Genomic DNA, 57671 nt, shown 5'->3' with positions numbered 1-57671 from the left:
AATACTTACAATTTCACCCTCATGCAATGCAAAAGAAGCAGCTTTTACAGCATCATGATTTCCATGGGATGAAGCCACATTAATATTTGTAACTTCTAAAACAACTTCACCACGTTCTTGTGGTTTCATATCAATATTTAAATCTATTTTTCGACCAACCATCATTTCGGACATTTCATCGACGGTCACATCTTTAACATTAACAGTCCCAATAAATTTTCCTTTACGTAAAACTGACACACGATCGGCAACTTCTTTAATCTCATTTAATTTATGCGTAATAAAAATAATTGATTTACCTTCCGATCGAAGTTGTTTCATAATTGCCATTAACTCTTGAATCTCTTGAGGTGTCAAAACAGCCGTTGGTTCATCGAAAATCATGACATCACTCTCACGGTAAAGTAATTTTAAAATTTCAACACGTTGTTGCATTCCAACAGATATATCAGATATTTTCGCATCCGGATCAACATTTAAATTGTATCGATTACTTAACTCAATGATCTCTTTTCGAGCTTCCGCAAGACGGACCATGCCGCGCTCAACGGTTTCAACGCCTAAAATAATATTTTCTGTAACCGTAAAGTTATCTACTAATTTAAAATGCTGATGTACCATTCCAATTTTATGGTAGGTAGCCTCATGAGGGTTATTGATTTGGGTTACTTTGTCACGAATGACAATCTCCCCTGAATCTGGTTGATACATTCCAAACAACACAGACATCAACGTTGACTTACCAGCGCCATTCTCACCCAGTAGCGCTAGAATTTCCCCTTCACGAAGTGAAATTGTGACGTCATCATTGGCTCTAATGCCTGGAAACGTCTTGGTGATATGATTCATTTCAACAATATTTTTCATATTCCCTTACACTCCTTAAACATATCATACACAAAAAAAGACCTATAAAACAGTAAAATTTAAATAATAAAAATATCAAGAAGACTTGATATTTGATTGTCGATTTTTCATAAGCATCATCCCCATATTATTTTTTTACTTTAAACCATCATATTTTACTCAATTGAAGCGCATAGATTGTATCATTTGTGTGGTAATTAACCCTTTGTGATGGGTTCTAACTTCAATGATCCCCTTGGTAGAATATGATTGATGTTCACCTAAATTTTAGCATTTTCAACACAGTTTAGCAAGCGCTTTCAATAATGAGATACATACGAATCGCTGAGCTTCATGCTCAGCGATAGTATTCGATTTGTAAATTTGAAAATTGACTTTTATCTGAAAAAATAGCCCCGCTTTCATCATGTTCCGTTTGGATAATCAGTTCTTTGGACTCGATCAATTGCATCGTATTTTCAATAAGCGTATCAACCTGGTTTTTATTGATTTCTTTCAATCGATCTTCTTTATAAGCGAGACCAACACCATCATGCAAGAGATCTACGATTAAACGTTTTCCACCCGGAAATTCTTGTTTATAGTTTGCCTCGAGAAGGTTTTTAACCGTTTTTCGAATCCCTTTGGTTGCAGAAAACGCAACCTTATCGCTCATATATGACTGGTCCACATCAACCCCAATAAATCGCTTGTCAGCATCTTCTGCTGCCTTAATAATTGATTGTCCTGCACCACCTGCAGAGGCAAAAATAATTTCTGTTCCCTCATTATACCAACTCGATCCTAACATTTGTATCTCCGTGGATGGTTCAAATGTTCCTGAATACTTATACTTTAAATGAATAACTTTATCCTTACTTTTCGCACCATCTTGTAAACCTTTCACAAATCCCATTCCATAGCGTTCTACAGCTGGAATTTTTGCGCCGCCAACAAACCCTACGTTAGTATATCCTTCAAGTGCGGTGACAAAGCCTGCAAGATATGCTGCTTGTTCTTCTCTAAAAAGTACGGGAACAAGATTGTCGCGAATCACAACCTCACCGGCCTCATTGGCCTTTGGAAGTGCATCGATCAATATGAACTTGACATTAGGGAAGTCATCTTGAATTTTTGCTGCAGTCGATTCAAAATAGAATCCTGGTAATACAACAACTTTTGCGCCCCCTTCTTCAATCGCTTTTTGAATTTCATTATAGAATGCAATATCATCTTTATTCTCAGGACGGTAATACTTATACGAGACATTGTGATCCTTACAAAAATCGATAATCCCTTCCCACGACTCTTGATTAAATGAGTGGTCATCAATCGTTCCGATATCTGTAATCAGTGCGACTTCAGATTTTGTTTGCTCCTGCGATGATTGTGTCGAACATCCACCAAGCAGCACAAAACTTAAAAGCATAATAAACCATTTAGATTTCATAATCATCCCCCCTGCACTTTTACTTTATCAAGTGAAGGACGTTGATTCAAACACTTCTTTTTCCACTTATGCAAAAGAAAACGGCTAATTAGCCGTTTTACATTACTATTTAATAAATGTGATGTTGATATTTTTCAAGATTGGATCACTGATAACATCTGTAAAGTCATCAGCATGTTGTTTTTTAATCGTTGAAGTAACACCATCTTTATCCGCTTTCATATCAGCGATAACTTTTTCTAAATCTTCTTGTTTAAAGGTTTTGAAACGGTCGAAATTCTTAGGTAATCCGACACCGTCGTCATTGATATTGTAAGCATGTTGCGTACCACCTGGGAATTTGCCATCATAGTGTGCTTTTAATCCTTCATAAACAGCAAGTTGAAGTTCTTTTAAAGCAGAAGTGATGATTGTTTCACTTTCGCCTGATTGGTCAACGTCAACACCAATAACCTTAGCTTCTTTATCCTCTGCAGCTTTAAATACTGAAGGACCAGCACCACCAGCAGAAACAAAGATTACTTCAGTTCCCCCTGCATACCAACCTGAAGCTAACATCTGAACTTCTTGAGATGCTTCAAATGTTCCTGAATACTTGTACATCATATCAACAGTAATACCTAATTCTTCAGCTGCATGATTCGCTCCGTAAACATAACCTAAACCGAATTTTTCAACAGCTGGAACTTTCATACCACCAATATAACCTAGTTTTGTATAGCCATCTTTGACTGCAGCGTATCCTGCTAAGAATCCAGCTTGTTGTTCTTCCCAAACAACAGAATACATATTAGGACCAATGACAGGCTCTGACTGTGGTGTTTCCGAAGGAGCACCATCTACAAAAATAAAGTTAACATCTGGGAATTCCTTTTGTGCTCTAAAAGCTGCGTTTGCGAATAAAAATCCTGGCATAACGACAACCTTAGCGCCCCCTTCAGTAATCGCTTTTTCGATTTCGTTAAAGTATGCCTCGTCATCTTTTGCAACGGGACGATAGTATGTATATGTGACTTTATTTTCGTCCCCATACTGTTTAACGCCTTCATATGAACCTTGGTTAAATGAGCGGTCATCAATTGTACCAACGTCAGTAATCAAAGCGATTTCTGCGCCTTTACCATCTTGTGCTTTTTCCCCACCTGAACAAGCGGTTAGAGAAAGAGCTAACAAGACAACTAAAACACTAGAAAATAGTTTTTTCATCTGTTTCCTCCATACAAGTTTCCTTGTATCTATATCGTATCGAATTTTATATTGATAATCAATAGAAATGTCACAAATAAATGTAACCGGTATCATATATGTAGGGATAAGATCCCCTCTACTTCACTTTGAGGACTAACATATCGAAAAAGAGCGTGAATACAATGGTGTATTTACGCTCGATTTATGATCGATTTAATGCCTTAAAAACTAGTCTTTCTCAATTTTATGAATATAACGGGATTTAATTTCTGCTTCCACTAATTGCATAAATGCATCAAGTTCAAATGGGTTTTGTGCACGCTCACCATAACGGCGAACATTGACACTACGATCTTCGATTTCTTTATCTCCAATGATTAATTGAAGTGGAATTTTATTCTTTTGCGCTTCACGTAAGCGATAGCCTAATTTTTCATTACGTCCATCGACATGTGCACGAATTCCTTTATTTAAAAGAAGATCGCAAACTTCATTGGCATAGTCCATATGGAACTCTGTATTAACAGGAATAATTTCAATCTGTTTTGGAGCCATCCATAATGGGAATCCCCCTGCAAAGTGTTCAATAAGAATACCGATAAAGCGTTCAATTGAACCGAAAATTGCACGATGAAGCATAATAGGTCGTTTTTTCTTACCATCTTCTGCGACATATGTAAGATCAAAACGTTCAGGAAGATTCATATCTAATTGAACCGTACCACATTGCCATACACGATTCAATGAATCTCGCACTTTAAAGTCGAGTTTCGGACCGTAGAACGCACCATCTCCCTCATTAATTTTAAAGTCGACACCAGCAGCCATACAAGCCTCTTTGAGGGCTTGTTCAGATCGGTCCCAAACCGCAATGTCACCAATATACTTGTCCTCAGGACGTGTCGATAATTCGATTGAGTATGAAAGACCAAATGTAGAATAAATCTCGTCAATAAAATCTAATATTTCTACGATTTCATCTTGTAATTGATCTTCTCTCATAAATAGATGGGCATCATCTTGTGTAAAGGAACGCACACGGAATAAACCATTTAGCGCACCACTGGCTTCATGACGATGCACATGACCCATTTCAGCAAGACGAATCGGTAAATCGCGGTATGAATGTAAGCCGTTTTTATAGACAAGCATTCCACCTGGGCAATTCATCGGCTTGATTGCGAATTCGCGATCATCGATTGTTGAGGTATACATGTTTTCACGGTAGTTTTCCCAGTGTCCTGAAACTTCCCACAACTCTTTATTCAGCATTGTTGGTGTTTGTGTAAACACATAACCACGTTTAATATGCGCGTTATAGTAGTATTCATCTAAAGCATGACGTAATGTCATACCATTTGGTAACCAAAATGGGAATCCTGGCCCAAATTCACTCATCATAAAGAGTTCAAGTTCTTTACCAAGTTTTTTGTGGTCGCGTGCTTTCGCAGCTTCTAACCATTCAAGGTATTGATTAAGGTCTTCTTCAGTTTCAAATGTAATTCCATATACACGTTGAAGCATTTTATTCTTGGAATCCCCTTTCCAATACGCTCCAGAAACTTTTAATAATTTGAAATATTTCATTTTCTTTGTCGTCTCAACATGGGGACCACGACATAAATCGATGAATTCAGCTTGACGATATGCAGTTATTGTTGCATCATCTTCAAGATTGTTAATAATATCGATTTTATACGAATCATCTTTAAAGATTTCTAACGCTTCTTGTTTTGTTAACACTTCTCGCGTAATGCGCTTGTCTTCTTTAGCAATTTTTCGCATCATTGATTCAATTTTAGGTAGATCCTCTTCTGTAAGTACTTGATCTCCTAAATCCATGTCATAATAAAAACCATCTTCAATTACAGGTCCTACCCAGAACTTTGCTTCAGGATAAAGACGTTTCACAGCATGAGCAAGTAAGTGTGCTGATGAGTGATTCAAGATATTAAGACGTTCATCTTCTCTAATATTTACCATAATAACCTCCTCTATAAAAAAGAAAAACGTAAATCCATCCAAAAGGACGAATTTACGCGGTACCACCTTTAATTCACAATTTAAATTGTGCACTTAAACTGTTAACGCCAGAATACGGGATTTTTTCTAAAATCCAACTCTGAGGTGGTAAATACGCATATTCTACGAGAAGTTTTCACCAACCACTTCACTCTCTAGTTCAAAACAACGTATTTTTGTCCTCTTCACTGTTTATATATTATTTATACATCAATAGTAAAGAAATATCAACTAAATTACAAAATTACCTTCATTAAACACAATAATTGATTCGCCGTCGTGTGTTGTTCCGACAACACTCATATCTTCACTACCAAACATAAAGTCTTCATGATTTAATGAGTCGTTAGCATTATGTGCAAGTAATTCCTCGTCGGTCATTTCTGTTCCACCTTTGATATTCATTGGATAGGCACGTCCTAAAGCCATATGGCAAGATGCGTTTTCATCAAAGAGTGTATTATAGAATAGGATATTTAAATCCGAAATTGGTGATTTGTGAGAAATCAATGCGATTTCACCAATGTGTCGACTTCCTTCATCCGTGTTTAAAAGCTGTTCAAGTGTTTCACGTTCTTGTTTCGCATCAAACTCAACAACTTTTCCATCAACAAACTTCAACCAAAATTCATCAATAAGTTTACCATTGTAATTTAAAGGTTTTGTACTATAGACAATACCATTCACATTAAGGCGATCTGGCATCGTAAATGATTCCTCTGTTGGCATATTTGGATTAAAAGTATAACCGCGTTCAGAGACTTCTTCGCCGCCAGCCCAAACATGATTATCCACGAGACCTACGACAATATCTGTTCCCTTGCCATTTTTAAAGTGCAAGGATTTGAAATTGTAATCATTTAGAATTTTGTTTTGATGTGATAGTTTTTCATTATGTTTTTCCCATGCTAACACAGGATCATCATTTTCATTAATACGAACAGCATAGAGAATTGCTTCCAACAATTTATCATAAGCTTCATCAATTTCTAAATTTGGGAACACAACATGTGCCCATTCTTTTGTTGGAAGTGAAACAAGTGACCATTGTCCTCGATTTGCCATTGTATATTCACGCATACGTTTTAGAGCTTGTCCTTGTGCCTTTGCTTGTGCAGCAAGTTTATCGCCATCAACATCAGCCATAAGACCTGGTGATGGTGCATAAATGGATAAACGACATAAATCTTCTTCCAAATAACTGTCATATTCATCAATAAGCCATTGAGGAATATCTGTTAAAGTATCCATATCTTGGTTTTGTACATGCATTTTAGCAATGTGGTCATCACCAAATTTAACAACAACCTTTTTTGCCCCTGCTGCATAGGCTTCATCAACAATTAAACGTGCAAATTCATAATGTTCAGCTTTAACATTTACTAAAACTGTTTGTCCTTCTTGAACATTAACACCTGAACGCACCGCTAATTTAGCATATTTTTTTAATAAATCATTCATTATCTGTGACCTTCTTTCGAGTAACACAACATCGCAGCACCAATTACACCGGGTTCATCCAATTCAGCCTCTACAAATTGAGTATCTCTCATTTGTTCGTGAACTAAATCCTGATAATAACCAATCATGCGATCCCAATATAAGTTTTTTGACTTCGTAACACCACCACCAATTACAAAAATATGTGGATTACATACATGTGCAATTGAAGAGAGCATCATTGCGAAATCATATGACATCTCATCAATAAGTTGAATCGCTTTTTCATTTCCTTGTTCCATGAGCGTAAAGATTTCTTCAGCAGACTGAATCTTTGGATCAATCAATTCTTGAGCTTTGCGAACTAATGCTGAACCGCTCGCTTCATTTTCAACTGCACCTGCATTAAGTGTGTTGATGTCCGAACGACGAACGCGTTCACGGTCAATTACGATATTTCCTACTTCTCCTGCATAACCCTTATGACCTGAAAGGACTTGTCCATTAAATACAAGTGCCCCTCCAATACCAGTGGAATGCGTTAAATAATAGACTACATTATTGCCTTTACCTGCACCAACAAGTGCTTCCGCAAGACCTGCTACATTTGCATCATTATCCATATAGATTGGTAAATCTATATGTTTTTTGAGATAGTCGATTACCGGATATTCCGTAAACCCTTTCATGTTTGTAGATAAGGTTACGCACCCGAGTTCTGTGTTAACTGGACCGGGTAAACCCAGTCCAATGCCAACACATTCATCAAATTGTTTTAGATTTTTTATCATCGAGATGATGTTATCTAAAACAACTTCCGGTCCCTCAAGTGCGTATGATTCGCTTTTAACTTGCTCATGAATCTTTCCATCTTCATCAATAACAGCTACACGTACATTCGTACCGCCTAAATCAACTCCGATATATTTATTCATAACAATCTCCTTATTTAATTTCAATAATTTTCATTGTATTTGTATTACCGGTACCTGTTGGGTATCCAGCTGCAATAATAACTTTTTTACCTGGTTCAATACCAAAGTTTTTCGCAATTGTATTTGCGATTTCATCATCATTTGTCATTTCGTTTCGAATATCGGAAACCACAGGTTTTACACCCCAAACGATTTCTAGACGATTTTGAACTTCTTTTGTGAAAGTAACAGCGATTACCGGAACATTTGGACGGTATTTTGAAATACGTTTTGCTGTTGAACCACTTTGAGTAAATGCAATAACTGCGGCTACATCATCAAGGTTTAAGGCTGTTTCAGCAATAGAAATTCCGATTGAATCTTGAATTGTACGTTTTGATGATTCAATTGAATGACGCAAACGATCGCGGTAAGGAATAATTTCTTCCATAGCAATTGCAATTTCAGCCATTGTACGAACAGCTTCTACTGGATAGGCACCAACAGCTGATTCCCCTGAAAGCATAATTGCATCAGTACCATCTAAGATTGCATTCGCAACATCACTTGCTTCAGCACGAGTAGGACGTGGGTTTTGTTGCATTGATTCAAGCATATGTGTAGCTGTTACAACTGGTTTACCCATTCTATTTGCTGTCTTAATGATTTGTTTTTGGTAAATAGGAACTAAATGTGTACTTACTTCAACACCTAAGTCACCACGAGCAACCATCACACCATCTGCAACTTCAAGAATACTTTCAATATTATCGAATCCTTCTTGGTTTTCAATCTTAACGATGATTTGGATATCTGGTTTTCCAGCTGCTTCAATCACTTCACGAATATCTAAAACATCTTGTGCACGTCTTACAAAAGATGCTGCAATATAATCAATTCCATTTACTGCCCCAAATGTGATATCTGCACGATCTTTTTCTGAAAGGAATGGCATACTTAACACAACATTCGGTACGTTAACACCTTTACGTGTTTTGATTAGACCTGGATTATCGACACGACAAACGAGATCTCCATCTTTTTTATCAATGACGGTTAGTTTCATTTTACCATCATCAATAAGTAAGTAGTCATCTACTTTAACGTCTTCGTAAACTTCTGGTACTAATAAAGTAAAACGCTCATTATTTCCTACGTAATCTGCATCAAACCCTACACGAACGATATCACCTTCTGCAAATTCAAGTGCGCCATTTTCCATATCGCCACAACGAATTTCAGGTCCTTTTGTATCTAAAAGAATTCCCAAGTTAATACCAATTCGATCACTCACCTCACGAACAACTTTCATACGACGTAAATGATTTTCTTGAACATCATGTGAGAAGTTAAAACGAACGATATTCATTCCTTCATTTGCGAGTTTTTCGATCATCTCTGGTGATTCGGAAGCGGGTCCGATAGTACAAATAATCTTAGTTTTTTTCATTTCATGCATATTGTTTATCCTCCTATACCAATCTGTCATGTAATTCAAACAGCGCTCTACTTGATTTTTTAGGCATTTTCAATGCTTCATCAATATCAATTGCTACTATTTCTTCGTTTAAGATGCTGACGCATTTACCGCCATCACCTGCGATAAGCAGTCTTACTGCTTTATCACCGAATTGTGTTGCTAAAATACGGTCACGTGCCGTCGGTGATCCACCACGTTGAATATGACCTAAAACAGTTGAACGGCCAGAAAAACCAGTATGTCTTGAAATCTTTTGCGCTAGAAGCTCTACATCCGTTATTTTTTCGCTAATAATAACAATAGCATGACGTTTTTTCTTCACTTCTTCAATTCTGCTTAAGCGTTCTAATACTTCTGATTCATCATATCCTGTTTCTTTTGTAATAATTACTTCAGCACCTGTTGTTAATCCAGCATAGAGGGCTAAATCACCACATCGATTTCCCATAACCTCTACAACTGAACAACGATGGTGTGAACTCGAAGTATCACGGAGTTTATCAACATTAAGAATAACTGTGTTTAATGCTGTATCAAAACCAATCGTGTAATCAGTAGATGCAATATCATTGTCAATGGTACCTGGAATTCCAATACAGTTAATCCCCATCTCTGTAAGTGCCATCGCACCACGGTAACTACCATCACCGCCTATGACAACCAAACCTTCAATACCGTGTTTCTCTAAGTTCGCTACAGCTTTTTCACGAACTTCAAGAAGCTTAAAGTCCTCAAGACGTGCACTCCCTAAAATTGTTCCACCTTGAATAATAATGTCACTAACATCACCACGACTTAGTTTACGAATATTATCGTTAACTAGGCCCTCGTATCCGTCAAAAACACCAAATACTTCAAGTCCTGCTGAAATACCAGAACGGACAACGGCACGAATCGCTGCATTCATGCCCGGAGCATCACCACCTGAAGTTAATATGCCAATCTTCTTCATAATTCACCTCTCTTGTAATCATACCACTATTTTATTGCTATTTCTCTACAAAATGTTGAGAAATTACTTGTTTCGTCGATTTTGACCCACCATTTCATATGGGATTGTTAAAGCATGGATACGATCTACCAATCTTTTAGCTCGAATCTCATCAGAAGTTCCCTTATTATCAAGTTTATACAAGTCTACAAGCATATCCGGACTGTAATTACTTGTTATAATGGTCTTCTTCTTATTCTCAAGGCGTTCATTGAGTATTGATAATAAAATTTCATCACGACTCCATGACGTTATCGGTTCTGCTCCTAAATCATCTAAAACGAGCAAAGGTACTTTTCTAAGTTTCCTCAACGTATATTCCATCTCTGACGGATGTGTAAATAATTGCTTTAAATGACTCATGAGTTTTGGAACATGAATAAACGCCACATTACGTCCACTCTTGGCAAAATCATTGGAAACACATGCACTTAAATAACTCTTTCCAATTCCTAAATTACCATAGAGATAATATCCCGGCTTATCATTTTCAACAAAATTAATCATATCTTCAAGTACATTTAAATAATTTGGATTCTCATGTTCAATGGAAATTTTCGAAAAAAGTGCATTATGTAAACTCAATGGCAAATCAAAAATGACATATTGATTTAGATATGCATTTTCTTCAGCAATTTCACGAACAATTGGAAGTTCATAAATCTGTTCCGACAAAATACCTGTTGATTGATCATAAATTAGGTCTACATATTGACCTAAACTCGGATCATTTTCAAGTTCTTGAGGCGTATACGATTCTGCTTTCCGTTTATTTAATACCCAATTTTTAAATTGAAATGCATTTGCTTCAATGATAGCGTCAGGGCATTCGAAACGTTCCATGAAATCAATTATTTCTGGCAATGTACGTAAACGCTCAAACGTCTCCAAACGTTTTTGAACTTGTTCATCGGTTAACTCGAATTTTAGATTGCGCATACTCATCTAGATTTCTCCTTTACTTAACATCCCTTTCAATCGCGATTTCAGGGCATCAACATCTTTATCAATGGTAGTATCAGTCGAATATGTCGGACTCACCACTTCTACTTTGGGTTTCGCAATGCGTTTATTGCTTGTGTGACTTGGCGTTTCTTTTTCTTTGAGGGCATCCTCGAGCGTCTTCACCCCACGACGTTTCCATGATGATGCAACCTTTTCAACAAACCCTCGATTTAAATTCTTATCATTTGTTTCTAATATGTACTCTATGAGGACATTTATAACTTTATTATCAAAGCCAAAATTATGCTCCAAAGATTTTAAGAGCTTACGATCGGCATCGATAATATAAGTATCTTCTTGTTTGTAGGCGAGGAAACTAATCGGATCAAGTTCATATGGATCTGAAACACTCGCAACACTTTGTGTTCCATGATTTTTTTCAATAAGATGTTGGAACCTTTTTGAATCAAATGTCCCTGTTTCAAAATTTGTAGATGCCATTAATACCGATTTCATATCTAAATAACTTAAGTTATAAAACGATCCAAAAACACCTACTTTTTCTCGGACATCATCCGTTCGAAATGCTTGGGGATACATCGCATTACTAATAGACTTAAAGAACCCTTCAACGTCAAATTTGTGCTTACGGCTCAGGTCCGCTCCTTCAGTTCGCTTCGATGTATAGGATTCCTCAAGTGATTCATCCCAAGACGATAGCCGTGTTAAATCGAAACTCGCCGATATTTCATTATCCACCTCGACACAAACGTCTTTACGATAGCGTGTGCAAACTTCGATGAATGACTCGCTCCCTCTCACAATCGCGTAGAGTCTTCCAAAAGTAGGATGTTGGAGAAAATCATGTGGATTCATTGGCGGTACAAGCACAAGCGTTAAAACGCCTGTATCAAAGGTTCGCACAAGTGCAAACCGTTCCAGTTCTTTTCGATAATCGTTTATTTCTGAAATTCCAAGTTGTAACATATGCGTTAAGGTCTGAATCGGTACTTCGCATTCATATTGCCCAAACTCATAAAGGGTTAGATAAAGACTTAATGCAGGATAAGAAAACAGTGGCTGATATAAAAGTACCAACGCTTCCATCTGATCCGGCGCGATTTTAAAATCTACATTTGTTTTATAAACGACTTCTTGCATCTTTTAAACCCTCCATTTTAATTCTTTGTATCAATATCTCAGTGTCGTAATTTAATTCGGAAAGTGTACCATTATTATATAAAATATAATCTGATTTTTCTTCCTTGATTATTTCCGAATACTGTCGATTCATTCTAAGGTTGATATCTTCCATTTTCATGCCTCGAGCCAACAGTCTTTGAATTCGTGTATTATAATCTGCACTCACCATGATGATGCTGTCAAACAAGTCTTCCATATTTGCCTCAAAAAGAAGTGGGACTTCAAAGAAAATTATTGATTTTTCATTATCGATAATCTCCTCAATAAATACTCTGACTTCCGAAAAAACGTTTCGTTCGAGTTCCGCCAGCATTTCCGGATTTTTGAATAGAATGGTAGACATTTTCTCACGATTCACGGTTCCATCTGATTCTAAAATTTGCGAACCGAGTAGCGCGATAATATAATCATATAAAATACCATTGGGTTCGTAAAATGAATGCGTCAAACGATCCATATCATAAACGTGATAGCCGGAGTCTCTTATATATTGACTTACACTCGATTTACCTGCCCCAATTGTTCCTGTTATTCCAATTTTCATCGTCTCACCTTCTGACATTTTCCGCAAAAAACAGTTGATCGTCCTGATACTACAATGCGCTCCAAGGTCTTCCCACATCGTGAACACGGTTCCCCCGCTTTCCCATAGGCATTCAAATTAACTTGGAAACGACCAGTAACATTAAGCGAGGACGTGTAAGAACGAATAGTTGTTCCACCCGCCTTGATTGCGTTCATCAAAATAACTTGTGCCGTCTCAACAATCATATCACACTGTTTTTTTGATATTTTTGATCCGGTGGTAAGTGGATGAATTTGTGCTTCAAAAAGTATCTCATCTGCATAGATATTGCCAATTCCCGCAATAATACTTTGGTCTAGTAAGATCGTTTTCATAACACGATTGGATTGATGAATTTTCTGATATAGATAGTCACCACTTAAATTAGGGTCAAACGGTTCAAATCCTAAATTTTTGGTTTCTAAATATCGAATTGGATCCGATACGACAGCCATACGCGAAAATTTCCGCGTGTCCAGATAGTGAATCGTTCCTCCATCAAAATTAATAACGCAATGAGTATGTTTAGATGGCACTTTTACCTCGTCGTATAGGTGAAATTTGCCTTCCATTCTCAAATGCAGAATCCAATGTAAACCATTCGACATCTCAAACCACAAATATTTTCCTCGACGATGGAAATCCTTAAAATATGTTCCTTCTAATGCCTCCAGTGGATACTCTGATTGCGTTTCAAGTAGCTTTGGATAAATTAAATTAATTGAAATTATACGTTTTCCTTTCAGTGACTTCTCTAGGGTCCGTACAATCGTCTCAACTTCTGGTAACTCAGGCATTATTAATACCAATCCTTACCGGTATCCACAGAAACGTTCAGATCAATCGGCCAAGAAACAATGTGTTCCATAACTGATACCATAAGATTTTGAATCGCTTCAAGTTCATCATCATAAACATCAAATACAAGCTCATCATGAACTTGTAAAATCATAGCAGATTTGTAATTGTTGGATACAAGCAATTCATCTGCTTTGATCATAGCTATCTTAATGATGTCCGCTGCAGTCCCTTGAATGGGTGCATTCATCGCAGCACGCTTACCGAAGTCTTTTACCGCTCGATTTGCATCATAGATTTCAGGTATATATCGACGTCGATTAAATAGGGTTTTAACATAACCATCACGCGTACAATCTTCTACTACGGAATCCATATACTTCGTAATGTTCGGATATATTTCATTATATCGTGTTATAAAATGACGCGCCTCAGGTATGGTTATATCCAACTGTTTAGACAATCCATATTCGGACATACCATAAACAATTCCAAAGTTAACACTTTTTGCTTGACGTCGCATGGTATCGGTAATTTCATCCACTCCAAAAATTGCCTTCGCCGTTTCAGCATGAATATCATGGCCACCATTAAATGCCGCCATCATACGCTTCTCATCAGCAAGATAAGAAAGGACACGAAGTTCAATTTGAGAATAATCAATTGACATTAACGTACATCCTTCTGATGCTACAAAAGCCTTTCGAATCATTCGTGTTTCTTCATCACGAACAGAGATATTTTGTAAATTTGGATCACTTGACGATAAACGACCGGTTTGTGTTGCGTGTTGGTTAAAAGAAGTATGTATTTTCCCATCGGCGTGAATATGTTTGGTCAATCCTACGGCATAGGTACTATAGAGTTTTTGATACTTACGATACTCCAAAATAGGTGCAATAATCTCATGCTCATCAATCAAACCTTCAAGCACATCTACAGCAGTTGAACGTTTCTTTTTCGTTGGGAGTTTTAAATGATCAAACAAGACCTCCGCTAACTGTTTCGGTGAATTTAAATTAAATTCCATGCCTGCAAGGTCATAAACATGTTTACTCAACGTCTCAATTTTTTGGTGTGTCGCACTTGCAATATCATCAAGAACGCTTCGATCGACATTAATCCCCCTAAATTCACATTTTGATAAGATAGGGACAAGAGGTTTTTCAATATCTTCATAGACAGAAAGCACATCAATTTGTTTTGCTTCATCACTTAAAGTTTTAAATTGAGAAAGAATAGCTTGAGTGAAAGCCGCACCCTTCTCCATCCCTTCGTATTCATGAAACCATAGCGCAAATTCATCTTTTAATCGTGCCATAGTTGTAATCGATGAGTTTACAATAAATGCAAGCAATAAAAGGTCATCGAACTGATGCTGAATTTCAAAATGGTTCTCAAGACAAAAACGATAAAGCGATTTTGATGAATCTACTACAATTGAAATATCGGACTCAATCAGAGCTCTAAATTCAGGGTTTTCAACCATTTCCCCAAGTGTGAGGTAAATATTTTCCTTCCCATCAGAAATGAAACACCCCTGAAGATTTCCCTTTTTATCAAGCTCCATCGAAATTGCAATGGCTGATCTTTGCCAGGATGAATCCAAATGAATAAACTTTATATTCTCTTTTTCAATTGTTTCGACATCATAATGATCTGTAATAAGCGAATTCATATCATACTTACGATAGAATGCATTTAAAGATTCATTTGGAATTTCATACTTAATGGAAGATAGATCAATATCAAGTGGTACAGAAGTATAGATTTCAGCCAACTGATATGACATTCTCGCTTGGTCTTCAAATTCCCGAATTTTTTCGCCCATTTTCCCCTTGATTTCATCTTTGTGTTCATAAAGATTTTCAAAGCTACCATATTGGCCGAGAAGTTTAAGCGCTGTTTTCTCTCCAATCGAAGGAACACCGGGAATATTATCGCTTGCGTCACCCATGAGAGCTTTCATATCGACAATTTGTTTTGGTTCAATACCCATCTCATCCAAAAGACTCATTTTATCCATTAAACGCAAGTCTGTAAGACCCTTTTTCATTAACAAAACATCAACATTATCATCAATTAATTGAAGCATATCACGATCACTTGTCAGAATTTCAACTTTCGAATCAGGATACATTTTTGACATCGTTCCAATGATATCATCTGCTTCATACCCACTTAATTCAAACCGTTGTATAGGATATGCATCTAAAAATTCACGTACAAGAGCAAATTGTGACACCAATTCTTCATCAACCTCTTTACGTGTTCCTTTATAGGCTTCAAACATATCATGACGGAACGTCTTATCCTTTGTATCAAATGCAACGAGCACATGTGTTGGATTGATAATTTCTATAGCCTTTGCAAGCATCGTTGAGAAGCCATATACTGCATTTGTCACTACACCTGAACTGGATTTCATATAACCCCTTGAAAGTGTTCCATAATATGCTCTAAAAAGCATTGAATTCCCATCGATTAATAATAATTTATTCATGTTTTCCTACTTTCTAAATAAGTAAAACCCTTGGGATTACTTAGCAATCGTCTCAAGGGTTTCTAGATTAAGTCTCATTTTCGCGATGTAATCATAATTCGCTTCGATATCTTTATCTGATAGATTATAAAGATTGCTTAATTCAATTTGTGTTAAATTAAACTCTGTTTTTAATTGATTAAATAATTTTACATATTCTTCTGGCATATTCTCTTCATACGCAATATATTGAACACCATCTTTTGCAATGCGTGATCTAATTGCATTCAACATTTCTTCATCCGGCAACACTCCGTATTTTGACAAGGTTGCGGGATAAACACCAATATTATAACTCTTTTGCCAGTTACCAAAAGATGGTGTCATTGAAACAAACTTAATCCCTTTTTCTGAATCTCGCAATAACTGGTACTGCGCTTGAAGTCCTGTTAATTCAACTTCTAAGACTTCAAACTGTTCTGTAAAATAAGCTTCCTCATCTGGATACGTTTGAACCAACCAATCTTTTATTGTACGTGCCATGGACGTCATCGCTAAAGGATCCATCCATAAAAATGGATCTTTGTCGTATTGATCCACAGCGGCAAAAGCTTCTGATTCATAATATGCAGATTCAATCGCATGGGACTGGCCATCAACTACTACATTTGTATATCGTTTAAATGGATACAACATTGATCGCTCCGATAAATCGATCATCTGCAATTTAGAATTTTGAAGATCATCGAGGTAAAGTTGCCAGTAGGGCTGTAATTCATTAATATAAAAAATTGTATCTGCTTTTTTGATGATTTCTTGAAAATCATCTTTGACTGTCGCCTGTTGAGGTATTAAACCGGTGTCAATCCGTTGAACGTTTACACGCTCACCAGCAAGACGCTCAACTAAGAACTGAATTGGATAATTTGTAACGATTACATTCCGACTTCTAGGAACGCATCCCGACAATGTCCCCAGTATGATAACCAACACTAGTAATTTACTCATCAATCGTTTCATACACAACCTCTTTTCACATTTTATTATACACTAATTTTCTTCAGGGATAACCCAATTATTCTTTCTCAAGTTAAATAAGGCACGTATCGAGAAGTATAATGGCATGGAAATTAAAATCCCTACAAATCCAAATAAAACACTCGACGCAAAAAATGCGAATAACGACCATAGGGGTTCGATTTTGTCGCGTTTTGAATAAACCATCGGTGACACCACATAACCATCTACATTTGACAAAACAACTAAACCAATAGTAAGAATAAGCACACGTGGTAACGGTAACGTTAATGCCGTTAAAATCCCCAGTACATGCACAACAGTTGGTCCAATATATGGAATTAATAATCCAAATGCGGTCAACACCCCGAGAACAAATGCATAATTATGGCCGACAGCTAGATAAAGCAAACTGTACTCAATGCATGTAATGGTCATAATAACTACAAGCGTCCCTAAATAACGGCTAACTGCATGATCAATAACAATGATAGAGTTCCCCAATTTAGGTGAAATGTTATTTGCAATTCGTAAAACACTTCCCGTGAAATTTTCATAATCAAAAACAAAATACATCCCAATAATAAATGAAAAAATCCCAGTCGTGATTGTTGAAAAAATCTTTGATAAAAACTGTGATGCTGCAGCAGGCAATGTTGGTATCTGACCGACAATTCCATTGAGCATCCCCATAACTTGCTTAAATATATCATCTGCCCAAGGTGAAGGATTATTATGATTAATCTCTTTATAGTAATTGTAAAGCTGTTGAATCCCATCCATACTATTACCAATTAATTGTGATATATCTGTATAGAGTGATGGTAAAATTGATGAAAAAAGAAGTACAATCAGTACCACAAACAATACAAGCGTGATGGGAACACTAATAGCCCGCTTAATATTGTATTTTTCAAAGAAAACAGCAATGGGTCTAACAATATATGCGAGCGCAAAACCGATAACAAATGGTAGTAGAATGCGTTTTGCTAACTCAATTGCATGTTGCCAAACAGCCCATGTTTGCATCAATAAAAATACACTTAATAAAAATAACATAAAAGGAACAAGTTGCTTCCAACTGAAATGATCATCAAAAAATTTTTGAATGCGTTGAAATATGTTCATAAATCAATATCTCCCTCTGTTTTTATTAACGCATATATAAATTTTGAACACGTTGCATAATCATACGATGCATTAATTTATATAACGTCATAGCGATTGGTAGCAGAATTAAATTACCGATAATTACCCATAAAGTTCGAGTACTTATAAAAGTAATTAAACCATACGATACCCCTTTAACAAGAGGTAACATTCCAAAAATTAACATTTCTTTGATAAACAACCCAATAACTGCTAGAACTAGAAACTCAAATGTTGATGTCCCAATATAACGATCCCAAACTCTTAAAATCGCTATTGTGACGGAATAACTAACAAAGAACATTGGAAACGATCCAATATGGTTTAAATCCATCCATATCCCTAAAAGAATCGCTTTGACAATCGATTCAGTCTGAGAATCATTTTGCGTTAATAGCATTAGTCCAAGAAAATGCAAACTGCTTACAAACGTTATCGAACTCAAACCAAGTTGCGTAAACAGAGCATTAAAAATTGAATCTAAAACCAATAAAACCAAAATATATAGAAAATGCATCCAGCGAATCATTCTCATGATTTTTTCACCACCGAAACATACTTAATATTATTATAATCTACAGAAGGTTTTACATACACAAGCACGCCAACACTATCTGCAACATTTTTAACAGAGTCGACTTTCCCAACAAACAAACCACTTGGATAGACACTACTTATGCTTGCAGTTGATACAGGCATATCTGCGGCAATGGTTGAAGTAGACTCAAGAAGTACGACAGAAAACAATTTCTTCTCATGATCATACGAATTTAAAATTCCTTGAACATAATTCCCTTTCGATACCTCTATTTGCACCGTAGCATTCGAATTTTCATCATTAGCAATTAGAAGTGCTACCAATGATTGATTTTTATCAACACTTAATACTTTACCAATAATTCCTTTCGGAGCCACAACACCGTCGCCAACAGCAACACCATCTTCACTTCCTTTATCAATTGTGATAACGGAATCCCATTTTTCAGATGAACGGTTTTTTACAGTTGCGTTAACTTGTGTAAATTCTGAATAGACTGAATTAAGTTCATTCAGCGCTTTAAGTTCAGCCACTTCACTCTCTAATTCATTTAATCGCGTTTGCCAATGATGAGATGTTTCTAATTGTGTTCTTAACTTATCGTTTTCATGACGCACATCCCACATCGTCGATGTGTCTTTTACGACATTGCTCATTGTTTCAATTGGATAATCAATTAACCCATAACGTACCATCGAAATGAAACTAAAGAAATTACGATCTGATGATTCATAAAATGACGATTTTTTTACAAATCCCATTCCAAAAAGACAAACAATAACTGTTGTTAATAAATAAATAAGTACACGTCTAAAATTATTCTTTCGTTTCATTTAATCACCTTCTTTATTATACTTACAAATCCAACTTTTTACAAATGAAAGAATAAGGGTTTTAACCCCTATTCTCCAAATAAAACCGGTTGCAATTTACGTAATGAAACAGACTCTGTTGAGGTGACGATAATGTGATCGAGCACCTCAATTCCAATCATATAACCAGAGTTAATCAAAACTTGAGTCATCTCTATGTCTGCTTCGCTGGCAGCGAGCGATCCTCCAGGATGATTGTGTACGAGTACAATTCGAGATGCATTGCATCGTACCGCTTCTCTAAAGACATCACGTGGATGAACTAAACTCTGATCAACCGTACCTTTAAATAAATTTAAGTAGCGAATCAGTCTGTTCTGAGTGGAAAGAAAAAGCACAAGAAAGCGTTCTTGTTCCTCAAACCCAATCTCAAGATTTAACCACCTCACTATATGTTGACACGAACTTAGTTGAATCTTTTCCCCAGGCACTGGCTTGACAATTCTTCGAAGCAACTCATGTAACGCAATGAGAGTTGAACATTTAGCTTTTTTCATACCCTTGATATTTGATAATTCCCCATATTGAATCGTAATCAGATTCTGAATTCCGCCAATCGATTGTATGACTTCAGAAGCAAGGACTGTAACACTTTTATTGCGTGTTCCCGTCCGTAATAAGATTGCAATCAGTTCCGCATCCGAAAGTTTTTCAGGACCGAGCGCTAAAAGTTTCTCACGCGGCATTAGGTGATATTGTCGACCATCATCGTCCCCACTGAATTTTGGCTTTACCATAAGATAAACTGCCGCTACTACTTGTTAGGATTTTGTATACCGCCGCCAATCCGATTAATACAATCAATCCAGTTATATATAACGAAAGCATAAATCACCTCCGTTACTATGTATGTACTTCAGAAATAATTTCATAAAAAAAGAAAGAAACGTGTTCTTTCTTTACTTCTAATCTTTTAAAAGATCAAACAATGTGACTTATCGCGTTTTAAAGAACTCAGGGATATCATTGTTTTCAGTACGACGTTCTTCCTGATTGTTATGTGACGTTTGATAAGCGGGTCTTGCTTCAGCCGCAGTACGCGTAGCATGGACTTCAGGTGCAGGTTCTTCCGCACCATCAAAACCAGTCGCAATTACGGTTACAATAATGGAATCACCAATATTTTCATTAATCGCAACTCCAAAGATAATATCAATATCATTTCCCGCTGCATCACGAATATAATCTACTGCCTCTGATGCATCTTGAATCGAAATTGAATCGCCACCTGTAACGTTTACAATCGCATTACGAGCACCATCAATTTGTGCTTCTAAAAGTGGAGAAGTAATCGCTTTTTGAGCCGCTTCAATTGATTTATTTTCACCTTGTGACATACCAATTCCAATTAAAGCACTTCCTTGTCCTGCCATAACGGATCGAACATCCGCAAAGTCAAGGTTAATCATTGCAGGAACAGCAATCAGATCAGTAATTGTTTGAACACCTTGTCTTAGTACATTATCTGCCTCTTTAAATGCTTCTTGGAATGGAATACGTCCAATCACTTCAAGTAATTGATTATTACTTACAATAATTAATGAGTCAACATAAGACTTTAATTCTTCCAATCCAGACATTGCCTGATTTGAACGACGACGTCCTTCGAATGTAAATGGTTTTGTAACGATCCCTACAACAAGTGCACCTTCTTCTTGCGCGATTTTCGCAACAAGTGGTGATGCTCCTGTACCAGTTCCACCGCCTAAACCAGCTGTAACAAAGACCATATCAGCATCTTTTACAGCTTCTCGAATTTCATTTTCACTCTCAACGGCAGCTTTACGTCCCATTTCTGGATTCGCACCTGCCCCAAGACCCTTCGTCACCTCACGGCCTAATTCTATACGATTAACTACAGGCGAACAGTTAAGCACTTGTAAATCTGTATTTGCGACATAAAATTCTACACCTTTCATGCCTTCATCAACCATTCGATTAACCGCATTACATCCAGCGCCACCGACACCTATTACTTTAATTCTTGCTACTTGTTCAAAATTCGCATCCATATTTGTTCACTCCTCCATCTAACGTTCAAAGAACATGCTCTTCAGTTTTTGAGTAATCGAGTCATCTTCGTCTTTTTCATATTGTAACACAACTCGCTTAAACTCATCTTCATCAACGCTTGAGAGTGTTACATCACGGAATATACTTTGGTCTTTATAAAAGTAAAATGCCCCTACAAGAGATGTTAGACCATAATCTTTTACACCAAATGTTGTAGAACGGTATGTAACCGCCTCCGCTTCTGTTATTTTTTCAATACAATTTGTAATTCCTGAAATCTCTGCGGCTTCTCCACTAATAATAAAACGAGGTTCCCCAAGACTTTCAAAAATCGGTTCACAACTATTACATATTTCAACAATAAATTTATGAATATCCTCTGCAACTAAATCCATAAGATCTACCTGAGATAAGGTATGGGATGTTGATTTAGTTGACCATATGAATATAGGGTCATCTTTCGGATTTTCATTATTTAAATCGATATTAAAATACAATAATCGATGCACAACATCCGTTGGCACTTTTAATGTACGTTCGATTTTCTTCATAAAGACATCAAATCCACGATCGATATAATCATTAGATAAGAGAATACCTTTACTAAATAGTGATAATTTTGTTAGTTTTTCACCTAATGTTAAAGAAACAATTGGTTTATCAATTGACGCTTCAAATAATGAAGCCTCTTTTGCAAAACCAATATCATCTAAAACAATATCAATAATCTTTAATCCTGATTTTTCAACACATGACACATATGGGAAAATGATGGATTGTTTCCCGAAGTAGCAATCTGCTTCTATCGTTAAACTTTCACATCGTTCATTTAATGGTAATTTACGAGTCGAACTTCCGTTCACAAAATACTTACTCATTAATACGTTCGTTAATATATGTCCTTCAGGAGCTTTTACGTTTAATAATTCTTTATATGCTCTTTTTACATCATTCTCAGAAATACGCCCAGTGATTGGTACGCGCAATTGTTTATTGATTCGCTTCATATGGACGCCAGGAACAAGTAATAGTACTTGTTTTATTACAACCCCCAAATTACGCGATGCATTTTCAATCGCTTTTTTAATTGAATCGACCACATGCGTTTCGCTCATAATCGAATAGCCCGCCACACCTAAATGTGGGACTCGTTCAACCTTTAATATATTTAATCGGCCATTGAAAAATTGTCCAACTAATAAGCGCACTTCATGATCCGCGATTTCTAAAGCTGCAACTATTTGTTTCTCCATCAGCGAACCTCCTTGTGCTATTATCATAATATCATAATAAAGTCCAATAGCAAAGTGATAGATGGTGTGTTAAGTGCATTTTTGCTTGTTATTTCACACAAGAATTTTTGGTGATAATTTTTCCCTGAGATACTTGATTAAACAAAATCTATATGATATTATAGTCAAGCGTTATGAAATAGATAAGAAAGGGGGTTACGGTATGCCTAGAGTATGTTCCGTATCCGGTAAAAAAACACTATCAGGAAACAAACGTTCACATTCACTTCGTGCGACTCGTCGTAAATGGAATGTAAACTTGCAAAATGCAACAATTATGGTGGATGGAAAACCAACTCGTGTCCGTATTTCCGCCCGTGCACTAAAATCATTGAAAGCACAACAAGCAAAATAATAAAAAATACGGTTCACACCGTTTTTTTATTATGAATCGCATGCTTGAATAACGAGAACACTTGCATCTTCGAGGATTATTTCTCCTTTATCATGAATCATTTCATTTGAAGTGAGATAATCATCAAAAGGAAATATTTCTCGTCGAGTAAGAGGATATTTAAAACCCTTCAGGGTAATATAACCTTGTTTAAGTACAACAACCGAAAAATACTTATAATTTAACTTATCTACGATATGGCTCCCTGAGTCATATCGTTTTATTTTGTTTAAGCCATCATATAACTCGATTCTTGAGTCCTTCATCGCTGTCATAATATTTATGAACTCGTGATCCTTTCGACGTCCCAAACCGCCAAGAACGCGAATAATATCATAATCATCACAAAGAGAATATGCATACTTAAAATCAGTCTCATCTTTGATGGGGTTTAATTTATGAATATGCGAACAGTGCAACTCAATCTCCTTGAATTGCACTGTTGTTACAGAATCAAAATCGCCACAGGCTAATGTCATCGCTACACCATCGCGAGCACATACATAAGCACCAAAATCCACACCAATGACATCTCCTATAATAGTTTCGTGATGCTCTCCTAAAACGATTGTGACGGTTTTCATAGTAAAGACGAAACCGCCTTTTCAATATCATCCCCAAATACATAGCTACCCGCAACAAGGATATCTGCGCCCGCAAGACGTGCACGAGGACCGGTTTCACCATTAATGCCCCCATCTACCGAAATAAGATATTCATAATTATTTAGTTTTCGCATTTCATCAAGTTGCTTGATTCGTTCAAGCATTTCAGGCATAAACGCTTGTCCTCCAAATCCCGGTTCAACACTCATCACTAAAACCAGATCTACATGTTTTAAGTAAGGGACAATTTTATCAAGATCTGTTCCTGGTCTTAATGTAATACCCGACTTAATCCCCTTTTTCTTCAAATACTTAACAGCTTCAATGCCTTGAGTTGGGTCACCATAACATTCTGTATGAAAGGTTATTGCATCAGCGCCATTTTCAATAAACATATCAAAGTACTTTTCAGGATTTACAATCATAAGGTGGACATCCATCAATAAATCTGAAACTTGACCAATTTGTTTCATTATTGCTGGACCAAAACTTATATTGTCCACAAAAACTCCATCCATTACATCGTAATGCAACCACGTTGCACCTGCTACTTCTACACGTTTCAATTGTGTTTTCATATCTTTAAAATCCAAGGATAATAAAGATGGTGATACGATTTTACTCATCGTGACTCCTCCTTAATTAATGTTAAGCAATCAAGATAATCTTGATATCGTTGTTTTGAGATTGCTCCACTTTCAACGTTTTCTTTAATAATGCAACCCGGTTCTTTTATATGCATACAATCACGGTACTTACAATTTCCGATATAAGGCGCAAAATCAGGGATTGCTTGCGATAACTCGAGCGGATCTACAGTACTAAAATCTAATGAAGAAAAGCCCGGTGTGTCCGCAATCCATCCACCGCATAAAGGATAAATTTGATTGTGGCGCGTCGTATGTCTACCCCGTCCTAATGCCTTAGATATTTCTTGTGTATTAAGTTCTAGATCGTCGCTAATGCGATTGAGAATACTTGACTTCCCAACACCACTTTGACCTGCTAAGACAGATATTTTTCCCTTCATAATCGCTTCAAGCGGATCGGTTGGTAAATTACTTCCACTCATGATGACTTGATAACCATATTTTTCATATTCATCAAGAATATTTTGTTTGAGTGCTTCATCTGCTAAATCACTCTTTGAGACTATAATAATAGGATTAATGTTTTGAAGGGATACAAGAAAAATAAGACGATTGACCAGAGTAAAGGAAAAATCAGGTTCTTTCGCAGACATCACAATAAGAGCTTGATCAACATTTGCCACAAGTGGACGAATCAATTGATTTCGGCGGGGAAGAACGCGTTGGATAACCCATTTCCCCTCTAACTCCTCGATATGTACATGATCTCCGACAATCGGCTTATCACCGAGCCTCAATTTCCCCATTGCAGTCGCGATAATAAACTCCCCTTCAAAATAAACGGAATATCGGTTGGATACAATTCGTGTGATAACAGCTTCTTTCATTATGCCTCCCTGTCGTGATTCCCTTCAGATTGCTCATCAGAATCACTTGGCTTTTCTTCTTTTTCGTCTTCTTCTTTGGGACGACTGCTCTCACTATAGTAATACAATGTCACAGAATTCCCTGAATTTTGGATATAATAACTTCCAGGCATTGGATTTGACCGAATTACCGTGCCAAAGCTCAGACTGTTTAACTCTGAAATACTAAGGTTTTGCGTTGGTAATTCTGAAGTGGTCACCTCAACACCCAATTCTTCTAATTGTGCTTTCGCTTCATCAATGGATTTACCAATTAAGTCCCCAGGTAACACAAGTTCTTTGTCGGAACTAACAACCAAAATAATATCATAACGTTGTTCTGGCTTAATTTTATCACCTGGCATCAATCCTTCCTGACGGATAATATGACCCGTTGGAACTGATGCTGAATATTCTGAAGTCGTTTTAATATTTATATTTTTATCAGATAAAATTGCCTTAACATCATTTACGGATTTCCCAGAAAAATCTTCTACAGTGTAAATCTTTCCTTGCGATACGATAAGTTTAATTTGGTCTCCTTTAAGAACTCTCGTTCCCTTTTCGGGTTTTGTACCAATTAATTTGCCATCTTCATATTTATCGGAAATCTCGTATAAATATGACGGGGAATAATTAAGACCTAAACTTGCAAGATGTTCTTTCGCTTCTGATACACTTAGTCCTGCTAAGTCTGGAATTTCTACATCATTCGGTTTTTTCGGGGCGAAGATCATCCAAATACCAAAAATTACAATAATAATTGCCAGTAAACTTGCACCAATAATCATCGTTTTTTTCTTTTTAGGTTTGTCTTGATTGGGGACCGTTTCCGTTACCCCATTAAGTTTCTCAATTAATTTCGTTCCATCATCACTTTCCATCGTTGCTTCCCATAAAGGTTCATCCGCTCGAGATTCAAGGAGACATGTGTCTAAATCCTCTACAAACTCTTTCATGTTTGCATAACGATGCGTACGGTTTTTATGCGTAGCACGTGCAATAATATTCGCAATTGAATTGGGCAGTGTAGGATTAAACTTCATTACAGAAGGAAATGGTTCCCTCATATGTTTCATAGCAATTTCAACCGGTGTCTCTCCCCGATAAGGAACATCCCCTGTGAGTAATTCATAAAAAACAACACCAAGAGAATACACATCCGATTGTTCTCCTGCACCTTCACCCCGAGAACACTCTGGAGCCATATAATGCACTGAACCTAATACGGAATCTGATTTGGTTAATTGGATTGCGTCACCGGCAAGTGCGATACCAAAATCCGTAATTTTTACCGTTCCATCATCCTTAACGAGAATATTTTGCGGTTTAATATCTCGGTGGATTACCTGTGCTGCATGAGCATGTTGTAATGCAGATGCGAGTTGTTGCATAATTGCTACCGATTCATATTTATCTAAAGCACCTCGGCGATGAACGAGTTGTTTAAGTGTAGTTCCTCGAATCATCTCCATGACGATGTAATGTTGACCTTCATCCTCACCGACATCATATACCTCAACAATACTTGGATGATTCAATCCAGAGGCTGCATTTGCCTCTCGTTGAAATCTCAAAAGCGCTACCGGGTCATGTGATAAATCACCTCTTAAAACTTTGAGTGCGACCTCACGATTTAAAACAGTATCGAGTGCTAAGTAGACATCCGCCATCCCTCCGGTACCAATCTTCTTAACAATACGATAACGTGATCCAATAATACTACTATTCATGACGATCTGCCTCGAGGAGAATAATTGAAATATTATCATATCCTCCCGCTTTATATGCCATTTCCATTAAATGATTCCGCTGAGCAAGAAGGCCATTAATTTTAAAGGTTGCTTCAATGTGTTCTTGCGGAACATAACCATGAAGTCCATCCGAACAAAGCAATAAATATTCCCATTGTGACGTTATGTCAATGACTTCAAAATCAACATTTTCATCAATTCCAACAGCATTCATTAAAATATTACGTTTAGGATGGTTATACATTTCTTCTTTCGAAATTTCATTACGTTTATACATTTCATATGCATACGTTTGATCATGACTCAAACATGTTAATTGATTTTGGTTCACACTATAAATTCTGCTATCACCAATATTGAAACCAATCACATCATCACCCAAGACAACAACTGCAACAAGTGTCGTTCCCATGCCCGAATACTCGCGCACGACTAAAGATTCATGGTAGGTCGCACGATTAATGGATGTAATTGATTTATCAAACCAAGCACGAATATCCTTTAGATTTGAAAATTCACGCTTATCAATAAAAGCTTCACGAAGTAGTTTTACAACCATTTGACTTGCAACAGATCCTGCATTCGCGCCCCCAATACCATCACATACAACAGCTAAAAGTGCATTGTCATTTTCAACTACAGCAACGTAGTCTTGATTTTCTTTGCGGATTAATCCGATTTCACTGATACTTGTATACTTCACGCGAAAACCTCACTTATTCTATTTATTTATATTAACATGTTCTCTTCAATTTGGCGATATAAAACCCATCACCCTTTGTCTCAACCGGGTTAAGGGTGACTTCTTGAACAAGTTCAAAATTTGAGTGATTTTCTAAGAATGTTTGGACTTGTTTCTCATTTTCTTTTCGATTCAAGGTGCACGTGGAATAGACAAGAAGTCCCTGTTTTTTTACGAATTGCGACGTATGAATTAACATTTTTTGTTGGATTTTAACCAATTCATCCAAGTCTTGTGGAAATATATGATAGCGCAAGTCATGCTTATGCGATAAAACACCTAAACCTGAGCAAGGTGCATCAACAAGAATGCGATCATATTCTTGATTTGTTTGAAATTCAAGTACATCACTTGTTACAACTTGTGTATTGATTACATTACAGCGTTCTAAAAGAGACTTTGTTGCTTGCGCACGTGATTCATGAAGCTCAACACCTGTAATTGACCCTGTATTCTCAAGATAATTAGCAATTTGAACGGTTTTCGTTCCAGGACCACAACAGCAATCAAGGACCGATAACGAAGGTTCTAAATCCATCCAACGCACCACTTCTTGACTGTTTCGATCTTGAACAAGAACATAACCTTCCTGTAAATATTCACTTTTAAACAGTGCTGGCTTTGCTTGTATGGTTTCATTATCCTTTAGGATATAATTTGATAAATCATCAGTTGTTGGTTTTAAAGTGTTAAAACGAACGTAGGTTGGCTTTATCGCCTGACAGTACTTCGCATAGTCTATTGAAAACGATTCACTGTATTGTTTTGAGAGAAGTTTCATGATCCAAAGTGGCATACTGTATTGAATCGATGCGACTTCAAGGTCATTGCCCAATAAAGGGCGTTCATTACGTGCAATCACTTTTTTCAAAACCGCATTAACAACACCAGCGTAACGGTGTTTCCCAATGGTTTTACAAAGATCAACCGTCTCGCTCACTAATGCGTAATCAGGGATTTTATCCATTTTGAAATATTGAGCACATCCCATTTTAATTACAAGGCGTACTTCTTTAGGCAACTTTGCATCCACCAAATCTTCGTATTGATAATCTAAAAATAAGCTATTCTGCAGCGTAGCGTAAACAAAAGCACTCACAAATGCTTGATCTTGCACTGGTAAATCCAGTTCTTTGAGCACAAGGTGTGCGTGTCTGCCTTTGAAATACACTTCACTTAGTACTTTATAAGTCTCTAATCTTCTCATACTTATTCTAACGTCATGGGATTAACGTCCACGACAACTCCTGTTCCATTAATTTTTCGGTATAACTGCAATGCTTGATTACAGATGTTAATCATTGAATCTAAATCTTTTCCTTTTAGGATCATGCGCGTTCGATATTTTCGTTGAAGCTTTCGAAGTTCAGTTGGACCTAATATTTGAAATTTTTGGTCACTTAATAATTTTTGGAAATCTTCGGCAGCTTGCCACGATTTCAAAGGATCCTCATCTAAAAAAACAAGTGAAATTAAGTAATTGTAAGGTGGGTAGCCCGCAATTTTTCGGTATTCCATTTCTTGTTTGAAAAAATGTTTATATTTTTGGTTTACTGCACACACAATTGCATAATGATCTGGATTACTTGTTTGAATTATGACTTCCCCTGGGTACTGACCCCTACCACTTCGGCCTGAAGCTTGTAACAACATATTGAAGGTCAACTCAACTGAGCGATAGTCAGCGTACGCAAGTGTTGCATCGGCATTAACGATTCCGACTAACGTTACATTTTCGACATCCAATCCCTTAGCAATCATCTGTGTTCCTACAAGAATATCCGATTGATGATCAATAAAATCATTGAGGATGCGTTGATGCGCATTTTTCTTTGAAGTCGTATCAGCATCCATCCGCGCAATGCGTGCTTGAGGAAAAATACTTTCCAACTCCTCAACCAAGCGTTGTGTTCCAACACCACTTCCGATTATTTTGGGTGGTCTTCCATCAACCAGTGGTAATTGGTGGTAGATTTCTCCGCACATATGACAGCGAATTGTTTGGTCATCTTTATGATAATTTAAAGCAACATCACAATGTTCGCAAAGCAATACCTCATCTGTATTAGCGTTTTTCAGAAGGGTATTATACCCTCTTCGATTAAGCAGCAAAATCACTTGCTCGCCCTGACTTAGCCGTTTATGAATGCCATTTATAAGTGTTTGAGTGAGATAAGGCGACTGTTTATCATAAAGCGCTGTTCGCGTATCAACAAGCGTAACGCTGGGAAACATATGATTGATGCGATCATTGAGTTCTAACAGTTGATACTTTCCCCTAAGGGCGCGTGCATAACTTTCCAAAGCTGGGGATGCACTCCCTAAAACTAAGGGGCACTGATGATATTGACTGCGTTTGATAGCGATGTCTCGAGTATGATACATCGGGATTTGATCTTGTTTATAACTTGAATCATGTTCCTCATCCATGACAATTAACCCTAAATGATCAAAAGGCATAAAAATCGAAGAGCGTGTCCCGACAACAATCTTAACTTCTTGTTTTTGCACCCTAACATATTGTTCATATTTTTCTTGATCGTTTAATGCAGAATGGTAAATCGCAACATCTTCACCAAATCGTTTCGAAACCCTTTCAATCATTTGAGGTGTGAGCGAAATTTCCGGCACCATAATTAATACTTGCTTATCATCTTTCAATACCTTTGCAGCAGCATTAAGGTATATTTCTGTTTTGCCACTTCCTGTTACACCGTGTAATAAGTAGGTATGGGACACACCAAATTCAATTTTTTGGAGTGCACTCCTTTGGTCTTGTGTCAGAATAGGTTTTTGATAATTTGCATTCACAAATTGAGGCTGATAAGCGACTTCACGTTCAAATTCCTCCACAAAACCTCGATCAATGAGTTTTCGATAGTCGGAATAATATGCTCGCGCATCTTTTAATGTGAGCGTTGAATGTTCTTGCAGGTACTTTAGAAAAGCACGTTGTTTCGGTGTGAGTACTGACCAATCTTTTTGAGACTTAACGCTCAAAATACGTTCTGTTTTAATCGTACCTGCAGAACGCTTTGGTTTTAATTTATTGGGTAGTATCGTTTGTAAGCAGCGTATCATGGGTGTCATGTACTCATAACTCATCCATGATGCAAGATCGTAGAGCTCCTCACTTAAAATCGGAACGTCATCCAAAACTGAATCAATGGGCGCGACTCTATATGATGTTTCATACGGTTCTTTTACAGAGTGCACAAAGGCAACCATTAAGCGATTTCGTACGCGAACCATAACCCGAACACCGGGTGAGACATTAAAACCATTATTTGAGTATGTAAGTGTTTGATTATTTAAGAAACTCTCTTCAATATAAACCTCTAAGTATTTCAATGACTTCACCTCCTATAGACTGAAAACAACTCTTATAGAGTTGTTTCAATGTTTCGTTTAATAATTAAAGCAACAGAGTCTGCAGCTTTCTGTGGATCCTCATTACAAATTACATAGCGGTAATGATTCATTAATTCCATTTCCTTTGCTGCTTTTTCAAGTCGTTCATTAATGACATCTTGGGATTCCGTTTGTCTTCCCTCAATGCGACGTTTGAGTTCTTCCATACTTGGCGGAACTAAAAAAATACTGAGTGAATCTGGAACTCGATCAATCACTTGGAGTGCACCTTGAACTTCAATTTCAAGTAATACATTTTTACCTAAATCTCGTAATCGGTCCACTTCCGCTAACAACGTTCCATAATGATTCCCAACAAACTCAGCATGCTCAAGCAACTCATTATTTGCGAGTGCTTCATCAAAACGCTCCTGAGTAACAAAATAGTAGTCTTGTCCATCTACTTCACCATTTCGTGGTTTGCGTGTTGTCATTGAAATAGAAAACGCTAGGTTCAACTCTTCACGATCAAAAAACAACTTACGAACTGTTCCTTTTCCTACCCCACTAGGACCTGAAAAAATAATTAATAATCCTCGTCTCATAAACACCATCCCTTTTAATAATTTTACTTATTATACCATAACAAGTCAAACAATTTTATAAACCATGCAGACTTAATGGTATAATATTAAATATTAGTATTGAGAGGTAGATTAAATGGCTATAGATGGCGTACTGTTAAATCGAATTGTGAGGATGATGAATGAAGATTGTCCTGTTAAAATTAATAAAATTACTCAACCTTCGAATCATGAATTTATGCTTCATTGTTTTGCAGGTAAAAAATTGAATATGTTTATCTCAACACACCCTGTGTTTAGTCGAGTTCAATGGACAAAAGAAAAACCGACTGCAAATCTCGATCAGACACATTTGTTAACCCTCATGCGAAAACATCTCGAAGGCGGTATTATTACACAAATTACCCAATATGGTTTTGATCGAGTTCTCGAGATCCATATTGAGCACCGTGACAACATGGGAGTGATAAGACCTTACCGTCTCGTAGTTGAACTTCTCGGGAAATATGCAAACATTATCATTGTCGATGAGGATGGTGTGATTATTGATGCACTCAAGCGCATCGCGCCTTTTGAAAATGCTTCGCGAGCAATCGTGAGCGGAGGTCTCTATGAATATCCCCCTCAATTTGATAAGAAGTCATTTTTGGAACTTGCCTCTTATAATCCTGAAGACGCATTAAAAAATCAATTTAATGGGATTTCTCCCCTTTTAGAACGTGAAATTACATTCCGTTTAAAAACTCAAACTCCAGAAGCAATCATTCGATGCTTATCTGAGTCCCAAAACATCTATTTGTATGAACGTGATTTTCATATTCTTGAGTTAACCCACCTAAAACAGGATTTTAAAAAAGAGCCAATCATGGAAGGTCTTGACTTATACTTTAAGGATTTACAGCAGAAAGATCGCATTAAAGCCCATACCGGAGATCTTTTAAAACTAATCAAACGCGAGTTAAAACGTAGTCGCATTAAACTTCCTAAATTGTATGATGATTATAATCAAGCACAAGACAGTGATTATTTGAGAGAAAAAGGTGACCTCCTCTTTGCTTTCGCAAGCACCTTACCTAGCGGGCACCGTGAGATTACCGTAAAAGATTTCGAGGGCAATGATGTGACCATTGAACTGGATCCACGATTTAATGGCAAAGACAATGCGAAGCGCTATTTTAAACGTTATCAAAAGGCAAAGACCAGTTTGTTCTATCTTGAGGAGCAAATTCATAAAACAGAGGCACGAATCCATTATTTTGAACAACTTCAAACCCAAGCTGAGCAAGCCACTGTTGAGGATGCTCAAGAAATTAGTGACGAGCTAATTTCTCTTGGAATTATTAATCAAAAGCGAATCCGGAAACAAACCATAAAGAAAAAGAAAAAGCCGAACTATTCAACAATTGTTTATGATGATGAAACAACAATCTTCATTGGTAAAAACAATCTTCAAAACGACTATTTAACCTTTAAACTCGCACGAAAAGATGATATGTGGTTTCATGCTGCCAATACATTTGGCGCTCATGTCATCATTAAATCATCTGAATTGGATGAATCCAAGATTCGTCTCTGTGCACATCTTGCAGCATATTATTCCAAGGCCCGACATGGAAGCAGTGTTGAGGTATACTACACACAAGCAAAAAATATAAAAAAAATCCCGGGTGCAAACCCTGGATTGGTAAGTATTTCGACACAAAAGAGCATCTTTATTGATCCAGATGAGACGTTGGTCTTATCTTATTTGAACGAATGACCGCCTTATAAGTTGGCATAATAGATGATATGACGTTATAAAATCGATCACTATGATTAAATTCAATAATGTGAGCACATTCATGAAGGACTACGTAATGAATAAATGGAAGGCTCTCATGATATAAATATGTATTAAACGCTAGTTCGTGATTTTGATTGCAGCGACCATATAAGCGTTTATAACGTCTCACCTTATAGGGAGGCGTTTTTAATTTCAATCGCCATGCATACAAACACACAAGTGCATCTAATCGTAATTCAAGTTGTTCTTTGAAATAATCATCCACCCTTTGATTGATACGGGATTCAGACAGCGAAGGCGGAATCGTAATTTCTATGCTATCTGCTGACTCCACAATCTTAAAGGGGCTTCCTTCAAGCGATATTATGTGTTTGTACACACCAAAAACACGAAGCCGATCCATGCTCTTATGATGGTATCCAAGGGGTTCATAGGCTTGTAAATGTTTTTCAATCCACGATGTCTTTTGCGCAACAAACGACTCAATTACGGTATCAGATGTCCCATAGGGAGCCTTCACGATAACGCGTCCATCTCGAACTAAAATTGACATCGTCTTGCGTTTACTTCTACTGATTTCAATATTCATAAGGGTATCATAGCACATTCATGCTATACTATCTAAGGTGATAAAATGAAAAACAATGAAATATTCTATTTTGATGTTGATGGAACGTTATTGGATAATACCACTCATACAGTTCCACAAAGTACACTTGATGCATTGTACCTGTTAAAAGAAAAAGGATACTTAGTTGCTTTATGTACAGGTCGGAGTTTATTAGGTATTCATGAGGCTGGAGTCGATAATATCTTTCCATGGGATGGCTATGTTCTTTCAAATGGTTCGCTTATTTTAGATTCGGAGCAACGTGTTATTTCTGAAATATATTTTGAACCAGAATTTATACATGATCTTATTGCAGTTAATAAAGGACCCTTGCTTTTAGAAGGAGCGCGAAACACGCTTACAAGTGAGGCCAATAAACGTTTATTGGATTCTTTGAAGCATTTTGGAATCCCTGCTGAGTATCCTGTTGTGCCCTATCAAAATGAAAAAATCTATAATTTAATTAGTTATGATATCGACACACTCTCAAAAGATGATTATAATAGACTTATCGGTGATAAAAACACCGCTTTTGATCAACTTGGAAATCTCGAAGTAATTCCATCTCAGGGTGGGAAATACAACGGATTAAGAACCTTAAACCAACACCTCAATGTAACACGTTATGTAGGTTTTGGAGACGGTGACAATGATGTGGATTTCTTAAAGAATGCGAATTATTCAGTTGCACTGGGAAATGCGTGTGATTCCGCAAAAGAAGTCGCTGATTTTATTACACATGACGTTGATCAAGACGGCATTATGTATGCTTTAAAATATCATGGTGTACTGTAGGTAGGAGCGAATTATGAATTTTACAGATGAAGAATTATTTAAGATGGACATGCTAAAAGATAAACGTCGTCGTTTACTTTATGTCATCAAGGGAAAACAAGAAGGTTACCATATCCTTGAACGTGAAATGAAGATTATGAACATTATTACAGGACGAAATCTTTGGGTTCTGCTTGGATTCGTATTGTCTTATGGATTATTAAGACAATCCCTTCTCGTTTCAGTTATCGTGTCAGTCGTAGTGTTTATCGGTTTTTATCTTTATGAAAAATACATCTTTTTAAAAGATCGCAACATAATTAAGATATCAGATGAAGACTATGCGAAACTCAATTCTCTCAGTGCTTTAAAATCCAAAAAAACCGATACTGGATCCTATGTAATCGTGCCTTTGCTTGTAATTATTATCCTTGTTACACGAAATGCAGACGGACGCTTTAATCCATCAGAGTTTGACTTATGGATTATGTATATTGGAATTGTATTATTAGTTCTTATGAGTGGATACTTTTCACTACAATATTTGAAGTTACGAAAAGATATTAAATCGCTTGAAGATAAATAAAGACAGTAGATTATCTACTGTTTTTATTTGAAAACACATTGGTTATTTACTTGCCTTCTGACAGAGGGATAGGTTACACTTAATGTAGTCGTAAAGAGAGGGTGTTTAGATGAAAAAACGAAATATATTACCAACGTTATTAATTTTAATTGGACTCGGATGTCTTGGTGGTGCTTACATTCTGAATCAAGAAGGTTACCGTCTCTATGCAGCTTTAGCTTGTGGTACATCATTATTTTTCGTAATCATGAGTATTATTGTAATCTCCATTCATAAGGGACAGGATTATGAAGACTTAACCGATGATGAGGAAGAAGATGATCCCTTAGAGCCCGTATTCGACAATCAAGATGAAGAAGATTTCGATATTGCTCTAACCAATCAAAAAAATAAATCAAGCGATTCTAATTCGCAAGCATTTGAAGAAACAAATTCAACACGTATCTTCAACCCTTCAAATTTTGACGATCCGCTGAAGAATGCTACGTCTTTCGTACCAAAAGAAGCGTCTAACCCAGCACTGGAAAACACAAAACCAACGGACGAATCATCAAGAATTACCTTAACGCTTGTGCGAAGTGATGAAAACCAAGAGAATATCTACCAATTACTACACAAAATGAATGCACGAGGACTCCTCAAAGAATCCGTTGCATACAAAATGAACTATGATCAAATAAAAAATCATAAATTACTGGATAAGTATATCTTTGAAACCATCTTCAACGACATTCCTTCGATCAGTCTTGTTAAGGAGCGTAATCGTAAAGAAACACTTACTCATATTAAAGTTATGGCAGGTGTTTCTGATGATGATCTTGTTCTTATTGGTTACATCCCCACAAAACATCTCGTAGAAGTCCACAAATCTTTCAATTCAATCTATCATATCCGTGGAAAGATTACCGGTGGTCATTATCGAAATTGGAAAGCAGATGGCCAATGCAAACACGGTGAACTTCCTTTTATTGCTTCAATCACAATCTTTTCAAAATAAGAGCGTAAGCTCTTTTTTTATGGTTACCTTGATATGAAGATTATCTAATAAGGGGGGATTGTTATTGAAACCACGAACACATTATTAGTCGTCATCCTGGTGCTCTTATCTTATTTTGACTTTAAATTACTTAAAATACCAAAATGTTTTATTTACCTAATCTACATTTTACGAATCATCTGTCCAATACCCATCACAATCGATAACTTTATTAGTTCGATTGTTTTTGGACTCCCTTTTTATCTTTGCTATCGATTTAGAGCTAGTATAGGATACGGAGATGTCCTACTCATCGAGGCCCTTTGTTTCTACTCTGGAATACAAAAAAGTATAATGGGCATCTATTATATGGGATTCGTTGCGTTTTTTTTCTTATGTTCATTGATACTGAGACGTCAATCCCTAGAAGAACATTACCCGTTTGTACCAATTATTAGTATTGGATTCTTTCTTGCACTCTAAAAAAAGACAGTTTCCTGTCTTTTTTACATTTCCGATTCGTTCATTTCATCGTAAAAATCTTGGTAAAAATCTAATAAACGCTGATGCCTTGCTTTACCTATACGTTTGGCTTTTTCTGTCTCGAGTAAATCATAGAGCTTGACTAATTTTTCATCGAGATGTTCAATCGCGTTTCGTTTTAATGTGCGATAAGCTGATAAGGAATCGATCTCAACACTTTTTAGTGTCGGATCATAGAGCGGTGTCCCCTTACTTCCAGCATAATAAAATGTTCGCGCGATCCCAATAGCACCCATTGCATCGAGATAATCCGCATCCGATACGATTTGTCCAGATCGAATTTTATTTTGAACTCCAAATCCACCTTTATATCCAATTTGAGATACACCGAGAATAATTTCATCCTCAAAGCCCTCAAAATCAAGATTCCATTTCTTAAAAAGATTTTGTAGTGATAACTCGAGATTGTCTGTTTTCAATACTTTATCATCAAACACATCATGTAAATAAGCAATTGATTTTATTACGAACTCATTATCCGTTTCAGAAATTAAGCGTGAAGTGAGATTCACAACACGCTTAATATGATAATAATCATGACCTGATTTGTCCGCAGACATCATCTCAAAAATATTTTGATCAAGATTATTTAAAATAGAAATTTGATTATTGGATAGCATTATCCAAGAGTTCAAGCACTTCTTCTGTTGTTGCACAGTTTAGCGCTTTATCTGTTAATTCTTTCATATCTTCGTAACTTAAATCACGGATAATACGACGTGCTTCTAAAATTGATGAGGCTGACATCGAGAATTCATCAAGACCAAGTCCTAATAATAAAGGAATTGCCTTCTCATCCCCTGCCATTTCACCACACATTCCACACCATTTACCTTCTTTATGGGCACCATCAATCGTCATTTTTACAAGACGTAAAATGGAAGGATTATATGGTTGGTAGAGGTATGATACTTTTTCATTCATACGGTCAGCAGCCATTGAGTATTGGATTAAATCATTTGTTCCGATACTGAAGAAGTCTGCTTCTTTAGCAAATTGATCTGCAAGCATCGCTGCTGCAGGAATTTCTACCATCATTCCAAGTTCAATCTCATCACTATATGCAATACCTTCTTTTGATAGGTTTTTCTTTTCTTCTTCCACAATCGCTTTAGCATCACGGAATTCTTGAATTGTTGCAATCATTGGGAACATGATTGCTAATTTTCCATAAACACTTGCACGAAGAAGTGCACGAATTTGAACACGGAAAATATCTAATCGGTCAAGGCATAAACGAATTGCTCGATAACCTAAGAATGGATTCATCTCATGTGGAAATTTAAGGTATGATAATTCCTTATCTCCACCAATATCAAGTGTTCGAACGACTACACGACCAGGTGCCATGTTTTCAAGAACAGTCTTGTATGCTTCAAATTGTTCTTCTTCATTTGGTAATTCAGAAGCATCCATGTAAAGGAATTCTGTTCGATAAAGTCCAACAGCTTCTCCACCATTATTAACGACACCCTCTACATCATTAGGTGTACCAATATTTCCGGCAAGTTCAACGTGACGTCCATCTTTTGATACAGATTCAGCATCTTTTAACGCTAGAAGACTCTTACGGTGTTCTGCATATTCTGCAGCTTTTTTAGAGTACGAAGCTTTTTCTTCTTCAGATGGTTTAAAAATGATAACCCCTTCTAAAGCATCAAGAATCACTTCATCACCATGTTCACATTGGTCTAAAAGACTTCCTGCACCCACAACTGCTGGAATCTCTAAACTACGAGCCATAATTGCTGAGTGAGATGTACGTCCACCGATTTCGGTAGCAAAACCTTTAACAAAATTACGGTCCAATTGTGCTGTATCGGATGGTGTTAAATCTTCTGCAACTATTACAACTTCTTCACTAATTGTTGTCAAATCAGGAATGTTTAAGCCACAAGCATGACACTTCATACGATACGTCACATCTTTAATATCTGCAGCACGTTCACGGAAGTAAGGATCATCCATACTTTCAAACATACCAATAAACATATTACCAATTTCGTTAATTGCAAATTCTGCATTAACAGCATCATTTTTGATCATCTCTTCAATCTGACCCACAAATTCTGGATCTTGAGTAACCATTAAGTGAGCATCGAAAATTGCGAGTTCTTCATCAGCAAGACGTCCAACTGCATTTTCTTTAATCGCTGTAATATCCTTTTGAGTAGCAAGAACAGCATCTTGTAATTTTTTGATTTCCTCTTCGGCGTTTGCATCACGTTTTTCAATTTCTAAAACTGGATGTTGAAGTTTAAAAACCTTTGATACTGAAACACCTGCTGAAGCAGCAATACCTTTAATCATAGAATAATCTCCTTTTTCCCTAATTCATCATTGTCATTTTAGCACTTTTTACTAGCGTAATCAAAGTTTTTAGTAAAAGTTAGTATGAAACTTTGATGCTCAATATTGGAATAATCACATTCCAAACATTCCATCTCTATTACAGAGTTGCTCTTATACGCAATTTCCAATTTTTATTCTATCTTTTTCAGCCATCTGCTTTATCTTAGTTATAAAAAAAACAGACGATAACCGTCTGTCATTTCTCAATTACATTTTTTTTACTAATTTCATTCGAATAAATTCTTCACGCTCTTTTTCTTCGAGTGCATCTGAAATTGTTTTGATTTTAATCTCAAGATCTGGAATAACAATTTGTTCAAGTGCATTAGCTCGTTTTCGACTTTTCTCAATTGCTTTTGCAAGTCGATACATACCGTTGTCCAGTTCAGCTAGTTTTGCGGTATAGAGCTTAACCTGACGCATTTGCAAAAAAACTTCATCAAGTCTCGAATTACTTACACTAAGTGCATATGGAATTTTAACTTCCTTTTCCTCGATGGTTACTTTAGGTATTTCAATGCCCATAACAGATCGATAGACTATTTTAATGTCTTCTTCAACAGGCATTAATTTTGCAATGCGATCAATTACACCTAATGAAACATTTGCACGTTGTAAAGAAAGATATGCTTTATCGTAAGTTTCGTCGATCACATCACGCAATTCTTTAACGTCATCCATCATTTTGGATAACTCTTGCATGAGAATAACTCGTTTTCGATCCATTAGCTCGTAGCCCAACTTTGCTAATCGTAACGACTCTTTACATGCAAGTAAATTTCCTTTAGTAATTAACACGTTAGTGCATTCCTTCTAACAAGACTGCATCCACAAGTTCGGGGCTATTTTCTTTAAAATATACCACTGCAGCAGCATGATCATAATGCGCTTCAAGTAATTTTGAATCAAGGCGGTCAAGATCATGAATTGGTAGCAATGATAACAAATGCCAACCAATATCTAAGGTTTCAGCGACACCGCGGTTTGTTCCATCGCCTTGACCAACAAAATAGTTTTCAAAAATCTTACCGAAAGATAGGTATTTTTGATCCGCTTTCGAAAGTTCATCCAACCCGATAACTGAGGCTAAATTTCGAACATCAATTACTTTTGCATAGGCAGCAAAGAGTTGTGACGAAACACTTGAATGATCGCCTCGAGTTAAACCCTCTCCAATCCCGTCTTTCATTAGACGTGAGAGGGACGGTAAAACGTTTATGGGTGGATAGATTCCTTTTTGCGTCATGCCTCGATCCAGTACAATTTGACCTTCTGTAATATAACCTGTACAGTCCGCAATCGGGTGTGATATATCATCATTAGGCATTGTTAAAATAGGAATTTGAGTTAATGATCCAGTACTTCCTTCAACACATCCTGCTCGCTCATACATGCTTGCAAGATCTGAATAGAGATACCCTGGATATCCCTTTCGACCTGGAACTTCTTCTTTGGAAGAACTATATTCACGCAATGCTTCGCAATATGATGTAATGTCTGTCATCACAACAAGAATATGCATATTTTTTTCAAACGCAAGATATTCAGCCGCAGTAAGTGCAAATCGTGGTGTTAAAATTCGCTCAATGATTGGATCATTGGCAAGGTTTAAGAACATGGTTACGTGATCCATTACACCGTGTTCCATAAATGTCTGTTTAAAGAATGCCGCAACATCATGTTTTACTCCCATCGCAGCAAAGACAATAGCAAAATCTTCATTACTATCTCCATGCAACTTCGCTTGACGAACAATCTGTGCAGCAAGCTCATTATGGGATAACCCACTCCCTGAGAAAATCGGTAATTTTTGTCCACGAATAAGTGTGTTTAACCCGTCAATAGCGGAAACGCCTGTATTAATATAATCTCGAGGATAAATTCTAGATACAGGGTTAATAACTCGTCCATTAATATCCGAGAATTTCTCAGTAAACACGGGTCCTAATCCGTCGATTGGAACTCCAGAGCCACTAAAACTTCGACCTAATATTTCTTCAGAAAGACCAATCTCAATAGGCTTTCCAGTTAATCGTGTTAACATGTTTTTCTTCGACATGCCCTCAGTATTTTCAAAAACTTGAATTAATGCTCGCTCACCTTGCAATTCAATAATGCGTCCAAGACGTCTATGATTGTCATCATCTACAAGTTCCACGAGTTCATCAAAGGATGCGTTTTTAACACCTTCAATTGCTACTAGAGGACCATTAATACTCGATAATCCTTTAAATAATATACTCATATCGATCTCCTCCTATTGAATGGACGCAAGTGCGTCGTCTACTTTTTTATAGTATGCATCAAACTTTGATAAATCTTCATCAATGGCATATTTAATTCCCACAATTTCATCAAAAATATGGGTGTTTGTGATTGCGTTCATAGGTTTTTTATCATGTAGCACCAATTGACATTGTTGATATGTATAGTTAATGAGCTTCAACATTTCAAATTGCTTTTGGAGCGAAACAGAACTGTCGTACTCGTGAAATGCATTCTGTTGTAGGTATCCGACACGAATCACACGTCCCATTTCAAGCGTTAATTTTTGTCTATCTGCCAAGACATCCTGACCAATTAATTTCACAATCTCCATCAGACTTGTTTCTTCATTAAGAATAGATAGAATCATTTGTCGATACTCCAAAAACTCAGGTGCAATATGTTGATCATACCATCCATCTAATTGAACAAGATACTCACTATAGGATAAATTATAGTTTATAGATGGGAAATGACGAATGTACGCTAAAGCTTTATCTAAAGCCCAGAAACAACCAATAAAACGTTGCGTATTTTGTGTTACAGGCTCCGAAAAATCAGCACCTTGAGGTGATATCGCACCAATAATACTAATTGAACCCACATCACCATTGAGCGTATCAACAAACGAACTTCTTTCATAAAAGGCCGCTAACCTTGATGCAAGATAAGCTGGAAATCCTTCTTCTGCTGGCATTTCTTCAAGGCGTCCTGATAACTCTCGCAATGCTTCTGCCCAGCGTGACGTCGAATCAGCCATAAGGGCTACATGATAGCCCATATCACGGTAATACTCTGCAAAGGTAATTCCCGTATAGATAGAGGCCTCACGCGCTGCTACAGGCATGTTAGATGTATTTGCAATTAAAATGGTTCGTTCCATTAGCGTACGTCCCGTTTTTGGATCAATTAATTCTGAAAATTCTTCAAGAACCTGAGCCATTTCATTCCCACGTTCGCCACATCCAATATAGACAATAATATCGGCATCACACCATTTTGCAAGTTGATGTTGAAGCATTGTTTTACCTGCGCCAAAACCACCTGGAATTGCGGCACTACCGCCCTTTACAATTGGGAACAACGTGTCAATAACTCGTTGTCCCGTAATCAATGGTTGCTTCGCATCAATACGACGCGCAACAGGGCGTTCATGGCGAATTGGCCACATTACAGAAAGTGTAAACACGGTTCCATCTTCTAATGTTAACAGCGTATCATCAAGTTTATAAAGTCCATCTTGACACTCCGATACAATAGTTCCAGCCGTCGTAGCCATCAAACGATGCTCGATTGAACCTGTTTCTTCAAATGTTGCGTAAATCTGACCTAACTCAACAAAATCGCCTTTTGAAACGGAAAAATTCACGTGCCACTCACGATCTTCGGACAATGTACGCATACTTTGACCCACATCGAGATAGGAACCATATTTTTCAGACAATCCTTGGAGAGGACGCCCAATACCATCATAAATATTACCCAAAAGTCCAGGTCCTAACTCAATACTTAAGGGTTGGCCCGTATGTTCAATGGGTTCTCCAACTTTCATAGAAGATGTTGATTCATAAACCTGAATGGTCACGAAATCATCATCGATTCCAATAACTTCTCCTAATAATTTTTGATGTCCAACATACACCATCTCAGACATTGTGAAGTTATCAACATCTTGACTCTTAATAATTGGACCATTAATCCAATAAATTGTACTCATATTGATCACCTCTATATCCATAATTGACTTTCCTGAACAAAATATTTCATTGCATCATTAAATCGAGAATCCAATGTGTAATCATAAACAACATTGCCAACTTCACATAAAAACCCGCCAAGTTCAAGTTCAATAAATTCGATTGTTGCATTTTTTACATCAAATAATAACTGATCTTCTCTGCAAATCGAAATCACTACCGGCAGTGTTGGATCAAGATTTAAATCATCAAGACATTGATCGAGATAATTTTTATAGTCCTCCGATTTTCGAAAATGAACTACTTTCTCCTTAATTTCATTTCCAAATGAATCAAGCAATTCTTGACGACGCATTCTAAGACGCTTTTGCACACTGAATCTTAATTCCGATTCGACGCGACTGCGTTTTTTTTCTTCGCGATCTTTAATACTTCGAATACGTGATTTAATTGAATGTTCAACTTGAATTTTATATGCTGAAAGTTCTGAATCTACTTTTTCTTTTTGAGCACGTTGACTCATTTCTGTATAATTTCGTGCTTCTTCATCAATAATATTAACGATTTCTTTTGAAACCTTAGCTTTTTCTCCAGCCATTTATACCACCTCTCCGATAATTTTAGAAATTGTTTCATCAATCATCGATTGAACTTCATGAGATTTATGTCGGTCTGATATTTCAACAATTAAAGGACTCGACAGATTTAATTTTAAATCTTGAATATACTCACGATCTAAATCGAAAATTTTAGTTGTAAGTAAAACAATTCCAATATCAGCACTGTGAATTGCAGTTTCAAGTTCTTTTTTAAGTTCCTCTTTTTCGTGAACAACCACACCCTCAATACCAGCTAAACGTAGTCCCATTTGGGTATCGATGTTGTCACTGATAAGATACATTTTCATAATTTATTAATAATAAGAATAGCGATTAAGAGCCCATAAATCGCAACCCCTTCAGCAAGTGCAACGAAAATCATTGCTTTACCAAAGTTTTCACCCTTCTCAGAAATAGCACCAATTGCAGCAGGTGCCGCTTGACCAACAGCATATCCAGCACCAAGTACAGAACAGCCTACAGCAATCGAAGCAGCTAAATAAGCCATTCCCTGTGCATTACTTCCTTGAAACGCATTTGAGACAGCTTCATCAGCATGTGTATAACCACTAATCAAAACAACACCAATTAATGCTGCAAAGAAACATGATACTTGGAACCAAACTCGGAACTTCGCATTTTGTGGATCCACTTTTTTCTTATATACCGGTATAAGTGGTAACGTGATAAGACCAATTAAAAGCATTGGTCCGAGAATTTCAAATAATGATAATGACATAAATATTTCCTCCTTAGTAAACTGATTTAAATGGCTTTCCACCACCGTCGTAATAACGACTAAACATTTCATAATATTCCAAACGTAATGTTTGAATACCAACAATAAGTCCTTCTAAACCGATAACGAAAATATTACCGAATATTAAGATTAAAATACCCGCATTTCCCGCCATCTCATTGAGAGTCATAACAACACTCATCATTCCAGCATGTGAAAGGACAAACCCTCCAACACGAAGAAATGACATCGTGTTGGCGATAAAACTTAATAAAACTTCAAATAATTCGAAGAAACTTTCGACTAAGTAACCACCCCAACCTTCATGGGGAGAGGCACTCATTTTATTCATAAGATTCGATAACGGTTCTTTAAATAAAATCATGACTAACGGTAAAACAATAAACAGGAAAATTGTTAGTGGATTGACAGCATTGATTCCTTGAGAATTTAATGCGACGGCCCCCATAATAAACCCGTAAAACATCAAGCCAGCAATACCGTTTTGACTGTAAATTGCGTTCGTGAAATCTTTTTTCTTTAACGATAAAAAGATATTGAGCACTATTGACATTAAAATCAAGACAACTCCAAGTGTGACTGTTGTTAAGAGCAACGTCATCGTGAAATCAGGACTTGTAACATGAATCGGTAATCCAAATGGCGCTAGAATTGGTTTCAAAATTTCTTCGTTTCCAAAAAACGAACCATAAATTAATCCAAAGAACATGGAGAACATTCCAATTCGGACCGCAACATCTCCAAGCTTAATCCCTTTTTTCTTAGATAAATAATACCCGCCTAATGCGATTACAAACCCTTGACCTAAATCGCCAAACATAATCCCAAACAGCAAGCAATATGTTATTGCAAAAAATGTAGTTGGATCAAATTCGCCATATTTAGGCAAACTGTACATTTCAACAAAAGTCTCAAACGGTCGAGAGAACCAACCATTCTTCAATCGTGTTGGCGGTAATAAACCTTCTTGCGTTGATGCATCAAAGTTTAAAACCTTCATTTCTTTTGGAAATAACGACTCAAAAACCGAAAGTCTTGTTTCTGGAATAAATCCAACAATTACCGCTTCTTGATTGTAGATTGTTATATATTTATAGTATGCCTCTTTCATCGATTGTTCTTTAATATATCCATACATATTCTCTAACAAATCGGCACATTCTTTTCTTAAACTATCATCCGCACCAATCGGTATCGCGAGCGGTTCAAAAAATAACGTCTCAAACATTGGGACAAGATGATTTTCATCTTCTTCCAAACAAATCCAAACAATCCAACCATACTGCTTCGTTCGATGCAATTCTGTGAATACAAATCGTTCATCATTATGCAGTGTAATTTTAGATAATGAATTAGTAGGAATTCTTCCGAAATGTACACGGATAAAGCCCTCCTCTACTTGATCTAAAGGATACTCTCGCAACTTACTTAATGCTATTTTGTCATCATCATTTAAACTTGATAAAGACGATTCTTGTCGGTGAAGTGTATTATATCGTTGCTCAGCTTCTTGTAGAGCATTTTCAATTTGTTCCACTGAATAACTGCGATCATGGTTATCACTTAGCGTTAAATGTAAATCTGTAATAATACGCTCACATCGTGAAAGATAACTGTCATAAATTCGATCGTTGGGATATAACAACCCACCGTCTCCATCCTTTACAACTTCCGTCGCAAGTTCAGGATGAAAGTTTGGACAAGTCATAATATTGTCAATCATCGATAACACATTTTTAGGTTCCGTTGATACCATAACAAGTCTCATTTTTTCTATTGCCACTAAACCACCTCCTAAATAATCAGCAACTTAACAATTTCTTCGGGGCTCATCTGGTATCGAACTCCCTCAACAACATCAATAATATTCTCGATTTCTATTTTCAGTAAAAACATATAAGAGAACAAAATCACATCTGAATTTGTTGAAAAACGAATTTTTCGTTTCATGATACTATATCGAATCATATCAAAGTAATATTCGATGTGACGGTCTCCTTCAAAATCCTCATACTTACCATAAGGTGTCTCTTTAAATGCTTCTAAAAAACTGTCTGCGTCGCAGTTAAAAATCCAATCTTGAAGTCTATTTTCTGAGATATAGTATGGTTCATAATGAACGCGTTTTAGAATCTCATTCGATGTCATATTAAAATACTTTTTCATTCGGTAAACGTTCGAAATATTTTCAAGTTCAATATTAATTCGAAAAACTTCGAGTAATTCTTTGTTGTTTGGTTCATGGCGAATTAGATCCAACATACGTTGGTTATAGAATATTTTTAAGCTATCTTCGCACTTTGAAATATCAACAACACTATCTGTAAGGAACGCGAGTGGTTTATTATAAGACGTATGTTCTAAATACTTATAAACCGCTTCAAATGTTGTGCATTGCGCTAAACCATATACATCAAATGACATAAGATGATTAAGATCTTCAACAAAGTCCTCCACAAAATGACTTGTTCCTGCATCAATCGCATGCAGAATAAATATTATTTGCGAGATTTCGACTTCGCGAACATAGAACTCATAAAAATGATGCTTACTAGTTTGAATAAACCGCATAAGACTTAAGAACTCTAAATGTGATTTTAAACGAATACGCTGTTCAAAAAAACCACGGTGAATCCCTTTTTCATTAATGCCTTCTAATACATCCTCGTATCGTGTTTCATTCTTCAAGAAACTTGCAATTCCCGGAATATCAGGCATTTCTAGCATCGATCGATAGTGTGCAGCCGTCAAATGTTGACTATAAAACGAACGTGCCTTTGTAGACATTGCATAATCACTTGCCATCTAATGTAGTAATTCTTTTAAAAAGAATTTGCTCCCATTCTTTTTTGGCTACATTAAACCGCTCGTCCAAGTCCTTGACACGTTCGTTATATTCATGATCTGACATAGGCTTAAGGCGTTCGTAGCGTGCATTAGACTCTTCTCGAATCTTTGCAGATTCGTGTTCAAATACTTCTGATAACGCATTATCTATCGATTTTTTTAATTCTTCAAAGTGTTCTTGATCAAATTCATTCGTCAACTCATGTTCATGAACCAACTGCTTTGCACTTTGATTTGCTTTCAATATTCGAAGAATATGTTCATCCATAATTTGCCCTCCTTAAAAAGACAAAACCTATAATACTCCTATCAAAAATAAATTTCAATAAAATATTCCTTTTTTTATTAAAACTTGGTATAATACACATTGTTGGAGAAATACCCAAGAGGCTGAAGGGGTCGGTCTCGAAAACCGATAGGAGTGAAAGCTCGCGAGGGTTCAAATCCCTCTTTCTCCGCCATAATAAAATTTCAACAATCACTTTGTAGTGATTGTTTTTTTATTAGCATGTATATCCACATTTAACCACTTTATTGATTTTAAATCAACAACTTACGCGATGTGTTCTTGATTATAAAGAAAAAAGACTCCGTTTGGAGTCTTTTGAATTAACGCATGTAGAATGGTTTTACTTGACGAGGTAAACCTTTTTCGTCAAACATAACTACTGGACGTCCTACTAATAGAGGTGCGATGTAGTCATGTGCTTCTTGAGTGATACCTGCAAATTCTGGTAAGATCCACTCAACTGGGAAGTTCTTAACATGGTTTGCGACATTGCTTGCATCTGTTGCAAAGAATTCAACATCGTATTCTTCTACACCTTCAACACGTTTAAGAGCTACCATTTTACCTGTAAATGATGGTTCCATTGAACGCATGTGTGCTGACATACCAAGTTTGAATGACTCATCAACATCTACTTTTGATTGTTCTGTAGCGTGTGAACGTTGAGCGTTACTTAAATCTTGAACTTTAGCTCGTTCTGAAATACCTGCTTCAAGAATCATTTCACGTAAAGCATTTCCTGCTCCACCAAGAACTGCATGGCCAAATGTATCATTTTTTGATTCACCAGCAGCTAAGTAAGTTCCATCTTCATAACGAACACCTTCACTTACAACGATATAGCATTTATTTTTTTCATCAATGTGTTTTTGAACTGTTTTCAAGAATGCTTCTTTATCGAACGCTAGTTCAGGAAGAACTACCATATCAACAACACCTGAAACACATGCACTTGCTGCTAACCAACCAGCATCGCGTCCCATTGTTTCAAGAATGAATACATCTTGACGTGTATAAACTGTACTATCCAACCATGTTTGGTAAGCAGTTGTAGCAATAAATTTCGCTGCACTTGCAAATCCTGGACAGTGATCGATAACCATAAGGTCATTATCAACAGTTTTTGGACAACCAACAAACTGGAATTCTGTATGTCCATTTGCTTCTGCATATTGTGACAATGCATACACTGTATCCATTGAGTCGTTTCCACCAACGTAGAACATTGTACGGATATCATGTTTTTCTAAAATTGTAAACAATTTTTCGAAATCTGCAACGTTCTCGCGTTTTAACTTATAACGACATGAACCTAAAGCACTTGAAGGTGTTTGACGTAAAACATTGTTTTCGTCTTCACTCATGTGTGTTAAATCCACAAATTTTTCTTCAAGAATTCCCTCAATTCCGTGAAGACCACCTAAAACCACATCATAAATTGGGTTCAGTTGGTTTGCTTTAACGATACCTGCAACAGTAGCGTTAATTACTGATGTTGGCCCACCTGATTGAGCCACTAAACATTTAGCCATATAGTAATCTACTCCTTTATTTTTTACCAATTCCTATTATACACAATAATATCAAAATAGCCAAATAAGAAAGCAATTTCTAAGCGTTTTCTTCTAAGATTTCAGAAACCTCAGCCCATTCATTTTCTCGGTTCTTAATTTCATTATGAATTTCATCTATCGTTTGATTTAATTCATTCATTTTTTCATAATCATGATAATAATCGGGATTGAACCGAAGTTCACGATGAATTTCTAAATCTTCATAATACTCAATCAGTTCTTCTTCAAGTTTCTTTTGTCTATTTTTATATTTTTTTAGATTAACATATTCTTTTTTGTTCGATTCCTTTTGCTCCATGGACTTTTGTTTGTTTTCACTTACAATCTCATTCATACTCTTTTCTGTGTGTTCAAGAACACCATCTTTTAAGAGCAATATATCCGTCGCAAGTTTTTCAATAAAATACCGATCATGCGAAACAAAAATCATAGTACCATCATAATGACTTAATGATTTTTCCAGTGCTTCTTTACCTTGGATATCAAGATGATTGGTTGGTTCATCAAGAACTAGAAGATTATCGTGACTGAGCATTAATTTAATTAAAGACAAACGAACACGTTCACCCCCAGAAAGAACCGAAACAGATTTAAAAACCTCTTCACCCTTAAAAAGAAATTGGCCTAAAGCAGTTCGAATTTCTGTATGATCTAACTGAGGGAAGTCATCCCATACTTCTTCTAAAACAGTTTTTTCCATAGAAAAGTCTAGAAGATTTTGGTCAAAATATCCCATTTCAATTTGATGTCCGAGTAAAATCTCACCACTGAGCGGTTCTAAACGTCCCGCCAAAGATTTTAGAAGCGTTGATTTTCCCGTACCATTATCACCGACAATTGCATAACGACGCCCCCTCGTAAAGGTTTGTGTCACGGTTGTTAAAGGTTTATCATAACCAATAACAAAATCACTTAAGGTTAAAACATCCTTTCCACCTCTTACTTGGGATTTAAATTCTGCTTTAAACTCTTTTGTTTTCGAATCCTTTGTCTCAAGTCGATCAATACGCTCGAGATACTTAATCTTTGATTGAGCAAAAGCTGCTTTATTTTTTTTATATCTAAATTTTTCAATTAGACCTTCAATACGTTCAATTTCTTTTTGTTGATTTCGAACTTTAATATTATGACGCTCAATATCTTTTTCTTTTAGAACTTGATATCCTGAGTAATTACTCGAATATCGTGTAGCAATGTAATCTTCAATCTCCACAACAACATTACATACACGATCTAAAAATAATCGGTCGTGCGATACCACAACGACAGAACCATCGTATGCATTAAGATACCCTTCAAGCCATTCAATCGTAGAAATATCGAGGTGGTTTGTCGGTTCATCAAGAAATAGAATATCTGGCTTGCTTAATAAGAGTCTTACGAACGCTAAACGTGTGATTTGACCTCCGGAAAATGTATTCAATGGTCGATTCAAATCTTCTACAGAAAAATTAAATTTTGTAAGAAGCGTATGAACTTCTGTCTCAATCGAGTATCCACCACGTCTTAAAAATTCAGTTTGAATACGGTCATATGATTTTAGAACCTTTTCACTATGATCCGTCTTCATAATTTGCTCTAAATCATGAAGTTGAGCCTGAAGTTGAGTTATGTCACTGTATGCCTCTGCGAAAAAATCTTTGAGGATCACTTGATCTTGCGTTATATGGATTTGCTCTAGAAATCCAGTCCGGATACCTGACTTCCAAAACACATTCCCTTTATCTAAAATTTCATTACCTGAGAGAACATTGAATAATGTTGTTTTCCCAACACCGTTGGCTCCAATAAGCGCAACTTTTTCATTCTCTTGTATAATTAAATTTAAATCTCTAAAAAGCTCCTGACTTCCAAAAGATTTAAATGCACTTTTAACTTGAACTAACATATACTTTCACCTAATTATTTTGAGTACCCTAATTCTGCAAGAATTCCTGCTACCGTTGCATCAACAATTTTCGAATGTTCTTGTTTCCATGTCTTAAATGTTTCATCATCATTCATGAACCCATATTCAATTACAATCGATTGCATACCCTTGTTACTTGACGACGCAAATTGATTTAATTCGAGATATGTTTCATTCATACTTCCCGCCCCAGTAAAACGACCACCTGCTTCACGTATAGAATCAATGGAATCATACCCCTCAACTTGTTCTGGATGATACACACCATCCATACTTCTACCGGAAGACCAAATCGATGGTTTTAAGGACGTTGTATTCATAATGTTTTTCATAATATTTGTAGCGAGCTTATTAGAGGTAAAGTTAGAGTACATAATCGTTGCACCCTTATCACCTTCATATGAACTGTTCGGAAAACGCAATTGAATATAATACTTCGCACCAACATCGTAAGCAGTCTTTAGACGTCCATCCGGACCATTTAATGACTTCGGAAGCTTATCATCACGTGCAATCATTACCGTCAGTCCCTTAGCCTCTAACTGAGTTTTGATTCCTTCAGCGGTACGATACATTTCTTGACTTTCGATTAGATCCGAGCGTTGACCACCATAATCAATATTTCCATTCTCATCTTCAATAAATGCTGCTGGATCAATAACGATATCAATATTTTCTTTCGGTGTTTCTACTGATGAAACCTCTAAAAATACATAATTATCATTCATAACTTCTTGATCGTCATTAAACAAATCCTTATCCGCGATAATTCGAATTTTTTTAGAATAGCCATCCTTTGATACGGAATAAAAGACGTCATCAATTTTATTGTCTGATCGAAGTGACAACTGCTTGAGCCCTTCTAGTATTTTAATTTGATAAAAACCATCTTCAAGCATCTCCATTGGAATTTTATTGTCCAAATCAACGTTCATCATATAGACACTTTCTTCATTTTTACAAAGGTTATTCAAAAACACAGTTTTGCCATCAAAAGGATCTTGTTCATGAACTGTGTATGATTTATTATACAATCCTAACGTTTGTCCATAGATACCATAATCATTCAAATCAATGGGCGGTTGATGTTCTAAATGTGCAAGGATTTCTTGTGTTTGAACAAAATCCGTCTTACATATCGAAAAATGAGAATCCATTTCTTGATTTGCAGGCTTATAAAGGTCATAAACAGCATAAACTAGCAGCCCTACTAATAGAATAAAAGGAACTACAATTTTGTAGTTCGCTCTTTTTCTTTCTTTTGGAACATAATTTGATTTAAAATCCATGTCCTACTCCTAGTAATCTAAATGACGTGGTGTACGTGCAAATGGAAGCACATCACGAATATTAGTCATTGAAGTAATATACATTAAGAAACGCTCGAATCCAATTCCAAATCCTGCATGCTTGACACCACCATAACGTCTTAAATCAAGATACCATTCAAGACTCTCTTTTGGTATATCAAGTTCTTCCATACGTTTTTCAAGGACATCAAGACGCTCTTCACGCTGTGATCCACCTACGAGTTCACCAACGTGCGGAACGAGTAAATCACAAGCTGCTACGGTTTTACCATCATCGTTGAGACGCATATAGAATGACTTAATTTCTTTAGGGTAGTCCGTAATGAATACAGGTCCTTTAACAACTTCTTCACTAATAAAACGTTCGTGTTCTGACTGCAAGTCCGTTCCCCATTCAACTTTATATTCAAAGCGGTCATTCTCTTTTTGAAGTAACTCGACTGCTTCAGTATAAGTCATTCGCTTGAATTCACTTGAGAGTAATTGATTGAGTCGCTCTAACAATGATGTATCAATACGTTCATTGAAGAATTTCATTTCCTCAGGTGCATTTTCAAGGACATATTCAATACAATATTTTACAAGGTCTTCGATTAAATTCATATTGTCTTCGAGATCTGCAAACGCAATCTCTGGCTCAACCATCCAAAATTCACTTGCATGGCGGGCTGTATTTGAGTTTTCTGCACGGAAAGTTGGACCAAATGTATACACATCCCTAAATGCAAGTGCGAAAGCTTCTGCATGCAATTGTCCAGATACCGTAAGGCTTGCCTTTTTTCCGAAGAAATCCTTTTCATATTTTGCATCATCACGTGTTGTAACAACAAACGCTTCTCCTGCGCCTTCAGCATCATTTCCAGTAATAACTGGGGTATGAACGTAAACAAATCCTTGGTTTTGGAAAAATTCATGAATTGCCATTGAAAGCACCGATCGAACACGGAAAACTGCCATGAATGAGTTGGTACGAACGCGTAAATGAGCAATCTCACGTAAATACTCGTAGCTATGGCGTTTTTTCTGTAACGGATAGTCTGAACTGCATTCACCTTCCAACTTGACTTCTTTAACTTCAATTTCAAAAGGTTGTTTACCATCAGGTGTTACTTTAAACAAACCTGTTACGGTAATGGCTGTTCCTGTATTATATTTACCAATTTCATCATAATTTTCAAGATTTGCTGCATATACACATTGAGCACTTCTAAAATAGGTTCCGTCGTTCAGTTCTATAAACCCAACATTTTTCCCTTTGCGGTTGGTTCGAACCCAACCTTGCAATTGAACAAACTCAATTGCATCAACTTCAATTTCCGATCCATATGCTAATAAGTCATAGCACTCTCGTATTGTTAAATATGAAATCATCTTTACACCTCAACTATTTTTAACGAATATTATTAGTTTGGAAAATTAATTCCTGAACCGTAGATACGACATCTACAGTTTTTACGATTACATGTTTTGGAACTTGAATATGTTCACTCGAAAAGTCAACAATTCCTACAATTCCTAAATCCACAAGTTTATCGATTGTTTCTTGCACATTTTTTGAAACCGTTACGATAGCAATGCGACATCCTTTAGGCATTCGCTCTTCCAACTCACTCATATGGTAAATCGGAATGTCCGATGCCTCCCCTAATTTATTAGGATCAATATCAAATGCACACGCAATTTCTCCAACTACGTGATTCCAACGATTATAATTTAGAATAGCACGCCCTAAATTACCGGCACCCACTAAAATCAACTCTTCTTCAAAACTCACACCTAAAAGATTATCAAACGTTTCAATTAACGTTTTCACATCATAACCATATCCTTGCTTACCGAGAGAACCAATAAACGAAAAATCACGACGAATTGTAGTAGATTCAATATCTACAAATAAAGATAATTCTCGCGATAAAATACGTTCAACTCCCATATTATAGAGTTTTCTTAATGCCTTTAAATATATAGGGTACCTTTGCATAGTTGCCTTTGGTACATTAGATATATTACTCATGATATCACCACCGTGTAAATCATATCACAAAGTCTTCCTATATTAAATGTGAAAACTTTAATAAGAAATTAGTTGTTTGTTAGAAAGTGCCGATATTTCACAATCTCCACGCACACCTTTATCATAAGCGATTTGACCTGCTAATCCGATCATGGCCGCTTGATCCATACATGCCCAAAGTGGCGGAACTAAAATATTTAAGTTTGGATATTTTATATTTAAATCTACAATTTGTTTACGAACCTCTGAGTTAGCAGCGACCCCGCCTGCCAACACAAGCGATTTATATTGAATTGTTGAGTTCTCAAGAGCGTATTCAACACGTGACATGAGCTCTCTAACCGCTGCATGCTGGAATGCATATGCAACATCTTCTACAATAACCTCACGACCATTGCGCTCCTCACGAAGCGTTAATTGTCTCACTGCAGATTTTAGTCCGCTAAAAGAGAAATCCAGTGGATTTTCTGTTTTTACTTTTGGTAATTGATAATTCGTTTTTCCTGTCTGTGCGAGTTTGTCAATTACCGGTCCGCCGGGATAGCCTAATCCAAGTAGACGCGAAACCTTATCAAATGCCTCTCCTACCGCATCATCCTGAGTCTTACCAATTACTTCGAATTGATATTCATCGATCATTGAGACGAGCTCAGTATGACCTCCCGAAATAACAAGAGCAAGCAATGGAAATTTCAAATCTCCAACCAATTTATTGGCATAAATATGACCCGCAATATGGTGTACTGGTACCAAAGGTTTTCCTAAACTCCAGGCAATTGTTTTGGCTGCCATAACACCTACGTGTAAAGACCCAATTAAACCGGGTCCTTGTGTAACAGCAATCGCATCCACGTCCTCAATTTTTATATCTGCTTTGTTTAAAGCATCCTTAATTACGATGTTGATGTTTTCTACATGAAGTCTTGAAGCGACTTCTGGAAAAACACCACCATATTGTTTATGAATTTCAATTTGAGTTGATACCGAGTTACTTAAAACCTCAATACCGTCTTTAATTATTGCGCAAGATGTTTCATCACAACTTGACTCTATAGCTAATATTAACATTTATAACACCTTTCTCATCACAATTGCATTTCTGTTTGTACCATAATAATTTTGACGAATTGATATCATTTCAAAATTAAATTTTAGATAGAATTGGAGTGCATTTGTATTATTTTCTTCAACTTCTAAGAAGATTTCTTTTACCTTGTAATTTGTGGAAATACTACATAGATGATTCATAAGTTTCTTTCCATAACCTTGGGATTGATAATCTGGATGAATTGCAATTTGGAGTATATCACATGTATCTCCAATCAACCTAAGACTATAAAAACCAATCACGCTATGATTCGTTTCAATGACATCCACCACGGAATTTGTGTTTGATAGTTCATCCAAATATTGTTTTTCAGTCCAATGCGAAGCAAGTGTAAGTTGATCAATTTGAATAATTGCTTGAACATCATCAATTGTTGCGTTACGAATCATTATTTGATGTAATTCGGAACAAGTAAATCAATATTTGTTTCTACTTCCCAAGAGTCCTTTACATCAAGAATATTCTGTATAATGCGTGGGTTTTCTGATTTTTGATCCAACAAATCCAGATCACCAAATAAATCAAGATCAATATCCTTTAATTCATCCATCATATATATACGCTCATCATTAACTATACCATTTGATACATAAGCACCGAATACACGACCTGATCGCGCATCAATGAATGAGAAACCATTATTATTTCCAGATAAAGAAAGCAATGTATTAACTTTATAAACCTTTAGTTTATGATTAGTCAGTGCAAATGTTTTAGCGAAAGTCATCCCAATTCTTAAACCAGTGTAACTTCCTGGTCCACTTGTAATTACGACTTGGTCGATATCCATAGGAACCAATTTAGCTTCTCGAATTGCTTCATCCACATAAGTTAATAAAAATTCAGATTGCTTTTTATCCATAAGAGATTGTTTATTTACTTTCAAGGTCCCATCAACCTCCAAGCCAACAGCAAGAAATTTATGCGATGTATCAATAATTAGTGTATTCATTAATTCAGCTCCTCAATTGTAATTGTTCTCTCATTTTCATCATCATAATCAAGAGTTATTAGATAGTCTATTTTGAAATCCAAGTCATCCAGATATTTTCCCCATTCGAGTACGACAACATTTTCATCGTCTAACAAATCAAATAAACCAATCGCATCCGAAGAAACACCTTCTAATCGATATGCATCAATATGTTTTAAATTCAGTCGACCGTCGTATTCCTTTAGAATCGTAAATGTCGGACTACTAATTGTCTCAGAAATATTTAAACCCTTCGCAAGGCCTTTTGTAAACGCAGTTTTTCCAACGCCTAGATCACCTGCTAAAGATATAAGGCAACCCTTTGACAGACTTTGTCCAAATTGCTCTCCTAATTGCATTGTCTCAGTTACTGAGTATGTTTTTATTTGTTTTTTCATTTTCATCACCATCCGAATAATTATATCACACTTCTTACACAAATATAAAAAAAAGACACTCTAAATAGAGTGTCAAATTACCTGGCGATGAACTATCTTCACTAGCGCTTGGCTAGATATTGTCGCCGCTAAAGTGCTTAACTTCTGTGTTCGAGATGGGAACAGGTGTGACCA

Annotated in this window: 54 protein-coding genes, 1 tRNA gene, 1 rRNA gene and 1 other annotated feature (1 of these 57 running past the window's edge); of the genes, 6 read left to right on the top strand and 50 right to left on the bottom strand. The window is 36.5% G+C overall.

The features are described 5' to 3' along the window. The 20 genes from EPJ89_RS03870 to EPJ89_RS03775 all read right to left on the bottom strand — a co-directional run. Positions 1-867, bottom strand: partial view of an ABC transporter ATP-binding protein gene (locus EPJ89_RS03870; protein WP_200549042.1) — the 5' portion only. The gene continues 669 nt to the left of window position 1, outside the view; 867 of the gene's 1536 nt are visible here — the first part of the coding sequence; its start codon is at positions 865-867; its stop codon lies off the left edge, out of view. 337 nt (positions 868-1204) lie between these two features. After that, a complete protein-coding gene (locus EPJ89_RS03865) occupies positions 1205-2296 on the bottom strand; it encodes a BMP family lipoprotein (RefSeq protein WP_200549040.1) in 1092 nt (363 codons plus the stop codon). Positions 2297-2401: 105 nt separating this feature from the next. Continuing rightward, positions 2402-3502: a BMP family lipoprotein gene (locus EPJ89_RS03860; protein WP_125164391.1), complete on the bottom strand. Its 1101-nt coding sequence runs from the start codon at positions 3500-3502 to the stop codon at positions 2402-2404. A gap of 210 nt (positions 3503-3712) precedes the next feature. After that, positions 3713-5467, bottom strand: a complete 1755-nt coding sequence (thrS, locus tag EPJ89_RS03855) for a threonine--tRNA ligase (protein ID WP_161637527.1) — start codon at positions 5465-5467, stop codon at positions 3713-3715. 39 nt (positions 5468-5506) lie between these two features. Then, positions 5507-5704 (bottom strand) — a binding site (T-box leader). A gap of 33 nt (positions 5705-5737) precedes the next feature. Then, positions 5738-6967, bottom strand: coding sequence for an aminopeptidase (locus EPJ89_RS03850; RefSeq protein WP_161637526.1), 1230 nt, complete (start codon positions 6965-6967; stop codon positions 5738-5740). Next, complete coding sequence (locus EPJ89_RS03845; RefSeq protein WP_125164389.1) at positions 6967-7881, bottom strand: ROK family protein; 915 nt, start codon at positions 7879-7881, stop codon at positions 6967-6969. The genes EPJ89_RS03850 and EPJ89_RS03845 overlap by 1 nt, the downstream gene beginning before the upstream one ends. A 10-nt stretch (positions 7882-7891) precedes the next feature. Continuing rightward, positions 7892-9319: a pyruvate kinase gene (gene pyk, locus EPJ89_RS03840; RefSeq protein WP_161637525.1), complete on the bottom strand. Its 1428-nt coding sequence runs from the start codon at positions 9317-9319 to the stop codon at positions 7892-7894. Between the two features lie 13 nt (positions 9320-9332). Next, entirely contained in the window at positions 9333-10292 is a 960-nt protein-coding gene (pfkA, locus tag EPJ89_RS03835; protein ID WP_123171370.1) for a 6-phosphofructokinase, read from the bottom strand. 63 nt (positions 10293-10355) lie between these two features. Further along, a complete protein-coding gene (locus EPJ89_RS03830) occupies positions 10356-11276 on the bottom strand; it encodes an ATP-binding protein (RefSeq protein ID WP_161637524.1) in 921 nt (306 codons plus the stop codon). Continuing rightward, on the bottom strand, positions 11277-12437 hold the full coding sequence (locus EPJ89_RS03825; protein ID WP_161637523.1) for a DnaD domain protein: 1161 nt from the start codon (positions 12435-12437) through the stop codon (positions 11277-11279). Next, positions 12418-13023 (bottom strand): dephospho-CoA kinase, encoded by a 606-nt coding sequence (coaE, locus tag EPJ89_RS03820; protein WP_200549038.1) that lies wholly within the window; start codon positions 13021-13023, stop codon positions 12418-12420. The genes EPJ89_RS03825 and coaE overlap by 20 nt, the downstream gene beginning before the upstream one ends. Continuing rightward, complete coding sequence (mutM, locus tag EPJ89_RS03815; protein ID WP_200549036.1) at positions 13020-13841, bottom strand: bifunctional DNA-formamidopyrimidine glycosylase/DNA-(apurinic or apyrimidinic site) lyase; 822 nt, start codon at positions 13839-13841, stop codon at positions 13020-13022. The genes coaE and mutM overlap by 4 nt, the downstream gene beginning before the upstream one ends. A gap of 2 nt (positions 13842-13843) precedes the next feature. Beyond that, positions 13844-16345, bottom strand: coding sequence for a DNA polymerase I (gene polA, locus EPJ89_RS03810; RefSeq protein WP_161637521.1), 2502 nt, complete (start codon positions 16343-16345; stop codon positions 13844-13846). A 36-nt stretch (positions 16346-16381) separates the two neighbouring features. Continuing rightward, positions 16382-17344, bottom strand: coding sequence for a metal ABC transporter substrate-binding protein (locus EPJ89_RS03805; RefSeq protein ID WP_161637520.1), 963 nt, complete (start codon positions 17342-17344; stop codon positions 16382-16384). Positions 17345-17374: 30 nt separating this feature from the next. After that, on the bottom strand, positions 17375-18469 hold the full coding sequence (locus EPJ89_RS03800) for an AI-2E family transporter (RefSeq protein WP_125164381.1): 1095 nt from the start codon (positions 18467-18469) through the stop codon (positions 17375-17377). A 25-nt stretch (positions 18470-18494) separates the two neighbouring features. Further along, the gene (locus tag EPJ89_RS03795) at positions 18495-19025 is read right to left on the bottom strand and encodes a hypothetical protein (RefSeq protein ID WP_125164380.1); all 531 of its coding nucleotides are present in this window, start codon (positions 19023-19025) and stop codon (positions 18495-18497) included. Further along, positions 19022-19861, bottom strand: a complete 840-nt coding sequence (gene mreC / locus EPJ89_RS03790; RefSeq protein ID WP_161637519.1) for a rod shape-determining protein MreC — start codon at positions 19859-19861, stop codon at positions 19022-19024. The genes EPJ89_RS03795 and mreC overlap by 4 nt, the downstream gene beginning before the upstream one ends. Before the next feature lie 68 nt (positions 19862-19929). Further along, positions 19930-20637 carry a RadC family protein gene (gene radC, locus EPJ89_RS03785; protein WP_161637518.1) on the bottom strand — a complete coding sequence of 236 codons (708 nt, stop codon included), beginning with the start codon at positions 20635-20637 and terminating at the stop codon, positions 19930-19932. Positions 20638-20835: 198 nt separating this feature from the next. Continuing rightward, positions 20836-21912 (bottom strand): cell division protein FtsZ, encoded by a 1077-nt coding sequence (gene ftsZ, locus EPJ89_RS03780; protein WP_161637517.1) that lies wholly within the window; start codon positions 21910-21912, stop codon positions 20836-20838. 18 nt (positions 21913-21930) lie between these two features. Further along, positions 21931-23166 carry a cell division protein FtsA gene (locus EPJ89_RS03775; protein ID WP_161637516.1) on the bottom strand — a complete coding sequence of 412 codons (1236 nt, stop codon included), beginning with the start codon at positions 23164-23166 and terminating at the stop codon, positions 21931-21933. A 202-nt stretch (positions 23167-23368) separates the two neighbouring features. Between EPJ89_RS03775 and rpmB the strand changes: the two genes are divergently transcribed. Then, positions 23369-23560 (top strand): 50S ribosomal protein L28, encoded by a 192-nt coding sequence (gene rpmB / locus EPJ89_RS03770; RefSeq protein WP_013853067.1) that lies wholly within the window; start codon positions 23369-23371, stop codon positions 23558-23560. A 29-nt stretch (positions 23561-23589) separates the two neighbouring features. Here the strand turns inward: rpmB and EPJ89_RS03765 are convergent, their stop codons facing one another. Genes EPJ89_RS03765 through gmk form a run of 8 tightly spaced genes read right to left on the bottom strand, consistent with a single transcriptional unit; the run spans position 23590 to position 32151 of the window. Continuing rightward, the gene (locus EPJ89_RS03765; RefSeq protein ID WP_161637515.1) at positions 23590-24183 is read right to left on the bottom strand and encodes a thiamine diphosphokinase; all 594 of its coding nucleotides are present in this window, start codon (positions 24181-24183) and stop codon (positions 23590-23592) included. Further along, positions 24180-24830 (bottom strand): ribulose-phosphate 3-epimerase, encoded by a 651-nt coding sequence (rpe, locus tag EPJ89_RS03760; protein ID WP_125164374.1) that lies wholly within the window; start codon positions 24828-24830, stop codon positions 24180-24182. Before rpe ends, EPJ89_RS03765 begins: the two co-directional genes overlap by 4 nt. Then, on the bottom strand, positions 24827-25681 hold the full coding sequence (gene rsgA / locus EPJ89_RS03755; protein WP_125164373.1) for a ribosome small subunit-dependent GTPase A: 855 nt from the start codon (positions 25679-25681) through the stop codon (positions 24827-24829). The genes rpe and rsgA overlap by 4 nt, the downstream gene beginning before the upstream one ends. Then, positions 25681-27432 (bottom strand): Stk1 family PASTA domain-containing Ser/Thr kinase, encoded by a 1752-nt coding sequence (pknB, locus tag EPJ89_RS03750; protein ID WP_200549034.1) that lies wholly within the window; start codon positions 27430-27432, stop codon positions 25681-25683. The genes rsgA and pknB overlap by 1 nt, the downstream gene beginning before the upstream one ends. Beyond that, entirely contained in the window at positions 27425-28156 is a 732-nt protein-coding gene (locus tag EPJ89_RS03745) for a protein phosphatase 2C domain-containing protein (RefSeq protein WP_200549032.1), read from the bottom strand. Before EPJ89_RS03745 ends, pknB begins: the two co-directional genes overlap by 8 nt. A 31-nt stretch (positions 28157-28187) precedes the next feature. Continuing rightward, complete coding sequence (locus tag EPJ89_RS03740; protein ID WP_125164370.1) at positions 28188-29402, bottom strand: transcription antitermination factor NusB; 1215 nt, start codon at positions 29400-29402, stop codon at positions 28188-28190. Between the two features lie 2 nt (positions 29403-29404). Then, the gene (gene priA / locus EPJ89_RS03735; RefSeq protein WP_342621357.1) at positions 29405-31555 is read right to left on the bottom strand and encodes a replication restart helicase PriA; all 2151 of its coding nucleotides are present in this window, start codon (positions 31553-31555) and stop codon (positions 29405-29407) included. 23 nt (positions 31556-31578) lie between these two features. Then, positions 31579-32151 carry a guanylate kinase gene (gene gmk, locus EPJ89_RS03730; protein WP_125164369.1) on the bottom strand — a complete coding sequence of 191 codons (573 nt, stop codon included), beginning with the start codon at positions 32149-32151 and terminating at the stop codon, positions 31579-31581. A 115-nt stretch (positions 32152-32266) separates the two neighbouring features. Between gmk and EPJ89_RS03725 the strand changes: the two genes are divergently transcribed. Next, a complete protein-coding gene (locus EPJ89_RS03725; protein WP_200549027.1) occupies positions 32267-33889 on the top strand; it encodes an Rqc2 family fibronectin-binding protein in 1623 nt (540 codons plus the stop codon). On the opposite strand, the gene EPJ89_RS03720 is transcribed toward EPJ89_RS03725, so the two are convergent. After that, on the bottom strand, positions 33843-34502 hold the full coding sequence (locus tag EPJ89_RS03720) for a M48 family metallopeptidase (protein WP_244660802.1): 660 nt from the start codon (positions 34500-34502) through the stop codon (positions 33843-33845). The two genes, EPJ89_RS03725 and EPJ89_RS03720, sit on opposite strands and share 47 nt — an antisense overlap. Positions 34503-34547: 45 nt before the next feature. Here EPJ89_RS03720 and EPJ89_RS03715 point away from each other — a divergent pair, with 45 nt between their 5' ends. The 3 genes from EPJ89_RS03715 (at position 34548) to EPJ89_RS03705 (ending at position 36880) form a co-directional block, all read left to right on the top strand. Next, complete coding sequence (locus tag EPJ89_RS03715; protein WP_200549023.1) at positions 34548-35318, top strand: HAD-IIB family hydrolase; 771 nt, start codon at positions 34548-34550, stop codon at positions 35316-35318. 13 nt (positions 35319-35331) lie between these two features. Continuing rightward, positions 35332-35883 (top strand): hypothetical protein, encoded by a 552-nt coding sequence (locus tag EPJ89_RS03710; RefSeq protein ID WP_125164365.1) that lies wholly within the window; start codon positions 35332-35334, stop codon positions 35881-35883. Between the two features lie 109 nt (positions 35884-35992). Then, positions 35993-36880: a hypothetical protein gene (locus tag EPJ89_RS03705; RefSeq protein ID WP_200549021.1), complete on the top strand. Its 888-nt coding sequence runs from the start codon at positions 35993-35995 to the stop codon at positions 36878-36880. Positions 36881-37365: 485 nt separating this feature from the next. Here the strand turns inward: EPJ89_RS03705 and EPJ89_RS03695 are convergent, their stop codons facing one another. The 11 genes from EPJ89_RS03695 to EPJ89_RS03645 form a co-directional block, all read right to left on the bottom strand. Further along, entirely contained in the window at positions 37366-38037 is a 672-nt protein-coding gene (locus tag EPJ89_RS03695) for an HD domain-containing protein (protein ID WP_244660801.1), read from the bottom strand. After that, positions 38009-39712: a phosphoenolpyruvate--protein phosphotransferase gene (ptsP, locus tag EPJ89_RS03690; protein WP_161637506.1), complete on the bottom strand. Its 1704-nt coding sequence runs from the start codon at positions 39710-39712 to the stop codon at positions 38009-38011. Before ptsP ends, EPJ89_RS03695 begins: the two co-directional genes overlap by 29 nt. 249 nt (positions 39713-39961) lie before the next feature. Next, a complete protein-coding gene (locus EPJ89_RS03685) occupies positions 39962-40552 on the bottom strand; it encodes a V-type ATP synthase subunit D (RefSeq protein ID WP_161637505.1) in 591 nt (196 codons plus the stop codon). 1 nt (position 40553) lies between these two features. Beyond that, positions 40554-41999: a V-type ATP synthase subunit B gene (locus EPJ89_RS03680; protein WP_161637504.1), complete on the bottom strand. Its 1446-nt coding sequence runs from the start codon at positions 41997-41999 to the stop codon at positions 40554-40556. A gap of 12 nt (positions 42000-42011) precedes the next feature. Then, positions 42012-43736, bottom strand: coding sequence for a V-type ATP synthase subunit A (locus EPJ89_RS03675; protein ID WP_161637503.1), 1725 nt, complete (start codon positions 43734-43736; stop codon positions 42012-42014). A gap of 11 nt (positions 43737-43747) precedes the next feature. Then, entirely contained in the window at positions 43748-44314 is a 567-nt protein-coding gene (locus tag EPJ89_RS03670) for a V-type ATP synthase subunit E (RefSeq protein ID WP_161637502.1), read from the bottom strand. Then, a complete protein-coding gene (locus EPJ89_RS03665; protein ID WP_161637501.1) occupies positions 44315-44623 on the bottom strand; it encodes a V-type ATP synthase subunit F in 309 nt (102 codons plus the stop codon). It lies immediately after the preceding gene. Continuing rightward, positions 44620-45054, bottom strand: a complete 435-nt coding sequence (locus EPJ89_RS03660) for an ATP synthase subunit C (protein ID WP_125164357.1) — start codon at positions 45052-45054, stop codon at positions 44620-44622. Before EPJ89_RS03660 ends, EPJ89_RS03665 begins: the two co-directional genes overlap by 4 nt. A gap of 13 nt (positions 45055-45067) precedes the next feature. After that, on the bottom strand, positions 45068-46858 hold the full coding sequence (locus tag EPJ89_RS03655) for a V-type ATPase 116kDa subunit family protein (RefSeq protein ID WP_161637500.1): 1791 nt from the start codon (positions 46856-46858) through the stop codon (positions 45068-45070). Between the two features lie 11 nt (positions 46859-46869). Next, positions 46870-47862 (bottom strand): V-type ATPase subunit, encoded by a 993-nt coding sequence (locus EPJ89_RS03650; protein WP_237558319.1) that lies wholly within the window; start codon positions 47860-47862, stop codon positions 46870-46872. A gap of 7 nt (positions 47863-47869) precedes the next feature. Then, positions 47870-48190 carry a hypothetical protein gene (locus EPJ89_RS03645; RefSeq protein WP_125164354.1) on the bottom strand — a complete coding sequence of 107 codons (321 nt, stop codon included), beginning with the start codon at positions 48188-48190 and terminating at the stop codon, positions 47870-47872. A gap of 104 nt (positions 48191-48294) precedes the next feature. Between EPJ89_RS03645 and EPJ89_RS03640 the strand changes: the two genes are divergently transcribed. Further along, a tRNA-Ser gene (locus tag EPJ89_RS03640) sits at positions 48295-48383 on the top strand. A gap of 148 nt (positions 48384-48531) precedes the next feature. On the opposite strand, the gene EPJ89_RS03635 is transcribed toward EPJ89_RS03640, so the two are convergent. From EPJ89_RS03635 to rrf, 10 genes are all read right to left on the bottom strand, one after another. Beyond that, a complete protein-coding gene (locus EPJ89_RS03635; protein WP_125164353.1) occupies positions 48532-49743 on the bottom strand; it encodes a diphosphate--fructose-6-phosphate 1-phosphotransferase in 1212 nt (403 codons plus the stop codon). A gap of 79 nt (positions 49744-49822) precedes the next feature. Beyond that, positions 49823-51673 carry an ABC-F family ATP-binding cassette domain-containing protein gene (locus EPJ89_RS03630; RefSeq protein WP_200549017.1) on the bottom strand — a complete coding sequence of 617 codons (1851 nt, stop codon included), beginning with the start codon at positions 51671-51673 and terminating at the stop codon, positions 49823-49825. A 14-nt stretch (positions 51674-51687) separates the two neighbouring features. Next, the gene (locus tag EPJ89_RS03625) at positions 51688-52983 is read right to left on the bottom strand and encodes an N-acetylmuramoyl-L-alanine amidase (protein WP_200549015.1); all 1296 of its coding nucleotides are present in this window, start codon (positions 52981-52983) and stop codon (positions 51688-51690) included. Positions 52984-52992: 9 nt separating this feature from the next. Further along, complete coding sequence (gene asnS / locus EPJ89_RS03620) at positions 52993-54375, bottom strand: asparagine--tRNA ligase (protein WP_161637496.1); 1383 nt, start codon at positions 54373-54375, stop codon at positions 52993-52995. A gap of 19 nt (positions 54376-54394) precedes the next feature. Continuing rightward, positions 54395-55018, bottom strand: a complete 624-nt coding sequence (locus EPJ89_RS03615; RefSeq protein WP_003774010.1) for a redox-sensing transcriptional repressor Rex — start codon at positions 55016-55018, stop codon at positions 54395-54397. A 57-nt stretch (positions 55019-55075) separates the two neighbouring features. Continuing rightward, positions 55076-56086, bottom strand: coding sequence for a tRNA (adenosine(37)-N6)-threonylcarbamoyltransferase complex transferase subunit TsaD (tsaD, locus tag EPJ89_RS03610; RefSeq protein WP_161637495.1), 1011 nt, complete (start codon positions 56084-56086; stop codon positions 55076-55078). Next, positions 56087-56515: a ribosomal protein S18-alanine N-acetyltransferase gene (rimI, locus tag EPJ89_RS03605; protein WP_161637494.1), complete on the bottom strand. Its 429-nt coding sequence runs from the start codon at positions 56513-56515 to the stop codon at positions 56087-56089. Next, entirely contained in the window at positions 56515-57078 is a 564-nt protein-coding gene (gene tsaB, locus EPJ89_RS03600) for a tRNA (adenosine(37)-N6)-threonylcarbamoyltransferase complex dimerization subunit type 1 TsaB (protein ID WP_125164347.1), read from the bottom strand. The genes rimI and tsaB overlap by 1 nt, the downstream gene beginning before the upstream one ends. Further along, positions 57078-57497, bottom strand: coding sequence for a tRNA (adenosine(37)-N6)-threonylcarbamoyltransferase complex ATPase subunit type 1 TsaE (gene tsaE, locus EPJ89_RS03595; protein ID WP_125164346.1), 420 nt, complete (start codon positions 57495-57497; stop codon positions 57078-57080). The genes tsaB and tsaE overlap by 1 nt, the downstream gene beginning before the upstream one ends. A gap of 79 nt (positions 57498-57576) precedes the next feature. Then, positions 57577-57671, bottom strand: a 5S ribosomal RNA gene (gene rrf, locus EPJ89_RS08930); the annotation flags it as partial.

The sequence above is a fragment of the Erysipelothrix sp. strain 2 (EsS2-6-Brazil) genome, assembly GCF_016617625.1.
Classification (GTDB): Bacteria; Bacillota_I; Bacilli_A; order Erysipelotrichales; family Erysipelotrichaceae; genus Erysipelothrix; species Erysipelothrix piscisicarius.
The sequence above is the reverse complement of the archived record's forward strand: the minus strand, read 5'-3'. Positions and strand labels throughout refer to the sequence as shown.

Coding starts and splice junctions, on each gene's coding strand:
- tsaD (WP_161637495.1), bottom strand. CDS start 56,086: ATGTTAATATTAGCTATAGAGTCAAGTTGTGATGAAACATCTTGCGCA.
- mreC (WP_161637519.1), bottom strand. CDS start 19,861: ATGAAACGAAAGAATAATTTTAGACGTGTACTTATTTATTTATTAACA.
- EPJ89_RS03660 (WP_125164357.1), bottom strand. CDS start 45,054: ATGTCATTATCATTATTTGAAATTCTCGGACCAATGCTTTTAATTGGT.
- EPJ89_RS03670 (WP_161637502.1), bottom strand. CDS start 44,314: ATGGCTGGAGAAAAAGCTAAGGTTTCAAAAGAAATCGTTAATATTATT.
- EPJ89_RS03865 (WP_200549040.1), bottom strand. CDS start 2,296: ATGAAATCTAAATGGTTTATTATGCTTTTAAGTTTTGTGCTGCTTGGT.
- EPJ89_RS03615 (WP_003774010.1), bottom strand. CDS start 55,018: ATGAGTAATATATCTAATGTACCAAAGGCAACTATGCAAAGGTACCCT.
- EPJ89_RS03725 (WP_200549027.1), top strand. CDS start 32,267: ATGGCTATAGATGGCGTACTGTTAAATCGAATTGTGAGGATGATGAAT.
- EPJ89_RS03830 (WP_161637524.1), bottom strand. CDS start 11,276: ATGAGTATGCGCAATCTAAAATTCGAGTTAACCGATGAACAAGTTCAA.
- EPJ89_RS03720 (WP_244660802.1), bottom strand. CDS start 34,502: ATGAATATTGAAATCAGTAGAAGTAAACGCAAGACGATGTCAATTTTA.
- EPJ89_RS03740 (WP_125164370.1), bottom strand. CDS start 29,402: ATGAGAAGATTAGAGACTTATAAAGTACTAAGTGAAGTGTATTTCAAA.
- thrS (WP_161637527.1), bottom strand. CDS start 5,467: ATGGTAAATATTAGAGAAGATGAACGTCTTAATATCTTGAATCACTCA.
- EPJ89_RS03675 (WP_161637503.1), bottom strand. CDS start 43,736: ATGAGTACAATTTATTGGATTAATGGTCCAATTATTAAGAGTCAAGAT.
- EPJ89_RS03825 (WP_161637523.1), bottom strand. CDS start 12,437: ATGCAAGAAGTCGTTTATAAAACAAATGTAGATTTTAAAATCGCGCCG.
- EPJ89_RS03625 (WP_200549015.1), bottom strand. CDS start 52,983: ATGGATTTTAAATCAAATTATGTTCCAAAAGAAAGAAAAAGAGCGAAC.
- pfkA (WP_123171370.1), bottom strand. CDS start 10,292: ATGAAGAAGATTGGCATATTAACTTCAGGTGGTGATGCTCCGGGCATG.
- ptsP (WP_161637506.1), bottom strand. CDS start 39,712: ATGATTAAAGGTATTGCTGCTTCAGCAGGTGTTTCAGTATCAAAGGTT.
- asnS (WP_161637496.1), bottom strand. CDS start 54,375: ATGATTTCATATTTAACAATACGAGAGTGCTATGACTTATTAGCATAT.
- EPJ89_RS03775 (WP_161637516.1), bottom strand. CDS start 23,166: ATGGAGAAACAAATAGTTGCAGCTTTAGAAATCGCGGATCATGAAGTG.
- EPJ89_RS03710 (WP_125164365.1), top strand. CDS start 35,332: ATGAATTTTACAGATGAAGAATTATTTAAGATGGACATGCTAAAAGAT.
- EPJ89_RS03805 (WP_161637520.1), bottom strand. CDS start 17,344: ATGAAACGATTGATGAGTAAATTACTAGTGTTGGTTATCATACTGGGG.
- polA (WP_161637521.1), bottom strand. CDS start 16,345: ATGAATAAATTATTATTAATCGATGGGAATTCAATGCTTTTTAGAGCA.
- EPJ89_RS03795 (WP_125164380.1), bottom strand. CDS start 19,025: ATGAGAATGATTCGCTGGATGCATTTTCTATATATTTTGGTTTTATTG.
- gmk (WP_125164369.1), bottom strand. CDS start 32,151: ATGAGACGAGGATTATTAATTATTTTTTCAGGTCCTAGTGGGGTAGGA.
- rpmB (WP_013853067.1), top strand. CDS start 23,369: ATGCCTAGAGTATGTTCCGTATCCGGTAAAAAAACACTATCAGGAAAC.
- EPJ89_RS03800 (WP_125164381.1), bottom strand. CDS start 18,469: ATGAACATATTTCAACGCATTCAAAAATTTTTTGATGATCATTTCAGT.
- ftsZ (WP_161637517.1), bottom strand. CDS start 21,912: ATGGATGCGAATTTTGAACAAGTAGCAAGAATTAAAGTAATAGGTGTC.
- rimI (WP_161637494.1), bottom strand. CDS start 56,515: ATGATTCGTAACGCAACAATTGATGATGTTCAAGCAATTATTCAAATT.
- radC (WP_161637518.1), bottom strand. CDS start 20,637: ATGGTAAAGCCAAAATTCAGTGGGGACGATGATGGTCGACAATATCAC.
- pknB (WP_200549034.1), bottom strand. CDS start 27,432: ATGAATAGTAGTATTATTGGATCACGTTATCGTATTGTTAAGAAGATT.
- tsaB (WP_125164347.1), bottom strand. CDS start 57,078: ATGAATACACTAATTATTGATACATCGCATAAATTTCTTGCTGTTGGC.
- EPJ89_RS03850 (WP_161637526.1), bottom strand. CDS start 6,967: ATGAATGATTTATTAAAAAAATATGCTAAATTAGCGGTGCGTTCAGGT.
- EPJ89_RS03860 (WP_125164391.1), bottom strand. CDS start 3,502: ATGAAAAAACTATTTTCTAGTGTTTTAGTTGTCTTGTTAGCTCTTTCT.
- rsgA (WP_125164373.1), bottom strand. CDS start 25,681: ATGAAAGAAGCTGTTATCACACGAATTGTATCCAACCGATATTCCGTT.
- EPJ89_RS03680 (WP_161637504.1), bottom strand. CDS start 41,999: ATGAGTATATTATTTAAAGGATTATCGAGTATTAATGGTCCTCTAGTA.
- EPJ89_RS03845 (WP_125164389.1), bottom strand. CDS start 7,881: ATGAATAAATATATCGGAGTTGATTTAGGCGGTACGAATGTACGTGTA.
- EPJ89_RS03765 (WP_161637515.1), bottom strand. CDS start 24,183: ATGAAAACCGTCACAATCGTTTTAGGAGAGCATCACGAAACTATTATA.
- EPJ89_RS03665 (WP_161637501.1), bottom strand. CDS start 44,623: ATGAAAATGTATCTTATCAGTGACAACATCGATACCCAAATGGGACTA.
- EPJ89_RS03635 (WP_125164353.1), bottom strand. CDS start 49,743: ATGGCTAAATGTTTAGTGGCTCAATCAGGTGGGCCAACATCAGTAATT.
- rpe (WP_125164374.1), bottom strand. CDS start 24,830: ATGAGTAAAATCGTATCACCATCTTTATTATCCTTGGATTTTAAAGAT.
- pyk (WP_161637525.1), bottom strand. CDS start 9,319: ATGCATGAAATGAAAAAAACTAAGATTATTTGTACTATCGGACCCGCT.
- coaE (WP_200549038.1), bottom strand. CDS start 13,023: ATGAAAATTGGAATAACAGGAACAATTGGGGCAGGTAAATCGAGTGTA.
- tsaE (WP_125164346.1), bottom strand. CDS start 57,497: ATGAAAAAACAAATAAAAACATACTCAGTAACTGAGACAATGCAATTA.
- mutM (WP_200549036.1), bottom strand. CDS start 13,841: ATGCCTGAGTTACCAGAAGTTGAGACGATTGTACGGACCCTAGAGAAG.
- EPJ89_RS03630 (WP_200549017.1), bottom strand. CDS start 51,673: ATGTTAGTTCAAGTTAAAAGTGCATTTAAATCTTTTGGAAGTCAGGAG.
- EPJ89_RS03715 (WP_200549023.1), top strand. CDS start 34,548: ATGAAAAACAATGAAATATTCTATTTTGATGTTGATGGAACGTTATTG.
- EPJ89_RS03645 (WP_125164354.1), bottom strand. CDS start 48,190: ATGGATGAACATATTCTTCGAATATTGAAAGCAAATCAAAGTGCAAAG.
- EPJ89_RS03650 (WP_237558319.1), bottom strand. CDS start 47,862: ATGTCTACAAAGGCACGTTCGTTTTATAGTCAACATTTGACGGCTGCA.
- EPJ89_RS03705 (WP_200549021.1), top strand. CDS start 35,993: ATGAAAAAACGAAATATATTACCAACGTTATTAATTTTAATTGGACTC.